General features: G+C 33.3%; 52 protein-coding genes, 1 pseudogene, 1 riboswitch and 3 other annotated features (2 of these 57 running past the window's edge). Of the genes and pseudogenes, 36 read left to right on the forward strand and 17 right to left on the reverse strand.

Translation table 11 applies throughout. The features are described from left to right. On the forward strand, window positions 1-339 hold the 3' portion of the coding sequence (locus EP747_RS16820) for a quercetin 2,3-dioxygenase (protein WP_129691257.1). 153 nt of this gene lie to the left of the window's left edge; the window shows 339 of its 492 coding nt (coding positions 154-492); its start codon lies off the left edge, out of view; it ends in the stop codon at window positions 337-339. A 103-nt stretch (window positions 340-442) separates the two neighbouring features. On the opposite strand, the gene EP747_RS16825 is transcribed toward EP747_RS16820, so the two are convergent. Continuing rightward, entirely contained in the window at window positions 443-1,315 is an 873-nt protein-coding gene (locus tag EP747_RS16825; RefSeq protein WP_235832919.1) for an endonuclease/exonuclease/phosphatase family protein, read from the reverse strand. 176 nt (window positions 1,316-1,491) lie between these two features. On the opposite strand from EP747_RS16825, the gene EP747_RS16830 reads away from it, so the two are divergent. Continuing rightward, entirely contained in the window at window positions 1,492-2,220 is a 729-nt protein-coding gene (locus EP747_RS16830) for a nucleotidyltransferase domain-containing protein (RefSeq protein ID WP_129691259.1), read from the forward strand. Between the two features lie 539 nt (window positions 2,221-2,759). After that, window positions 2,760-6,299, forward strand: a complete 3,540-nt coding sequence (locus tag EP747_RS25235; RefSeq protein ID WP_129691260.1) for a S8 family serine peptidase — start codon at window positions 2,760-2,762, stop codon at window positions 6,297-6,299. 101 nt (window positions 6,300-6,400) lie between these two features. On the opposite strand, the gene EP747_RS16840 is transcribed toward EP747_RS25235, so the two are convergent. Continuing rightward, window positions 6,401-7,519, reverse strand: coding sequence for a GerAB/ArcD/ProY family transporter (locus tag EP747_RS16840; protein ID WP_129691261.1), 1,119 nt, complete (start codon window positions 7,517-7,519; stop codon window positions 6,401-6,403). 177 nt (window positions 7,520-7,696) lie between these two features. On the opposite strand from EP747_RS16840, the gene EP747_RS16845 reads away from it, so the two are divergent. The 4 genes from EP747_RS16845 (at window position 7,697) to EP747_RS16860 (ending at window position 11,733) form a co-directional block, all read left to right on the forward strand. Next, the gene (locus EP747_RS16845) at window positions 7,697-8,152 is read left to right on the forward strand and encodes a GNAT family N-acetyltransferase (RefSeq protein WP_129691262.1); all 456 of its coding nucleotides are present in this window, start codon (window positions 7,697-7,699) and stop codon (window positions 8,150-8,152) included. A gap of 179 nt (window positions 8,153-8,331) precedes the next feature. After that, the gene (locus EP747_RS16850) at window positions 8,332-9,315 is read left to right on the forward strand and encodes a ketoacyl-ACP synthase III (protein WP_129691263.1); all 984 of its coding nucleotides are present in this window, start codon (window positions 8,332-8,334) and stop codon (window positions 9,313-9,315) included. Window positions 9,316-9,453: 138 nt separating this feature from the next. Next, window positions 9,454-10,419 (forward strand): NAD(P)H-dependent glycerol-3-phosphate dehydrogenase, encoded by a 966-nt coding sequence (locus EP747_RS16855; RefSeq protein WP_129691264.1) that lies wholly within the window; start codon window positions 9,454-9,456, stop codon window positions 10,417-10,419. Between the two features lie 175 nt (window positions 10,420-10,594). Further along, window positions 10,595-10,698, forward strand: a riboswitch (purine riboswitch). 165 nt (window positions 10,699-10,863) lie between these two features. After that, window positions 10,864-11,733 (forward strand): 5'-methylthioadenosine/S-adenosylhomocysteine nucleosidase, encoded by an 870-nt coding sequence (locus tag EP747_RS16860; protein WP_129691265.1) that lies wholly within the window; start codon window positions 10,864-10,866, stop codon window positions 11,731-11,733. Window positions 11,734-11,902: 169 nt separating this feature from the next. Here the strand turns inward: EP747_RS16860 and EP747_RS16865 are convergent, their stop codons facing one another. After that, complete coding sequence (locus tag EP747_RS16865; protein ID WP_129691266.1) at window positions 11,903-15,718, reverse strand: S8 family serine peptidase; 3,816 nt, start codon at window positions 15,716-15,718, stop codon at window positions 11,903-11,905. Between the two features lie 482 nt (window positions 15,719-16,200). Continuing rightward, window positions 16,201-16,779, reverse strand: a complete 579-nt coding sequence (locus EP747_RS16870) for a metalloregulator ArsR/SmtB family transcription factor (RefSeq protein ID WP_129691267.1) — start codon at window positions 16,777-16,779, stop codon at window positions 16,201-16,203. Window positions 16,780-16,984: 205 nt separating this feature from the next. Between EP747_RS16870 and EP747_RS16875 the strand changes: the two genes are divergently transcribed. The 4 genes from EP747_RS16875 to EP747_RS16890 all read left to right on the forward strand — a co-directional run bounded on the left by EP747_RS16875 (window position 16,985) and on the right by EP747_RS16890 (window position 20,552). Beyond that, window positions 16,985-17,413, forward strand: coding sequence for an ester cyclase (locus EP747_RS16875; protein ID WP_129691268.1), 429 nt, complete (start codon window positions 16,985-16,987; stop codon window positions 17,411-17,413). A 212-nt stretch (window positions 17,414-17,625) separates the two neighbouring features. Further along, entirely contained in the window at window positions 17,626-18,903 is a 1,278-nt protein-coding gene (locus EP747_RS16880; protein ID WP_129691269.1) for an MDR family MFS transporter, read from the forward strand. A 129-nt stretch (window positions 18,904-19,032) separates the two neighbouring features. Then, window positions 19,033-19,734 (forward strand): hypothetical protein, encoded by a 702-nt coding sequence (locus EP747_RS16885; protein ID WP_129691270.1) that lies wholly within the window; start codon window positions 19,033-19,035, stop codon window positions 19,732-19,734. 296 nt (window positions 19,735-20,030) lie between these two features. After that, a complete protein-coding gene (locus tag EP747_RS16890; RefSeq protein ID WP_129691271.1) occupies window positions 20,031-20,552 on the forward strand; it encodes a GNAT family N-acetyltransferase in 522 nt (173 codons plus the stop codon). A 64-nt stretch (window positions 20,553-20,616) separates the two neighbouring features. Here the strand turns inward: EP747_RS16890 and EP747_RS25415 are convergent. Continuing rightward, window positions 20,617-20,754: pseudogene (locus EP747_RS25415) on the reverse strand (ester cyclase); the annotation flags it as partial. A gap of 19 nt (window positions 20,755-20,773) precedes the next feature. Here EP747_RS25415 and EP747_RS24340 point away from each other — a divergent pair. After that, on the forward strand, window positions 20,774-20,932 hold the full coding sequence (locus tag EP747_RS24340; RefSeq protein WP_165347113.1) for a hypothetical protein: 159 nt from the start codon (window positions 20,774-20,776) through the stop codon (window positions 20,930-20,932). Between the two features lie 50 nt (window positions 20,933-20,982). Here the strand turns inward: EP747_RS24340 and EP747_RS16900 are convergent, their stop codons facing one another. After that, window positions 20,983-21,468 (reverse strand): GNAT family N-acetyltransferase, encoded by a 486-nt coding sequence (locus EP747_RS16900; protein ID WP_129691272.1) that lies wholly within the window; start codon window positions 21,466-21,468, stop codon window positions 20,983-20,985. Between the two features lie 189 nt (window positions 21,469-21,657). Beyond that, window positions 21,658-21,888: a binding site (T-box leader), on the forward strand. A gap of 45 nt (window positions 21,889-21,933) precedes the next feature. Beyond that, window positions 21,934-22,160 (forward strand) — a binding site (T-box leader). A gap of 59 nt (window positions 22,161-22,219) precedes the next feature. Here EP747_RS16900 and EP747_RS16905 point away from each other — a divergent pair. Continuing rightward, window positions 22,220-23,548, forward strand: a complete 1,329-nt coding sequence (locus tag EP747_RS16905) for an amino acid permease (protein ID WP_129691273.1) — start codon at window positions 22,220-22,222, stop codon at window positions 23,546-23,548. Window positions 23,549-23,597: 49 nt separating this feature from the next. Here EP747_RS16905 and EP747_RS16910 read toward each other — a convergent pair whose 3' ends face one another. Both EP747_RS16910 and EP747_RS16915 read right to left on the reverse strand, forming a co-directional pair. After that, a complete protein-coding gene (locus EP747_RS16910; protein ID WP_129691274.1) occupies window positions 23,598-24,338 on the reverse strand; it encodes an MBL fold metallo-hydrolase in 741 nt (246 codons plus the stop codon). A 124-nt stretch (window positions 24,339-24,462) separates the two neighbouring features. After that, the gene (locus tag EP747_RS16915; protein WP_129691275.1) at window positions 24,463-25,032 is read right to left on the reverse strand and encodes a TetR/AcrR family transcriptional regulator; all 570 of its coding nucleotides are present in this window, start codon (window positions 25,030-25,032) and stop codon (window positions 24,463-24,465) included. Between the two features lie 324 nt (window positions 25,033-25,356). Between EP747_RS16915 and EP747_RS16920 the strand changes: the two genes are divergently transcribed. From EP747_RS16920 to EP747_RS16960, 8 genes are all read left to right on the forward strand, one after another. Further along, window positions 25,357-26,568 carry a multidrug efflux MFS transporter gene (locus EP747_RS16920; protein WP_129691276.1) on the forward strand — a complete coding sequence of 404 codons (1,212 nt, stop codon included), beginning with the start codon at window positions 25,357-25,359 and terminating at the stop codon, window positions 26,566-26,568. Window positions 26,569-26,704: 136 nt separating this feature from the next. Then, on the forward strand, window positions 26,705-27,577 hold the full coding sequence (locus EP747_RS16925; protein ID WP_129691277.1) for an AraC family transcriptional regulator: 873 nt from the start codon (window positions 26,705-26,707) through the stop codon (window positions 27,575-27,577). Window positions 27,578-27,989: 412 nt separating this feature from the next. Next, a complete protein-coding gene (locus EP747_RS16935; protein ID WP_129691279.1) occupies window positions 27,990-28,406 on the forward strand; it encodes a GNAT family N-acetyltransferase in 417 nt (138 codons plus the stop codon). A gap of 108 nt (window positions 28,407-28,514) precedes the next feature. After that, the gene (locus tag EP747_RS16940; protein ID WP_129691280.1) at window positions 28,515-29,291 is read left to right on the forward strand and encodes an arylamine N-acetyltransferase family protein; all 777 of its coding nucleotides are present in this window, start codon (window positions 28,515-28,517) and stop codon (window positions 29,289-29,291) included. Between the two features lie 173 nt (window positions 29,292-29,464). Continuing rightward, the gene (locus EP747_RS16945) at window positions 29,465-29,902 is read left to right on the forward strand and encodes an RrF2 family transcriptional regulator (protein ID WP_129691281.1); all 438 of its coding nucleotides are present in this window, start codon (window positions 29,465-29,467) and stop codon (window positions 29,900-29,902) included. Window positions 29,903-30,204: 302 nt separating this feature from the next. Then, the gene (locus EP747_RS16950) at window positions 30,205-30,579 is read left to right on the forward strand and encodes a DoxX family protein (protein ID WP_129691282.1); all 375 of its coding nucleotides are present in this window, start codon (window positions 30,205-30,207) and stop codon (window positions 30,577-30,579) included. Window positions 30,580-30,676: 97 nt separating this feature from the next. Further along, the gene (locus tag EP747_RS16955) at window positions 30,677-31,240 is read left to right on the forward strand and encodes an FAD-dependent oxidoreductase (RefSeq protein ID WP_129691283.1); all 564 of its coding nucleotides are present in this window, start codon (window positions 30,677-30,679) and stop codon (window positions 31,238-31,240) included. Between the two features lie 178 nt (window positions 31,241-31,418). Then, window positions 31,419-32,237, forward strand: coding sequence for a DUF2935 domain-containing protein (locus EP747_RS16960; RefSeq protein ID WP_268895669.1), 819 nt, complete (start codon window positions 31,419-31,421; stop codon window positions 32,235-32,237). A 199-nt stretch (window positions 32,238-32,436) separates the two neighbouring features. On the opposite strand, the gene EP747_RS16965 is transcribed toward EP747_RS16960, so the two are convergent. Further along, window positions 32,437-32,910, reverse strand: a complete 474-nt coding sequence (locus tag EP747_RS16965; protein ID WP_129691285.1) for a pentapeptide repeat-containing protein — start codon at window positions 32,908-32,910, stop codon at window positions 32,437-32,439. 210 nt (window positions 32,911-33,120) lie between these two features. Further along, window positions 33,121-33,393 (forward strand) — a binding site (T-box leader). Window positions 33,394-33,446: 53 nt separating this feature from the next. Here EP747_RS16965 and metG point away from each other — a divergent pair. Then, window positions 33,447-35,084, forward strand: a complete 1,638-nt coding sequence (gene metG / locus EP747_RS16970; RefSeq protein WP_129691286.1) for a methionine--tRNA ligase — start codon at window positions 33,447-33,449, stop codon at window positions 35,082-35,084. Between the two features lie 76 nt (window positions 35,085-35,160). Here metG and EP747_RS16975 read toward each other — a convergent pair whose 3' ends face one another. Next, window positions 35,161-35,634 (reverse strand): hypothetical protein, encoded by a 474-nt coding sequence (locus EP747_RS16975; protein ID WP_129691287.1) that lies wholly within the window; start codon window positions 35,632-35,634, stop codon window positions 35,161-35,163. A gap of 228 nt (window positions 35,635-35,862) precedes the next feature. On the opposite strand from EP747_RS16975, the gene EP747_RS16980 reads away from it, so the two are divergent. The 4 genes from EP747_RS16980 (at window position 35,863) to EP747_RS16995 (ending at window position 39,960) form a co-directional block, all read left to right on the forward strand. After that, the gene (locus tag EP747_RS16980; RefSeq protein WP_129691288.1) at window positions 35,863-36,753 is read left to right on the forward strand and encodes a PhzF family phenazine biosynthesis protein; all 891 of its coding nucleotides are present in this window, start codon (window positions 35,863-35,865) and stop codon (window positions 36,751-36,753) included. An 18-nt stretch (window positions 36,754-36,771) separates the two neighbouring features. After that, entirely contained in the window at window positions 36,772-37,746 is a 975-nt protein-coding gene (locus EP747_RS16985; RefSeq protein WP_129691289.1) for an HD domain-containing protein, read from the forward strand. Window positions 37,747-37,803: 57 nt separating this feature from the next. Next, entirely contained in the window at window positions 37,804-38,478 is a 675-nt protein-coding gene (locus tag EP747_RS16990) for a GNAT family N-acetyltransferase (RefSeq protein WP_129691290.1), read from the forward strand. Window positions 38,479-38,634: 156 nt separating this feature from the next. Further along, the gene (locus EP747_RS16995; protein WP_129691291.1) at window positions 38,635-39,960 is read left to right on the forward strand and encodes a Na+/H+ antiporter NhaC family protein; all 1,326 of its coding nucleotides are present in this window, start codon (window positions 38,635-38,637) and stop codon (window positions 39,958-39,960) included. A gap of 73 nt (window positions 39,961-40,033) precedes the next feature. Here EP747_RS16995 and EP747_RS17000 read toward each other — a convergent pair whose 3' ends face one another. Continuing rightward, window positions 40,034-40,327 (reverse strand): hypothetical protein, encoded by a 294-nt coding sequence (locus EP747_RS17000; protein ID WP_129691292.1) that lies wholly within the window; start codon window positions 40,325-40,327, stop codon window positions 40,034-40,036. A 320-nt stretch (window positions 40,328-40,647) separates the two neighbouring features. Here EP747_RS17000 and EP747_RS17005 point away from each other — a divergent pair, with 320 nt between their 5' ends. Both EP747_RS17005 and EP747_RS17010 read left to right on the forward strand, forming a co-directional pair. Continuing rightward, on the forward strand, window positions 40,648-40,908 hold the full coding sequence (locus tag EP747_RS17005) for a DUF1292 domain-containing protein (protein WP_129691293.1): 261 nt from the start codon (window positions 40,648-40,650) through the stop codon (window positions 40,906-40,908). A gap of 215 nt (window positions 40,909-41,123) precedes the next feature. Continuing rightward, on the forward strand, window positions 41,124-42,332 hold the full coding sequence (locus EP747_RS17010) for a dicarboxylate/amino acid:cation symporter (protein ID WP_129691294.1): 1,209 nt from the start codon (window positions 41,124-41,126) through the stop codon (window positions 42,330-42,332). 67 nt (window positions 42,333-42,399) lie between these two features. Here EP747_RS17010 and EP747_RS17015 read toward each other — a convergent pair whose 3' ends face one another. Further along, window positions 42,400-43,299: an SDR family oxidoreductase gene (locus EP747_RS17015; RefSeq protein WP_129691295.1), complete on the reverse strand. Its 900-nt coding sequence runs from the start codon at window positions 43,297-43,299 to the stop codon at window positions 42,400-42,402. 131 nt (window positions 43,300-43,430) lie between these two features. After that, the gene (locus EP747_RS17020; RefSeq protein ID WP_025671369.1) at window positions 43,431-44,546 is read right to left on the reverse strand and encodes an aminopeptidase; all 1,116 of its coding nucleotides are present in this window, start codon (window positions 44,544-44,546) and stop codon (window positions 43,431-43,433) included. A gap of 199 nt (window positions 44,547-44,745) precedes the next feature. On the opposite strand from EP747_RS17020, the gene EP747_RS17025 reads away from it, so the two are divergent. Beyond that, a complete protein-coding gene (locus EP747_RS17025; protein ID WP_129691296.1) occupies window positions 44,746-45,243 on the forward strand; it encodes a DUF948 domain-containing protein in 498 nt (165 codons plus the stop codon). Then, the gene (gene ytxJ, locus EP747_RS17030; RefSeq protein ID WP_129691297.1) at window positions 45,209-45,538 is read left to right on the forward strand and encodes a bacillithiol system redox-active protein YtxJ; all 330 of its coding nucleotides are present in this window, start codon (window positions 45,209-45,211) and stop codon (window positions 45,536-45,538) included. The genes EP747_RS17025 and ytxJ overlap by 35 nt, the downstream gene beginning before the upstream one ends. Before the next feature lie 39 nt (window positions 45,539-45,577). Here the strand turns inward: ytxJ and EP747_RS17035 are convergent, their stop codons facing one another. Beyond that, complete coding sequence (locus tag EP747_RS17035; protein WP_129691298.1) at window positions 45,578-45,967, reverse strand: rhodanese-like domain-containing protein; 390 nt, start codon at window positions 45,965-45,967, stop codon at window positions 45,578-45,580. 232 nt (window positions 45,968-46,199) lie between these two features. Here EP747_RS17035 and EP747_RS17040 point away from each other — a divergent pair, with 232 nt between their 5' ends. The 5 genes from EP747_RS17040 to EP747_RS17060 all read left to right on the forward strand — a co-directional run bounded on the left by EP747_RS17040 (window position 46,200) and on the right by EP747_RS17060 (window position 54,797). Further along, window positions 46,200-47,150, forward strand: coding sequence for an acetamidase/formamidase family protein (locus tag EP747_RS17040; protein WP_129691299.1), 951 nt, complete (start codon window positions 46,200-46,202; stop codon window positions 47,148-47,150). Window positions 47,151-47,184: 34 nt separating this feature from the next. Continuing rightward, the gene (locus EP747_RS17045; RefSeq protein WP_129691300.1) at window positions 47,185-48,018 is read left to right on the forward strand and encodes an alpha/beta fold hydrolase; all 834 of its coding nucleotides are present in this window, start codon (window positions 47,185-47,187) and stop codon (window positions 48,016-48,018) included. Between the two features lie 362 nt (window positions 48,019-48,380). Next, complete coding sequence (locus tag EP747_RS17050) at window positions 48,381-49,451, forward strand: bifunctional 3-deoxy-7-phosphoheptulonate synthase/chorismate mutase (protein WP_129691301.1); 1,071 nt, start codon at window positions 48,381-48,383, stop codon at window positions 49,449-49,451. 259 nt (window positions 49,452-49,710) lie between these two features. Beyond that, window positions 49,711-50,709, forward strand: coding sequence for a catabolite control protein A (gene ccpA / locus EP747_RS17055; RefSeq protein WP_129691302.1), 999 nt, complete (start codon window positions 49,711-49,713; stop codon window positions 50,707-50,709). A 530-nt stretch (window positions 50,710-51,239) separates the two neighbouring features. Continuing rightward, a complete protein-coding gene (locus EP747_RS17060; RefSeq protein WP_129691303.1) occupies window positions 51,240-54,797 on the forward strand; it encodes a S8 family serine peptidase in 3,558 nt (1,185 codons plus the stop codon). A gap of 94 nt (window positions 54,798-54,891) precedes the next feature. Here the strand turns inward: EP747_RS17060 and EP747_RS17065 are convergent, their stop codons facing one another. The 3 genes from EP747_RS17065 to EP747_RS17075 are packed head-to-tail and all read right to left on the reverse strand — an operon-like array spanning window position 54,892 to window position 57,373. Continuing rightward, window positions 54,892-56,064 (reverse strand): acetoin utilization protein AcuC, encoded by a 1,173-nt coding sequence (locus EP747_RS17065; protein WP_129691327.1) that lies wholly within the window; start codon window positions 56,062-56,064, stop codon window positions 54,892-54,894. Further along, window positions 56,064-56,705 (reverse strand): acetoin utilization AcuB family protein, encoded by a 642-nt coding sequence (locus tag EP747_RS17070; RefSeq protein WP_129691304.1) that lies wholly within the window; start codon window positions 56,703-56,705, stop codon window positions 56,064-56,066. Before EP747_RS17070 ends, EP747_RS17065 begins: the two co-directional genes overlap by 1 nt. 35 nt (window positions 56,706-56,740) lie before the next feature. Then, window positions 56,741-57,373 carry a GNAT family N-acetyltransferase gene (locus EP747_RS17075; protein ID WP_091023612.1) on the reverse strand — a complete coding sequence of 211 codons (633 nt, stop codon included), beginning with the start codon at window positions 57,371-57,373 and terminating at the stop codon, window positions 56,741-56,743. A gap of 180 nt (window positions 57,374-57,553) precedes the next feature. Between EP747_RS17075 and acsA the strand changes: the two genes are divergently transcribed. Continuing rightward, window positions 57,554-57,671: the 5' portion of an acetate--CoA ligase gene (gene acsA, locus EP747_RS17080; RefSeq protein ID WP_129691305.1), read on the forward strand. It continues 1,601 nt past the right edge of the window; the window shows 118 of its 1,719 coding nt (coding positions 1-118); its start codon is at window positions 57,554-57,556; its stop codon lies off the right edge, out of view.

Raw genomic sequence — 57,671 nt, forward strand, 5'->3', positions numbered from 1 at the left:
GATGGAGGGCCACCTCTTCATATTCATGAATTAGAAGATGAATCGTTTTATGTATTAGAAGGAGAGATTACTTTTTTTGTTGGGGATCAAACAATTTTTGCAAAAGCTGGTGATTATGTTTTTGCCCCAAGAGGTATACCTCATACATTTAAAGTGCGATCGGAAGAAACTAAATTTATAGTTACTGCTTATCCATCAGGTTTTGACCTATTTGTAAAAGAACTATCTGTACCATTTCATAAAGGATTTAAAAAGCCTGAAGATCCTCCTTCAGTTGAGAAAATTCAGAAGTTGATTGAGGTGTCAAAAAAATATAAAATTACGTATCCTAGTTTATAAAATGAGTGAAGGGCTTTGTACTAGCAATAGCCATTAAAAGACACTCATTATTGAGTGTCTTTTAATGGCTATTTTGATATATTGCTAGTTTCTAGTTAGATTATTAAAAATCTCTCTTCATTGGAAGTGAAAACTCGGCAGCAATTGGTAAATGATCAGATGCTATTGTTTTTATTACTTCCCCAGAGGAAATTTTGATGTCATCAGAAGTAAAAATATAGTCAATGCGGCGATCTGGATTTTCTACTGGAATGGTATAATCCTCATTTTGACCAAGGACGTTAAATACATCATTATATTGCGAGGTCATATTCAACATTTCTGCACTTTCAGCTGTTGCATTGAAGTCTCCTACTAAAATTTTTGAACCTTCGTTTTGATTTGCTATTTCAAGTATTTCTCTAACTTGAAGATCTCTTTGTTCTGCTCTTTTATTATCAAGGTGAGTATTGTAAAAATGAATATGATTTCCTTTTACGTTAATTACAGTTTCTAAAAGACCACGCTGTTCTGTTGGGCTTACTGGATATGGGATATTTGTGAGCAGATGATTTTTAGAAAAAAGGATTGGATATTTGCTTAATACAGCCGTTCCATATTGACGTCGATGTTGACCTACTTGTAAAGGCTCATAGTCGAGGTTTGCTGCATATGTATAATGCATTCCTAAATATTTTGCCAACCACTTTGCTTGATCTTCGAAATTACTTCGCTCTGAAAAATGATTATCTACTTCTTGCAAACCAATAATGTCAGATTTAGATTGTTTAATGACATTTCCGATTCTCTTCAAATCTAAAATTGTATCTGTTCCTTCTCCATGGTGAATATTGTAAGACATGACTTTAATTTGAGACTGTTTACCTTTTTCAAAACTAGTAGTTTCTTCTGCAGAAATTGATTTACTGTTGTACGAGAACATAGGAATTACTGATAGCAATAAAATAAAAGTAAAAATAAATAATTTTTTAAACAAGACTCTCATCCTCTCTTAGTTTTCTTTTTAACTACTTTTTAAGGATAAGAAATCTTTATTATCAAAATATTAGAATATTGTAATAAAAGTGTAAAAAACTATTTGCTTTCTTTTTTACAATCTGGCAAACTTGATAAAATTGATTAATAAAAAGTTCTTAATTATAGGAGATGACAATGAATCAATTAAATAAGTTAAACCCTATTGAAGCAGCACACCACTTTGTAAATAAATATTTTCCAAACTGTCAGGGAGCATTATTAGCAGGTAGCGTAGTCCGCAACGAGGCAACAGAAACATCTGATCTTGATATCGTTATTTTTGAGAAAAGCCTTAGTTCTTCATATAGAGAGTCATTAAAAGAACTTGATTGGGATATAGAAGTTTTTGTACACAACTTAACATCTTATAAACATTTTTTTGAAAGTGATTATGAGAGAGCTAGACCTTCACTACCAAGGATGGTTTCAGAAGGAATCATCTTAAAGGATGAAGGAGTAATTGAAGAGATTAAAAAAGAAGCAAATGATTTATTAGATAAAGGTCCAGAAAAATGGTCAGAGGAAACAATTAAAGTAAAGCGATATTTTATTACAGATACACTAAATGATTTTATAGGTTCCTCTAATAGAGCGGAAGAAATATTTATCGCAAATACACTAGCCGAACTAGTAAGCGAATTCGTTTTAAGAACAAATGGTAAATGGATTGGTTCTTCAAAGTGGGTTGTACGCTCATTAATACAATATAATGAAGATTTTGCAAATCGCTTTGTAGAAGCTTTTGATTTATATTATACGGCTGGTGAAAAGAATCAAATAATCAAATTAGTTGATGAAGTTTTGCATCCATTTGGAGGACAACTGTTTGAAGGTTTTTCTTTAGGAAAAAATGTGGATTTTTAATTTAAACATAAGATTGTTAAGGTAAAGGAGTCATCTTTGTGGCTCTTTTTTTATTTTGGAAAGGATTACGCTCTGGGATATTAAAATTTTCTAGTAAAATAACAAAGTTTTCATTAAAATTCATAATTTTTAGATAACTATCTTATAATAAGATAGGACATTTCTCCTGTTTTTTCGTCAAAGTTATAGTATTTTAGATGAAAAATAACTTTTTTTATTTGAACTTACCCAATTTTCAGTTTAATTATTTTGGCCAAAAAATAAAATCCGACAAAAAAATATATTTTTTTCCATGATATAACATATTTCTATATTTATTTGACATTGTTTCGTGCGAATTTGATAAAAAATGTTTAATAAACAAAGTAGAATTTCCCCAATACACGTTTATTGGCGTAGGAAGTAAAATTTGAATGTATTTAATTAATAGCCATAAGTAGAAGAATAGTAAATCTTTATTTGATATGTAACTATTAATCTCTTTAGTTCCAAAGTGGTTTAAATAAATACGAAATAAGGATATATATAGGAGAGTTGTTATGAAGAACGGAAAAATGAAAGCGTTTAAAGTTATGTCTACAGCTGCGTTAACATCATTACTTTTTACATCCTTAACGGCTTTTGCAGATAATGATAACATTACATCTCAAACTGACTCAACTGATGATGTTGTTGAACAAGGAGCGTCACTTTTAGTCAAGCACAATTTTGATAATTCACAAGAAGATTCAATGTACAAAGACAACAACCAAGAATCTATGAAAACATTTAAACCTGATGAGGAGGTTCATTTAATCGTTCAGGTGGCACAGCCAACGGATAGCGAACAAGCACAAGCAACGCCTGAGGGTAAAAAAGCAATGTTTAAAGAAAAGCAAGACAATGTAATTGATCAAATCTCAAAAGAAAAAAATTCAAAATCAAATGTAGATTTTAAGGTGAAACATCGCTATTTTGAAGGTTTTAACGGATTTAGTGTTGAAACACAATATAAAAATTTAAAAGATATCCAGTCGATCCCTGGGGTTACGCATGTTTCTGTTGCTAGAACATTCCAAGAAAATATGTCAGCAAGTAAAGAATTAGTACAAGCTCAAAAGGTATGGGAGCAATATGGTTATAAAGGAGAAGGCTTATTAGTAGGTGTTGTAGATTCTGGTATTGATTGGACTCATAAAGATATGACACTATCAGATGCAGCTAAAGCGAAAGAAAAATGGACAAAGGATAAATTTGGCCAGTTTGCAACAACAACAGATGTAAATGATACTTGGTATTCAGATAAAGTACCATCTGGTTATGACTGGGCAGACAACGATACGGATGTCATTCCTGGACAAAAAGGTAGCTCACACGGAACACACGTATCTGGAACGATTGGAGCAAATGGTGACGATGCTAATGGTGGAGTCGCTGGTATTGCGCCAGGCGTACAGCTGTTAGCAGAAAAAGTATTCTCAGATAATGGTGGCGGTGCTTACGAGGATGATATTATTGCTGGGATTGAGCATTCAGTTACAATGGGCGCAGATGTAATCAACATGAGCTTAGGTAGTGATGCAGGCTATGTAGACGAAAACTATGATCCAATTCAAAAAGCAATCAGAAATGCGACAGAAAAAGGTACGCTAGTTGTAGTAGCAGCAGGAAATTCAGCATTCAGTTCGGAAGCCTTGCTAACACCTGCAACAATAAGCCCATTTGCGGAAAATCCTGATATTGGAACGGTTGGTTCGCCAGGTGTAAGCCCATTTGCTTTATCAGTTGCTTCCTATGAAAATACTAAAATTCATATGAACGCAATTTCAGATGGAAGCTTGGCAGTACCTTTCAAAGACCATTCTCAATATGGACAAGCTTTTAATGTATCTAATAATCTATTAACGAATACAAACTACGATTTGGTATATGTTAATGAAGGTAAAAAGGCTACTGATTATCCAAAAGGTAAAACGAATTATATTGCGGTAGTTAAACTTTTAGATTCATATAGCACAGTTTCGTCGATTCAATTTACTGCAAAGTCAGCGGGAGCAAAGGCTATTATTATGATCCCACCTTCAAAATGGCCAGACTATGTAACTCTACCAGTAACTCCGTCGGCTACACCGACTGCTTCAACAAGTAAATCGATCGGTCAAGCATTATTAGATAAAATGAGTAATATGCCTAGTGGCCAATATTTAAGAATGAAAAATATCGGCGATTATTGGGTAGATAATCCTGATAAAGATACGATGTCTTATTTCTCATCAATGGGTACAACTCCAACATTAGATTTTAAACCTGAAATGTCGGCTCCGGGCGGAAATATTTATTCAACAATTCCTGGTAACAAATATCAAGTGATGAGTGGTACATCAATGGCTACGCCACATGTTGCAGGTGGTTCAACATTAGTATTACAATCACTTTATGAAAAAGGATTAAAACACTCAGAAGATACAGTTTTAAAAGCGAAAATTGAATTAATGAATACATCTAAAGTCATTATGGATCCAAGAACAAATAGTGAAGTTCCATATTCACCACGTATTCAAGGGTCTGGTTTAATGCAAATTCAAAATGCGATTAATACGCCGGTTATTGTGACAAATCAAAATGCTCCATTAGAGCAGGCTGGTTCAGTAGCATTAAAGGAAATCGGACAAAATACAAGCTTTAAATTAAACGTAGATGCTTTTGATGCACCTAAAGGTAAAAATAATAGCGCTGATATTGAATACAATGTTTATGTTGACTTATTGAAAGATAAGACAGAAACAAAGCAATTTGATTTTGATCATGATGGACAATTAGATTCAAAAGATTATTTAACTTTATCAAGTGAACAAATTAAAGGTGCAAAAGTAACTGTAAATGATAATATCGTAACAGATAAAATAGGATCTACATTGAAAATCAAACCAGGTCAATCAAAAATGTTAACTGTTAATGTATCATTACCAGATTCATTAAAGAAAAATGGTTTTGTAGAAGGATATGTTCGTCTTGTACCAGTAGCAAAAGACCAAGATAAAGCTGTACCGATCACTGTTCCTTATATGGGATTCTATGGAAAGTGGGATGAGCTACGAAATATCGATGCTCCAGCTTGGGAAAAAGATTCTTTTGCAGGTCATACAGCACTTTGGAATGATAATACAGAGGGAGGAGCACCATTAGGATACAATGGAGTAGGCTTTGATTTAAACCATATTGCTTTCTCTCCAAACAATATTGATAAGGGAATTTTTGGTGGAATGGCCGTTTTACGTAATTTAGAAAAAGCAGAGGTTTCTATTGAAGATTCTACTGGAAAACAACTTAGATATCTAGGCGACTATAGTGAGTATACTGGAACTGGAGAGCCTTGGAAATTTAGAAAAAACATAATGTTTAACGGAGATTATGGATATCAATTATACCAATGGGATATGAAAGACGTATCAGGAAATTTTGTTCCAGACGGTACTTACTATTATGTAATTAAAACAACATTAGCATATCCAAACGCAAGACCACAAACGGTTAAAATGCCAATGATCGTGGATTCAGTTGCACCAAAGATTTCTAATATTAAGGTAACACCAAAAGACGGAAAATACGTCATTACATTTGATGCGACAGATAATGCAACTGACTTTTACGCTACTGATCTTTATGTAAATGGAACATTTTATCAACTAAACCCTGGTGTAACAACTCTAACAGTTAATTCTGAACCAAAAGGTATGGTAATTAGATCTAGTGATTATGCAGGGAACATGGCTTGGACAACATGGGGAGATCAAAGTTATAATAAACAAAGTATGGCAATGGTAACTTGGGGTATTACTCCATCTACTGGTGTAAACGAATCTAAGCCTGCAAGAATTTCACTTTATGGTTATAACAAAGTAGACTGGACGATTAATATTAAAGATGCTAGCGGAAAGCTTGTAGATTCATCTACATTCGAAAATGAGTTTCAATTTAGTACAAAATGGGCACCAGAAAAAGATCTTCCAAATGGCACATATACAGTTACAGTAGATGTTGTTACGAAAGACGGTTTTAAAGTAACAACAACGCCTAAAACAATTACGGTTACTCAATAATATTATAGGTTCTAACTACACTTATAAAAGTGTGACAAAAAGGTTCTAGTGAAAACTAGAGCCTTTTTGAATTGCCTTTTGATAGAACTGCTGAAAGAATTTTATTTACTATAATTCAAGTCTTTATTACTTTTTAATTTCCCTTGGATTAAGAGCATTAGTAATAAACTTACCGGAATAATTATTTGAAGTGGAACGTGAAGTAAATACGGTACTATATGGATCCCTTCTAATTGGTGCTCAAGAAAACTAGAAGCAATCCATAATGAAGTAACAACAGTAATAATGCCCATAGGATAGACTAGTTGGTCACTTTTCTTTACATTAAATAAATCAGCAGCTCCAGATACCGCACAATAAAAGTAAATTGTAATTTTTACAAAGGCATTGCATACTGCAATTACAACAATGAAAGTATCCAATCTTTGGATGAAATCGGCAATATTAATATAACTAACTGATGTTAGAAGTGGGTAGGTTGTTCTTTCAATAACGGAAGGGCCTAAAATTGCAGTATTTAAAATTGCAAATAAGGTTAATATAAGTCCCGAAAATAATAAGGCTGGTATTCCTACTTTTATTGCTAAATCTTGTTTTTTTAAATGTGGCATAATCATTGTAAATGTCAGAATCTCACCAAATGGTATTGTTAAAGAAATAGGAAAAGCTTTAAATATTGGTTTCCATCCGTTTTCTAAAACGGGTCTTAAATTATCAATTTTTATTAATTTTGAAATGATTTCAAATCCTATAAATATTACAGTAAGAAATATGATCATGATAAATATAAATTCACATGAACGAGCGAACGTTTCTAGTCCTTTAGAAATTGCATACATGATTAATAACATCATAATTAATCCAATTGAAATTAGAGAAGAAGCATTATATAAAGTGATTGTTAATAAATCTTCAAAATCACGTAAAGCACGTGCAGCAATATAAAGAAAATATAAGATATATATTAATGCAAGTATTTTTCCTACATATTTTCCTAAAATAATTTGAATATATTTTGTTAGTGGGAGTTCAGGAAATAATGAATATAACTTAATATACACCGCAAAGATTAAACAAGCTGTAATGAGACCTATTAATAAACTAATCCAACCATCTTGTTTAGCTCTAACAAATATTTCGACCGGTGGAGAAGCACCGACCCCAAACATAAAAATCATACAAAAGAATTGAAAACCACTTATATTTAATTTGCGATTCATTTGAATTCCTTCTTTTTACTTCTGAATTTTCTTCTAGATCATTATTTTTTCCATAAAATTCTATTTTATTTAAGAGCTAACTAAGTAATTTATTGTGACTAAAAAACCAGTTAGAAGTTTGTTAAAATTTAGTATAATATTAGCAAACATAGAAAAGAGGAATGAGGTGGTCTTTACGTGGAAATAAAGGTTGATGATTTAACTGGAACTGAAGTAGCTAAGCTAATTGGTGAGCATCTACAAGGTATGACACAGCATTCTCCACCTGAAAGTATTCATGCTCTAAATCTTGAAGGATTAAAGAAACCGGAAATTACGTTTTGGAGTGTATGGGAACAAAGTGATTTAGTTGGATGTGGGGCTCTAAAAGAACTTGACCCTTTGCATGGAGAAGTAAAATCGATGAGAACTTCTTCAGCTCATTTAAGGAAAGGTGTGGCAAAGCACATGCTCCAATACATAATCGAAGAGGCGAAAAGTAGAGGTTACAAGAGAATAAGTTTGGAAACAGGTTCGATGGAAGCATTCGATCCAGCAAAAAAACTGTATGAACTCTTTGGTTTTAAGTATTGTAAGCCTTTTGCTGAATATAAAGATGACCCTAATAGTGTTTTTATGACATTAGAATTGTAAAATTTTTGAAAGTAGAGTTGCTGTTGTAGCAACTTTTTTTAGTTTAATACCTTTTATTTCAATGCCCAACTGATAAATTAAAAGAATGAAAAAATTTTAAAATAAAATTAGTACCTAGTATTAATATCTGGTGATATAATATTGGAAAGAAATTAATTAATACGATTGAGGTGACTATAATGCAAAAATCGAAAGCTCGTATCACTGCAATAGGTTCGTATGTACCAGAAAAAGTATTAACGAATAAGGACTTAGAAAAAATAGTTGAAACGAATGATGAATGGATTGTAAAACGAACAGGAATAAAAGAGAGAAGAATTGCAACTGAAAATGAATACACAAGTGACTTAAGCTTTAAGGCAATAAAAGACTTGATGGAAAAATACAATAAGTCTGTGGAAGATGTCGATATGATCATTGTTTGTACTTTAACGCCAGATTTCAAAACGCCAAGTGTTGCTTCAATTATTCAGGCAAAGCTTGGGATAAAAAATGCTGGGGCAATTGATTTAAATGCTGCTTGCGCAGGTTTTACTTACGGTTTGTATATGGCAAATGGATTAGTTACATCCGGATTAAATCGTAAAATTTTAGTAGTTGGTGCAGAAACCTTGTCTAAAATTACCGATTATGAAGATCGCACTACTTGCATTTTATTTGGTGATGGCGCTGGTGCAGCTTTAGTTGAGTATGATGAAGAACATCCTAGCTTCATTTCCTCTTACTTAGGATCAGAAGGCGAAAAAGGGAAACATTTATATTGTTCAAATTTATCAAACCAAATGTTTGGAGAAGAAATAATTTATAACAGTAATATTATTCAAAATGGTCGTGAGGTATATAAATGGGCAGTTACTACAGTTCCAAAAGGGATGCAAGCTGTACTAGATAACGGGGCGATCTCGTTAAATGAAGTTGATTGGTTTGTCCCTCATAGTGCAAATTTAAGAATGATTGAATCAATTTGTGAAAGAAGTGAATTTCCAATTGATAAGACTTTATATAGTTTAGTCGATTGTGGAAATACATCATCTGCCACGATTCCTTTATCTTTAGCAAAGGGAGTGAAGGAAGGAAAACTTAAATATGGGGATAAGGTATTACTTTATGGGTTCGGCGGTGGATTAACGCATGCCGGGTTACTTATTAATTGGACTTTATAAAATTTGAGTCTATAAGCAAGAAACGCATTTAATCAAAAATAATAAGAAGTCTAATAAGTGATTTAATTAGACTTCTTATTTTAGGTTGTAGAGGATTGTACACTACTTGTTAATAATTTTCGGAAGGAAGAGGATTTAATGAATGTATCTGTCTTAGGCTGCGGTAGATGGGGAACTTTTTTAGCTTGGTACGCTAATCGATCTGGTCACAAAGTAGTTTTATGGGGGAGAGAAAATTCTAAAAATTTTATTGGCTTAATTCAAACAAGAAAAAATGACTATTTAAGCCTGCCAGATGGAATTGAGTTAACGAGCTCTTTAGAAGGTGCGTTATCATTTGCAGAAGTCATTATTATATCAATTAGTGCCCAAGAGCTACGAACATTTGCTAACCGCTTAAGTCAATATAATGAAATACAAGGTAAAACCTTTATTCTCTGTATGAAAGGGTTAGAATCTACCACCGGTAAAAGACTCACACAAGTTTTTAGTGAAGAAGTAGGGAAAAACTGCAATGTAGCCGTTTGGGTAGGGCCAGGTCACGTACAAGATTTTGTAATGAATATACCTAATTGCATGGTAATTGGTTCGGAAAATATTGAAGTAACAAAACAAATTGCTAAAGTATTTAATAGCGAGTTAATACGATTTTATTACGGCCAAGACTTAATTGGTAATGAAATTGGAGCTGCAACAAAAAATGTCATGGGAATAGCTGCAGGAATGCTAGATGGATTGAAATATAGTAGTTTAAAAGGATCATTGATGGCTAGAGGCACTAGAGAAATTTCTCGTTTAATAAGAGCAATGGGTGGAAATGATTTAACAATTTACGGTTTAAGTCATTTAGGAGACTACGAGGCAACACTCTTTTCAATGCATAGTCATAATCGAAAGTTTGGACAGGCATTTGTTGAAGGAAAACCATTTGATAAATTAGCGGAAGGGGTTTCTACAATTAAGGCTTTAAAGGAACTTTCTGATCAGTATGATATTGAACTACCGATTTGTAACGCATTGTTTGAAATCATTTATGAACATAAAAATGCGAAAGAAACTTTGGAGGAATTATTTTTAAGACCACTAAAATTTGAGTTTCAATAAAAATGAAATTTTATTTCGGGAACTCTATAAAAAACAATAAATTTGTTGTTTTTGTAACTTTTATTCGTGTTTTATCGTTTGTTTTTAGTTAAAATACGAACGATTTTGTTGTTTTTTATAAAAAAGTTCATATTTTGTATTGAAAATATATTTCTAGTTTGATATATTAGCAGTGTAATCATTCATAAACATTACTCGTATATGCTCAGTAATATGGTCTGAGCGTTTCTACCTGGTTCCCAATGAAAGAACTAGACTACGAGTTAAAGTAGTTATTGGTCGTCATTTTATGTAACCAATACTTAAGGTCTAGCATTAAACCTGATTTAATGCTTATCTATACTTTAACTTTCGTAGGTCTAGAAGGTAGGAATTATTCTACTTTTTCTAGACTTTTTTTTTGGACCAAAACTTCGAGTGTGATAAACAACAGGGGGAAAAGACATGTTAAAGAAGTACGGTATAGTAGGAGTAGCATCTGCACTATTAGTTTCAGCATTTGTAGGTTATAACGCTAAAACAAATACTGTAGAAGCAAAATCAAAACAATTAAGACCAATCGTTATTGAGGGACCAATGCCAATAGAGGCTGAAAAATTTGCAAGTAAGCTAAAAAATGTAAAAGTAGAAAAATCAGGTAGTTTCGTATTTTACAAAGGTACTTTAGATCATTATCCAGTTATTGTAGCAAAAACAGGTAAAGGTATGGAAAATACTGCTGCTGCTACAGCGATTGCAATTGAAAAATATAAACCAGTCGCAATTATTAACCAAGGAACATCTGGTGGTCATGACGCAAATTTAAATGTTTTTGATATCGTATTAGGTAAAAATACAACTAATATTGGTTCTTTAAAAACAGAAACGAAAGACGAAAACCAAGGAATTGATGCAACTCAATGGAAACCAATGGACTTAATGGCTTCAGAAGGTAGTGCAGGTGAAGATCCAAACGCTGAAAAACCACGTTTTTACGAAGGTAATAAAGATTTATTAACAGCTGCAAATGCAGTAAAAAATAAATACACTAAAGGTAAGGTTGTAGAAGGTACAATCGGATCTGCAGACGTTTGGAACAATGAAGTTGATCGCATTAAATGGTTCCATACTAAATATGGTACTTCAGTAGAAGAAATGGAAGGCGCTGCTGCAGCTCAAATCTCTCAAGCATATAATGTACCTTTCTTAGGAATTCGTGTATTATCAAACAATAAAACTAATGGCGGTAAATACGATCCAACTACAGCTGATGCATGTCAGGAGTATGTAATGGAAGTAGTTAAGAAATATATTTCTACAAATCCAAGTAAATAATAAATATTGAAAAAGCACCTCGAGCTATCACCGATTTATGATGTGAACGAGGTGCTTTTTTGTGTATTATTCAACGCATAAAAAGATAAAAAAGAAGATGAACATCTACACAAGTTAGAGTTCATCTTCTTTCATGAGCAAATAACACGAATTTCAAAATAGCTGATTTTTAATCTTGAATTGGTGGATATCTGCCCGGTGTTTTTAGTGAGTAAGCTCGAAGAATTGTCTGCTCTACTTGGTTGCCTGCAGAGTCAGTTGCTTTCAAGCGAATTGATACATACCCTGAGTCAGGATGATTCACAGTAATATTGAATTTATTCTCGTTCCGTTTGTTTACTTTAGCAGGAATCCATGTAGTACCATCATCAGTTGAAGTCCACATTTCCGTTTGAACAATGTCATGAACATCTGCACCAGGTTGAGTCTCTATGGAAACGTTAAATTTATAAGGTCTTCCTCCATAAATTGAATTTCCAAGGTCGACCCCTAAGTCATATTTAGGCCACAGTAATGGTAATACTGTAAGTCCACTAGTTGGTTTAGCTGATTGGAATGTCCAGTTTGTACTAATCGATGTAGCCCACGGGAACCAACCTGTACCGTTATGGGTACCGTTTACCTTTAGTTGATAGGTTGACGCTTTTTCGTCAACAGTGATTGGACCATATTGCGTAATGTTTTTGCTATTATAGATTTCTTTACCATCCGCCGAAAGCGTCGCAGAACTAGTCTCTCCGGTCCTGTTGAACCAACCATAATGTGAACCGTCTGAATCACCTATATTAGGAATGTGTAGTGTCATTAGATTATCCTTTCGGTAGGCTTTAGATGACTCCATTCCAGGTCCTTGAGCTGACTCAAACCAGTTCTCTGTATACCGCGTGTTAGGACTAAAATATTTATCCCACGGACCGCTCAACGTATAAGAGATATTTTTGTTGTTTGGAAATACATTGTGCAAAAAACGGACCTGATCCATCGCTGGATATTCTGACCCAGTACTGTACCACTCTTCCCGTTGGAATTGAGAAGGGAAGTAGTCAACTGTGTCGACTGTAATATCTTGCCAAGGGCGTAACACAGGGTTCGTGTCACCAATAATACCTTCTTTACCAAAGTAGTTGTTTGTCACGATTTTCGAATTCTTCTTCGTGAAATTGATAACTGGCTTAGAAGGCAGCTCCCCTTTAACATATAACGAACCATTGTAAACATAAGGACTGTTTGCAATGCCATCAAGTTTTATCATAACTTTTTCCTCGGTAGCTCGCTTAATCAATACTTCACCTTCGTCTTGGTTAAGAGACCAAGCAGGAATAGCAGATCCCGCAAAATTTGGAAGGATGCTTGTGAATAAACCAGGTCGATCATTCACAATAATGACTCCTTCAGCACCAGCCGTTGCAAGTGCCGCAATTTGGTCGGCATATTTCATACTGATATCACGCTTAATAATCGCGAGCTTTCCGGAGATATCTACCTTAGCGATTTCGTCAGCATGTGCAGTTCCTACATTAATTGCTTGTAGTGTTTTTTGTCCGTCCAATTTTTGCGCATAAATGACTGGATGAAGCGGAATCGCAGTTTGGGCAGAATCCACATAAGATGCGCGAATAACTGGAGCATAGCGCCTCGTGTCGTACATGAACTCAAGTTTGCCCACATCCACTTTTTTGCTAGGGATTACATATGCATGGAAGATAAAAGAATTGGTACCACTCCAAAAATATGCTGTAGGCATTTTAGTAATATCTTGACCTTGACGGAAAAATCCGATCTTGTATCCATGAGCTTCTGACTCATTAGGGGTACGAACATCAATCTCTTTACCTAATCGAGCGTCTACTGTCATATTGGTGTCTTTCGTAACTTCAATATTAGGATTTCCACCTAATGTAACAGACTCTCCAAAAGTATTATACTTATCTGTTGTTACGACTCTAGCCATGACAGAATAATTACCAGGGTTTACCTCAATATTTGCGGTTCCTTTTTGATCAGCCTTCGGAATAACTTCGTAAACTCGTCCTGTATCCAGATTATAAGCTACAACAGTTGTTGCGGTGCCACCTGGGTTTCCATTTCGGTCAATTGTCGAAACGGTTAAATTGACTAATGGTTCTGTCTTCGTTGCACCGATTGTAGTGTTAAATTTTTTCCCGTCGTCTCCAGTAGCTGTGACAACTGCTTTGTAATCTCCAGCAGTACCAAAAGATGGATTAAAAGTAACCTTTACTTCGCTACTACCATGAGCTGGTATAGTAACCCCTGACTTATTGAGTGTAAATATACCAGAAGGTGCTACAACCCCAGTCTCTCCTCTAGGGATCATACTAAGCGATAATGTGACATCACTATTGGATGGGTTGAAATATTTAAAGGATTTTTCGATCGGTTTGTCTTCTGCCATTGCACTTCCTAGACTAACTACTGCAGGGCTACTATAAACATTAGCGTTAAGAGCATTAGCGATATCTACGCGTCCTCCACCTTGTTGGTAAGCAGTATAAGTTGTTTGCGGTTTCGCTGTTTCAACTAATACTTGCTTGACTTGGTCAGCTGACCAGTCAGGGTGTTTTTGACGTAGGATTGCTGCTGCACCAGCAACATGTGGTGTAGCCATTGAAGTACCATTGAGAGACGTGTAATAGTCATCTACAACTGTACCTATAGCAGTTCCAGCAGCACGAGCAGCCACGATTCCGACTCCCGGCGCTGTAATTTCAGGTTTAACTCTGTAATTCTCAATGATTGGTCCACGGCTGGAGAAGCTGGCCAAAAGGTCATTCTTATCAACTGCACCAACTGTCAATGCTTTTTCAGCAGCACCTGGTGCCCCTATAGTTTTCTTACCTGGCCCCGCATTACCTGCAGCGATGATAAATAGAGTGTTACTAGATTCACTTAATTGATTGACTGCTTGGCTCATTGGATCCGTACCATCGCTCGCCTCAGTACTTCCCAAGCTCATGCTGACGATATCAGCCCCTTCCTTAACAGCCCATTCCATCCCAGCAATAATCCAAGATTCTTCACCGGAACCACTAGTGTTGAGCACCTTTCCAATCAAAAGGTCTGCACCTGGTGCAACACCTTTTAACCTTCCACCAGAGGCGGAGCCAGATCCCGCTATAGTCGAGGCTACATGAGTACCATGACCGTGGTGATCAATAAAGTCGGCATCATCGGTAAAATTCTTCGCTTCTTTTATAGAGGCTTTAACGTCAGGGTGGTTCGAGTCTATACCCGTATCTAAAACAGCGACCTTTATGCCTTTTCCATCAAATCCAGAGGCCCATGCTACAGGCGCACCGATCTGAGGAACACTCTTATCAAGTGCAACTTTTACTGGCTTGTCTAACCAAATCTTTTCAATACCATCAGTTAACTCAACTTGAGACGATTTTACTTTTGTCTCTCCATCAACTGCATCCCAGAATTTAGCAGTCTGCTTTTTGTCAGTATTTACTGCAACAGCATTTACACTAGGGAGATTTAACTGTCGTGTAGCCCCAGTCGAGACAGCTTTGTTAGTTGACTGAGAAACATTTTTGGATTCCTTCGTTACAATTAAAGGTACGCTTGATCGATGAGCATCATCATACTTATACTCAATCAATTTTGTAATATTAAATAGCTCCTCATCTAATTGGCCAGAAGCTAGGAAAGCTACGGCTTTATCAGGAATTAAATAGTAGTCTCCATTAACTAGTTTGGTAGTATACGAAATTGGCATACCATCCTCTTTAGGCTGCAGGGTACCTGCTAATTTTCCATCAGAGTAGCGATTAAGGATTACTACGTCACCAGTGATTAAAGTTATTGTGTTAGTAGAAACGATATGTGATGGAGACGAGGTTTGTTGGTTTAACTTAGATTCTGAAGTTGCAGTATCTGGACTTGCCGTCGCTGTTGACTGGGAAATACCAAAGATAAGTGAAGTAGCAGCTAACACATTTAAAACTTTGAAACTATTTTTCATTGTATTCCTCCCTTTAGAATCATTAGAAATAGCCTTTCTGTTACTTAAAACGTGTTAATCCCCCTTTATTTTTCTTTTTGTATCCTGGTGTGTGTAAACAATCTTTACTTAATAGAATGAACTAATTTCGCTAGACTAGAATAAACTCGATCTACTAAAGATCTTGCCTTATATAAACTTTTCTAAGAGTCTATGAATCAAGTGGAATTTTGCGCGACTCTATATCAAGTAGCAAAAGTATATTAAATTTTCATTCTTGTTTATAGCAAATATTGTAACTTGCAAGCTGGATACATAACTTACAAGTTAATTTTAAAGGGAGTTTATGGGATATTTTGTTTATGAAAAATTCATCAAGTTTCCATTTTAAATAAAAAAGTGTTCTTAGAAGGAGGAACTTACAAATGATACTCCTTCAGGGAACACTTTTTAATATTATTTAATCGTCAGTAACTGAGCTTATAAAGATGAGAAATTCCGTCTTATTTTAACCACCATAATTCAACTGGATTTAATTCATACTGATTATTTTCGCGATACATATACTGGCACATAATGAGCTCACGTCTCAACGTAGCGTAATCCTCATGAAAACCCTTCAAATATTCATTGATTTCTTTCTCTTGATAAACTCTACCAAATTCTAGGCCTTTAATCATGTGCGCTAAAACGACAAGCTTTTTCTTTCGCTGAGCAGGATAAATTTTAAGTTTGCCTTCCTTAGTAAAGAAATTATTGATAATGCTTGAGCGTTCACTTTCAGTAACTGACATTTCCATATTAGAATCTCCTCCTGTTCCTACTGTAAAAATTGCATTAGCACTCATTTCTAAAATTTTAGTATTTAGAGTGAAATAGATTGTGTTTTTATCACGGCGCTCCTTAATCAGACCAACCTCTCTAAGCTTTGACATATGATGGGTAATCGTTGGGGGTTTAAGACTTAATTTACTAGCAATTTCTTGCCCGCTTAATTGACCTTGCTGAAGTAATGCGATAATGCGCACACGGGTAAGATCACCTAATGCTTTGTGGAAATCCACAACTTTACTTAATTGCACTTAGTAAACACCTACTTTTATATTTATCTAATTAGATAATAATCTAATTAGAATTGAGTTTCAATAAGTAGCTTTATACGAATTTAAATTTAGTTATTTTATACTAAATATTTTTAGTTAATGTTTTAGATAGGATAACGATAAACTTGTAACGAATGTTCATTATTAAACTAGTAAAAAAGCAGTTTAGAGGGAGGGATACTAGGTGATAAGTATTGATAAAATGAATGTTGCTAATAGATGGTTTAAGGAATACTTTACAACTGGAAATCTTGAGGTATTAGACGAACTTACAACTGAAGATTTCATTTATCACTCTAGAAATGGTAAAAATTCAAAAGATAAAATGAAAGAATTTATGATTTGGTATCGTTCTGTTTTTCATGATGATGAATGGAGTATAGATGACTTAATAGAACAAGGACATAAATTAGTTGTACGTTATACGGGGTGGATGACATATAAAGGTGGGTGGTTCAATATACCGTCAGAAAATCAACGTGTGAAAGAATCAGGAATCTTAATATTTTACTTCGAAGGCTCTAAAGTAAAAGAAATGTGGTGTGAAAATAGTGACGCAGCTATTTTATATAGACTAGGAGCCTTACATAATAATACTCATACAGTTTTTTAAAACGAGTTAAATTGGTTTGCTTTAAGCATTCCAATTTTTCTCATTTATATAGGAAAAAAGTATTGGAATTGCATATTGGCATAATCGAAAATAACTGCTATGCTAATTAAGTGAAAAATTGAAAAAGGGGGAATTTTCATGCAAATAATCAGTCTTTCTAGTACTAATTTAAAACTATGGGGATTCAATAGTTAAAGAGAGGTTGAAAGAGTTTGGGGATACTTAATTTTCATAAAAATATAAAAATTCGATTACTCGAATCGTTTTTAAGTTCGTCAATTGGAAGTATGGTTTTTCCATTTATGGCGATATATTTATCAAAGCATTTTGGGGTAAAACAAGCAGGATTACTTTTGCTTGTAAATGTATTTGTAGGAATTATTATGAACTTTTTTGGTGGATATTTCTCGGATCAGTTTGGCCGTAAAAAGACAATGGTGTTTGCCGAAACAATTCGGTTACTCGCGTTTATTACGATGATGTTTTGTAATTCACCTTGGTTTTCATCACCACTTATTACATTCTTTATGATGACTTTAAATAGCATTTGTTGGGGGCTAGCAGGGCCAGCTAATCAGGCAATGTTAATAGATGTGAGTAAGCCAGAGGAACGAAAGCTTATGTACTCAATCATGTACTGGTCGAACAATTTATCAATTGCGATTGGTGGCATGCTTGGAGGATTTTTATTTAAATCATATTTATTTGAATTATTATTAGCACTATCAGTTGCTTCACTTGTTACATGGGTCTTAATTACATTCTTTGTTGAAGAAAGCTTAGTTTCTGAAAAGACGGAAACAAAGACGATTGCTCATCACGCTAAAAAAATGATTTCAAATTACCGTGATGTTTTTCAAGATAAGCTCTTTATTCTTTATGTACTGGCAGGTTTGCTAGTGCTTTCAATGGAATTTCAATTAACAAATTATATAAGTATTCGATTAGCGAATGATTTCCACACACAACATTTATTGAACTGGACATTTGGTGGAATCGAGATGAATGGTTTCTTGCGTACAGAAAATACGATACTAGTAGTCGTAATGGCACTTTTTGCTTCTAAAATAGTAGGAAAATTGGATGATCGAAAAACGTTAATTTGGAGTTGTATTGCATTTGTTGGTGGATATGCAGTGATTTCATATAGTAACTCAATTTGGCTTTTATTCATAGCGATGTTTGTAGCAACAGTTGCGGAAGTATTAAGAGTACCTGTTCAACAAAACTATATGGCTAACTTACCAGCTGACGAAACAAGGAGTTCCTATATGGCGGTTGCAGGTTTAACATTTAATTTAGCGATGTTTATTTGCTCAATAACCGTTTCACTTAGTGCATACTTATCGAATTTCGCGACATCTTTCTTTTTAACAAGCTTAGGTGTAATCGGTATTCTAATATTTGTTCGTATTACCCCTGCATTGGAAAGAAGAATTAAGGGAGAAATATTGCAGGAGCAGGGCCATACTGCTGGAATAAATTCTTAATTTACAAGAGCTGCTTTTTGCAGCTCTATTTTTTTTGCAGAGAATAAGATATATGGGCAAATCATTCAAGGTCTGCTTGAGGTTATATTTTCCATATTAGGAAACCTTAATGGTAAAGGTGGTGTTTCGATGAACCGACGTTTAATCGTTGTTTTAATAAGTACTTTTACATTTTTTACTTGTTCATCCGTAAGTGCGCGACAAGCGGAACGAGTGGTTATGAATGGGATCCCGAGTGATGTGTGGCAGGAAAATATTTATTTAATCGCTGACCGAATAGATTGGAAAGAATACCGAAATTTTGATGTTCAAATTGGAAATGAAGGATCTTTATATCACTTCCCAACATGGAAAAGTGGGAAGTATGGTACCAAAATGTTTAGTGAAGATTTAAATAAAGATAAACAAAATGAAGTCATTATCGTATTGGATAATTTCAATGATCCGATTCATTTATTGCAGATTAGCACTAGCGATGATCAAAGCGAAGAATATAAGGAAGTTCCAATTGAATCGGTGCCTGAAGCAGTTAAACGTCTTGTCGAAATGGAAAAAAAAGGGGATATTGTAACGATAACAACTAAACAAAAAGCTTATAAAGTTAATTTGAAATCATTAGGGTTTAAAGATACGTCTTCAGACGATAGTGTATATACCCACGTGCCAGTGGACTATATTGTTGATAAGAAAAAACTAGTTGCAGATGCTGTCGTAATGATTTCAACCGACGGCGGAGGAGCGATTGGAAATTTGAAACTTTTATATAATTGGAATGGAAAGAAATATGAGGTTCAGACGATTTCTTTTGAGAAGTATAATCGGAAAAGGTAGTAAAGAGCACCTGTGGGGGTGCTTTTTTTGTTGTAAGTATTTTATTTAAGAATTAAAAATCTTAATAAAGGTGAATCGCAAATAAAAATAGAGAATCGCAATTATAGAAGGGTAATCGCAATTAAAATTGGCAAAATACCAATAAAATCCTTGAAACGCTCTTATAAGTAACTAGTTTAACTAGGAAATAACTACTTTTTATGATCACTACAAGGGAAATTCAAGAAAAGTTGAAGGACTTTTCGTCACTTTAAAGGTATATATATTTTTAAAAAGAGTGGTGCGAGGTGGAAGATTTGATTATAAGGAAAGCTACAATGTCAGATGCAAAAGGCATCGCTAAAGTTCACGTTGATAGTTGGAAAACTACTTATCGAAATATAATTCCTAACGAGTTTTTAGAGAAGTTGTCATATGAACAAAGAGAAAAATTGTGGAATCATAATCTTTCAAAAGAGGGGGATTATGTAGTTGTTGCTGAGAATGATGACGGGGAAATTATAGGTTTTGCAGATTGTGGAAAAAGAGAGAGGAATCAAGTCGATCACTCTGGTGACTTAACATCTATTTATCTTCTTGAGGAATATCAAGGTAAAGGAGTCGGAAAGCAATTAATGAAACAATTATTCCTTCAGTTTCAAAAATTGGGGTATAATCGGGTATTCGTCGAGGTTTTAGAAGACAATAAAACACGCTTTTTCTATGAATATTATGGTGCCGAGTTATTGAAAACAGATAAGATTAGATTTTCAGGAACTGAATTAAATTTACTAATTTATGAGTGGGAAAATGTAACCGAGGTTTTATCTAAATTGTAGGATTGTATTGTAATTAATAACGTTAAATAGCTACCAACATTTAAAGGTTGTTGGTAGCTTTCATTTATTTTTCCACTAATTGATTCATGAGTGTCGGTGTATCAAATAATCCACGATGAGATAAAATTTTACCATTTTCTACTTTGAATTCTCTAAATAAAGATACGTTTACTGATTTTTCGGTTGGGGCATTCCCTCTAAAAAATCCAGAGTTTGTTCATGTGAATTCCAATCTTGTGATAACAGTTTCTATAAGTGATAAAAAATTGGAGGTCATTGCAATTGGAAAAAATGTGACTGTGAAGGAACCGGCCGTGCTAATCCAAAGTATAAGGGAGAAGCTTTTTGAAGTAATGGAGTGGTATAAAATAGAATCATAAAGTCTTATATAAATATCCAAAGAAAAAACTGTAATAAAGCTATAGCCTTATTACAGTTTTTTACTCATGTTATACCATTTTACTCCACCATGTGTTGAGCTAGAAATACCGTTATTGATGAAGCCATGGTTTTCGTAAAAATGAATTAAGTTTTCTTTACATGTAAGAGTGATTGAATCACGCTTATTTTCTTTTGAAACTCTTTCGATATGAGAAAGCAATTTTGATGCGATCCCTTTATTTTGGTTTTGTGGAGCAACTGCTATGCCTAAGATACTTTGATGACCACCAGTAGATGGATTTTTTTTAATTTCGCTAAATAAATCATCTGTAATGAAAGTCTCATTTATAACAGGACCATTTACTAAACCAACTAATTTACCATTCTCCTCAGCTACAAAAAAACTATCGGGAATTAATTTAATGCGTTTTTCGAATGCCTGTTTTGTTGCTGCCTCTTCTTTTGAAAAACAAAGATGTTCAATTTCTACAAGTTCAGTTAAATCTTCCAATCTTACATTTCGTATGTTTAGCATGATTTTATTCCCTCCATTTTTCTTAATTATATTATATTAATTTCATAGCTCACAAACTATTTAAACTCACCTTTTGTATAGAGGTTGAACTAAATGAAATAAAAAGATGTTGACAGAATTATGAAATAACCACTATAATACAAAACATATTAAAAAAAGAAACAAGCTATTAATGTTAGATTAATATAGTTTTAAGCAATGAAGGGAATTTAAGTAGTACTTATCTCAATGTAATAGAGAGCTGATGGTTGGTGGAAATCAGTACAAAGATAAGGATGAATTTCGGTCCTGGAGCTATTTTTTTCGAAGTAAATTTAAATCTTTACTGAGGGAAAAACGGTCAAATTTGATCGTTATCAAATTTTAAGAGGCAGAATATTTCTGCAACTAGGGTGGTACCGCGAATAATTCGTCCCTACTGATACAATCAGTAGGGACTTTTTTATTAGTTTAAAACTGAATATAGGAAATGCAATGAAGGGAATACAGTAATGTTTGTTTCACTGTTTAAGAGAGCTGGTGGATGGTGTGAATCAGTACAAAAACAAGCATGAATTACAATCCTGGAGTATCTTTTTCGAAGTAAAGGTCGACATTTACTTTGGAAAAGACGGTCATCGATCGTTAAATAAAACAAGTGGCAGAAATAATTCTGCAATTAGGGTGGTACCACGGTGAAAATCGTCCCTGTCGTTAGTGGCAGGGGCGATTTTTTTTTATATAATTACAAGCTAGAAAGAGGAGATAGAAAATGGAATTACAAAAAAATTTACTACCAAGACATATCCGTTTTATGGCACTCGGTGGAGCAATTGGCACGGGTATTTTTAAAGGAACATCAGAAACTGTATCGATTGCAGGACCTGCAGTTATTTTTTCATATTTGTTTGCTGGATTATTACTTCTTGTTGTGATGAGTGCGATTGCGGAAATGGCAATTGCGTTTCCTGGTTTGAATATGAAAGGATTTATTCGTAAAGCGTTTGGTACAAGAGTTTCTTTCGTAATTGGTTGGTTGTACTGTTTTATGTGGTTAGTTGTTTGTGTTATTGAAGTAATCGCTGCAGGTAGCTTTCTACAATATTGGTTTCCTTCAATGTCTTTATGGTCTTTAAGTTTTATTAGTGCAATTTTTATTGTGGCTGTTAATTTTATGAATGTGAAACGATATGGTGAAATAGAATTCTGGTTTGCAGGAATTAAAATTACAATGATTGTTTTATTTATTGCGTTAGGCGCTGGAATTTTATTTGGAATTATTCCAAGTGATCATAGTGGTTATGTACAAAATTATGTTCAGCATAAGGGATTTTTCCCACACGGTTGGTCAGGAGTATTTTCTGCTTTATTAATAGTCATTTTTTCTTACGGTGGTTCAGAACTAATTGGATTGACTTTAACAGAAACAAAAGATGCAGAAAAAGTAATACCAAAAGTTATAAAAGGGGTTATTTGGAGAATTGTTTTATTCTACACGCTTCCAATTCTAATTATTTGCGGATTAATTCCATGGAATGAAATTGGTAATCAAGAAAGTCCATTTGTTCAAGTTTTATCAACAGTAGGTTTTCAAGGTTCAGCTCATATTATGAACTTTGTATTAATTACGGCGGTATTATCTGCTGCAAATTCAGGTATTTACGGCTGTACGCGTATGATGTATTCGTTAGCAACTGAGGGGGAAGCGCCAAAGGTTTTTGCAAAAATTTCTAAGAATGGTGTACCAGTTTATACTGTTATTGTAAGTGCAATAATCTTAATTGGGGGCACATTTGTAGCTTATTTTTCACCCGATCGCGTATTTGGTTATTTGATGGCAATCCCAGGATTTACAGTATCATTAGTATGGATTAGCATCTGTTTAGCACAATTGAAGCTTCGCAAAACATATACTAAGCAACCACACTACAAAGTTTGGGGATTTCCATACGTAACTTCATTTACAGTAATTGCATTATGTGTTAGCTGTGTAGCATTTGCATTCAGTGAACAGAATAGATTAAGTATTTTTGTTTGCTTAGGAATGTTAGTTGTATTAATTTTATGTTCATTTATAAAAAGAAAAAGTCAAATTCATTAAACAAAAAATAAAGGGCACCTTAATTGGTGCCCAAATTTATATCAATAAATTAATGATTGTTAGCTAATGCTAAAAGCTGTTCATTTACATTTTCATTTACAACTCCGCCATGATAACAAATGATTGTTTCAATATCATATTTTGTCAATTTTTTAATGGATAAAAGAGCAGTTTCCATATCAGGTGTGACATTTGGATTTGGCCCCATAATTACGCCATCAGCTGCGACAACAGCATCACCTGCGATTAATGTCTTGCTTTTTTGATGATATAAACAAATGTGACCAGGCGTATGTCCGGGTGTAAAGATCACAGTGATTCCACCGGCATATGGTAAAACTTCTTCGTCAGATAAAGTTGTATTAACTTTAGCATTTAGTGGAGTATCATAGATTGCTTTTATTTTTTTTCCTATTTCTTCAGGAACAGATTCAATCATTTTTGCGATTCGTTCAGGATTCACTTTTATTAAAGCTTTATCGCCTTCAATATATGGCTTGTCTTCTTTATGTGCAAGCACTTCAATTTCTTGATCAGCAGTTTTTAAAAGCTCAGCGAGGCTCCCGATATGATCGATGTCTTGATGTGAAAGAATGATTTTAGACAGCTTGTTAAATTCCAATCCCGCTTTTCCAATCGCTTCACGAATTTCCCCGGTTTGTCCTGGCATTCCTGTATCTACTATGATCACTTCTTGTTCATCCAAAAGTAATGTTGGATGAATAATATTTACTTGTCCTGTAAAGTTCATTTCTAATTCAATTGTTTCAATACCTTTAGCTATTTTCATTTAAATGGTAAAAGCATTTATTACCTTTACCACACCTCCCTTTGTTTTATGTGAGCACTAAACTAGACATCTAAAGAAAGTTGCCTAGTTTAGTGTTCACATTTTTTTTGACTAAAAACTTTTTCTACTTTTGCGTTTTTGAAACAGAAGAAATAAAGTCATCAATCATAACGTCAAAGCTATCATCTACATTTACTGGATGTTGGAAATATCCAAGGAAATTCATCGAGACAAATCCGTGTAAAATGCTTCTTAATGCTCGGCCTTGATGAATTAATAAAGTAGGGTCCGTAATATAAAACTGTAGAATTTGATGGATAATTCCAGTTGTTTCCCTAGCAAGTCGTTTAACATCATCATTTTCTGTACTTGGGATATTCATAAAAAGTCCATAACCAGTTCTATTATCAAATGCAAAATCACGGTATACATAAGCAATTTCTCTAATCGCTTGTTCACCACTTTTACCGACTAATCTTTGCATTAAAGTCGAATTTAATTTATTTAAAAGAGAAATCGTCATTTTCAATTTTAAATCGTCCATATTCGCAAAATGGTTATATAAAGATGGATATTTAATATCTAGCTTCTCTGCAATTTTTGGAAAAGTAACTTGATTAAGCCCTATTTCATTAGCCAATGAAAAAGCAACTTCAATAATTTTTTCTTTTGTTAAATTTCTTTTTTGAACCATTTTTTTGCTCCCGTCTCATGTTTAGGTTGTTTTACGTATAAATTGTATTTTTTCTAAGAAAATTTAGGTTGATTTCAACTGCCAATCAACTTATGTCCTTAAAGATACAATACCTAAATACTAAGTATTTTTAAAGAGAGACTATATTACAGAAAATAGTTTAACACTTCGGATGATAATTCGTAAACTATATAATATAATTTACAAACTATAAATTATAGTTTAGTGTTATGTGTATATAAAAACTCATTGTTATTTTTATTTGTCTCATTCTCGGGACTTTTTAAAATTGATTTTATTTTTATCAAAAAGGAGGGGGATATTATGTTATTGTGGAAAAGAAATTTAATTGTTTGTTGGTTTGGAATGTTTGTAACTAGCATTGGGATGAGCCAACTTGGTCCGGTATTACCCCTATATATTGATAAACTTGGTGTTCATAATTCTGCATTAATTAGTCAATTTTCAGGGATTGCTTTTGGAGTAACTTTTATTATTTCAGCAATTTTTTCTCCTATTTGGGGTTTGGCAGCGGATAAGTTTGGACGAAAACCAATGCTGCTAAGAGCAAGTCTTGGTATGTCAATTATTATTTTTTGTATGGGTTTTGCACATAATGTCTATGTTTTAATTAGTTTAAGACTTTTACAAGGTGTCATTACCGGTTACGGTACAGCTTGTACAACTCTAATCGCAACGCAAACAGATAAAGAGCATGCGGGATCGGCATTAGGTACACTTTCAACTGCAAGTATAGCAGGTTCATTACTTGGTCCTATGATTGGAGGTTATATTGGAGAGACTGTCGGCTTACAAAATGTGTTTTTTGTAACAGGTGGACTTATGATGGTTGCGTTTATTACAACAGCATTATTTGTAAAAGAATCATTTACTCGCCAAGATAAAAAAGTGCTTAAGTTTAAGGAAATATGGAGTATTATTCCCGATAAAAGCTTAATGATCACAATGTTCATTACTTTCTTTGTTTTAACAATAGCTCTTTATTCGATTGAACCAGTTATTACTGTCTACATTTCTCAGCTATCTGCTCATTCTACACATGTTGCATTGTTAGCGGGTATGGCATTTTCAGCATCAGGTTTGGCAAGCATTATTGCTGCTCCGAGATTAGGTAAGATTTCAGATCGAATTGGTCCACATAAAGTTATATTCGTTGCACTGATTGTTTCAGGTCTGATGGTTATTCCCCAAGCATTTGTAAATAACGCTTGGGAATTGATGGGACTACGATTTATTCTAGGTTTGGCAACTGCAGGCTTAACTCCGTCTGTTAATACATTAGTTAAACGAATTACACCAGATGCCATTACTGGTCGAGTATTTGGATTTAATATGTCAGCTGGATATTTAGGTGTATTTGTCGGTTCCATTTTAGGTGGGCAAATTGGAGCATATTTAGGTGTGAAATACGTATTTTTTGTTACAAGTGCATTATTGCTCCTTAATGCAATTTTGGTTTATGTTAAAGTTAATAAGAAATTGAATGTAAAAGAAGATTTTAAATTATCGATGTAAAAAGTTATAAATTTTGGGAGCTACTTAATGTGGCTCCCTTTAAAATAGTACATGGGAACACCCTACATAATTTAGCATGAAATGTCGGATTAGTTAATTGCGTTCCTGTTATTCTATTGATGAAGGAGGTTATAAAATGGATTTGTTAAAGAATATGAATGATGCTCTAGTATATATTGAAGAAAATCTGACAAGTGAGATTGACTATAAAGAGCTTTCTAGACGGGCAATTTGTTCTGAGTATCACTTTAAAAGAATGTTTTCCTTTCTTGCTGGAATTTCTCTTTCAGAGTATATACGTCGTCGCCGCCTTACCGTTGCAGCGTTTGAACTTAAAGATCAAAACAAGAAAATAATTGATATTGCTTTAAAATACGGATACAATTCTCCGGATTCCTTTACGAGAGCCTTTCAAAACTTACATGGAATTACTCCGTCAGAAGCTAGAAATAACGGCAATTCGCTTAAAGCATTTCCACGAATGACCTTCCAATTATCAATTAAAGGGGGAAATGAAATGAACTATCGTATTGAAGAAAAAGAAGCATTTCGAATTGTAGGTATAAAAAAGAGAGTTCCGATTATTTTTAAAGGAGTTAATCCGGAAATTGCAGCCATGTGGAAAACTTTAACGATGGAAAAAATAACGAAACTAAAAGAACTCTCTAATGTTGAACCGATTGGCATAATAAGTGCATCTACAAATTTTTCTGAAGGTAGAATGGAAGAAAAAGGAGAGCTTGATCATTATATTGGTGTTGCCACTACAAATGACTGTCCAAAAGAGTTAATTCAACTTGAAGTTCCTGCATCTACATGGGCAGTATTCAAAGCAATTGGAAAATTTCCAGATGCATTGCAAGAAGTGTGGGGACGAATTTATTCTGAATGGTTTCCATCTTCTAATTACCATCAAGTGGAAGGTCCCGAAATTTTATGGAATGAACAGAAAGACATCACATCACCAACTTTTAAGAGCGAAATATGGATACCAATCTCTAAAAAATAAAAAAAGAAAGAGACATACGCTCTTTCAAGTTTCTGAATTATTGTTATTAAAGTGATCTAGTTTATCTGAAATACTTTTGAGAATTTGATTTTTTTCTTGTTGAATTTTTAGGGATTTTAAAAGAAACCAAACCATAAAAACAAAAGGTGCTAAGTAAAACAAAATCGGTATGATTGAAAATAGAGGAAAAAACACATTATGCATATTAATTTCACTCCTTTTGGAAGATTATACCATAAGATTAATATTTAAACCTTCTTATTTTTGAAGGTTTTTTTGTTTATAACTTATTCAGCTGGGTTCTTGGTTAAGAATGTTTTTAAAAGGAAAATAGAGTTATATAGAGAATGTACTATTAATTAAGAAAATTTAGTTGCTATAAGTCGAATATAATAATAGGAGAAAAATAAAAATGAAAATAGTAAAACAATGGGTACAAGAAGATAGTGAGTTTATTAGAAAAAAAGTAATCGAGTTTAATGCTAAAAAACTTCCAGATGAGATGAAAGCACCGTCTGAAAATATAAGTTTTGTCGTTAGAAATGATCAAGAGGAAATAGTTGGTGGAATTACAGGAAGGATGTATTGGCACCACTTATCTATAGACTTCTTATGGGTATCAGAAGAGTATAGACATAAAGGTTTTGGTAGTCAGCTAATCAATCACATGGAAGAATTTGCAATCGAAAATGGATGTCGCCTTATTAAAGTAGATACTTTTAGTTTTCAAGCTCCAAAATTTTATAAGAAGCATGGTTTTAAAGTATTTGGAATAATTGAGAGTCATCCAAAAGGGTATAATCAATATTATTTTGAAAAAAGATTATAAGAGACAATCTAAATTGGCATGAAGTTGCTTTTGCAGCTTATTTTTTTTAGCTTATAAACATAACTGGTATGATTAATTAACAGTTTAATGAGACAGGGGGAATAGTTAATGAGCGAGCTTAATTTATTGTTTCGAAAAAGAATCGGATTACGAGATAATGAAGTGATTAACTTTAATAATTTAAATGACGTTCTTGAAAAAACTGCAAAAAATATACCTTTTGAAAATCTTTGTATTATAGAAAATAAAACGAATGAGATCACCCGAGAAAATTTAATTAGTAAATTATTAGTAAAAAATGAAGGTGGTCTCTGTTATGAACTGAATTCATTACTGTATTTATTTCTTCTTGAAAATGGGTTTAACGTGAGGTTAGCAAGAGGGGTTGTTTATGACAATATAGCTCAAAAATATCCTACTTTTGGAAGAACACATGTCACAATCTTATTAACACAAGATGAAGAAACATACTTAATTGATACGGGATTTGGAGCGAATCTTCCTTTAAAAGAAGTTCCCTTTTCCGGTGAGATGATTACTTCTAGTAATGGTGAGTTTCGAATTAAAAAAGAAGACACAGAATTCGGGGACTATGTATTGCTGTTAAAACTAAAACATAAAGATCCTAATTGGCGAATTGGATATGCATTTGATTCACGCGACGTGATTTCGGATGTGTCTGAATTTAATGAGATTCAATCAATTATTGCTAAGCACGAAGAATCTCCATTTAATAAAAACCCTTTAATGACTCAACTGACAAATGAGGGGAATAAAACTTTAACGAATACTTCATTTACACAATGGATTAACGGTGTAGTAACGAAAGAGGATATTGATGAAAAGAGATATAGGGAATTAGCAAAGCAACATTTTGGGCTTTAAAAATAAAAGATTTACGGTTTTTTAGTAAACATCTTCTTTGAACAAATTGTTGAGTAATTAATGGTAAAAATTGTTAATAACTTTCTTCTAACCATTCTATTGCCTATGAAAATTTATTGTTCTATCATTTGCTTAATAAGCATTCAACCAAGTAATTATAGGAGTGAAAAGCAATGAGTAGTGCAAACAGAGGTGTCAATATTGGTCCACCTCGTTTTAAAATAGCAGTTCATGCAATAGTTTGGTTGGCAAATAGTGGTGGTATGTTATCAAGTGCAATGATCGCAGAGCAAGTGGATTCCCATGCGACATTCATGCGAAGGGTAATGCAATCTTTAACCTCAGCAGGCATTGTAGAATCCAAAGGTGGCCGTGAAGGCGGTTATATTTTAAAAAAGGCGATTGATTCGATTACCTTAGGTGAAATCTATAATGCTGTTAATAAAGGTCCCATAGAACAAGAAATGTCAGTTGACTGTGGTGAAGCTGCAGAACAGTTAGATTTAGAAATAGAAAGAATATTATTTGAAGCGGAACGCCAGGCTTTAGATTATTTAAAGCAATTTACAATTGAAGATGTTATGAATAGAATTGACTTTTTCAAGGATTAAAATGTAGTTTAATAGTTTGATAAGGAATTATAAGTACTAAATAATATAGCAGGTAACACTGCTTTTTTATTTTGTCTAAATTTTGCTTTTAAAAATTGCATTTTACTTATTTAATTGACAACTGCTTTTTTCAACAGCTTGAACTGAATGTTTTTAGTTGTTTGGCTTTAATTAAGTCATATTTAACCATTATTACTGATTTTAGTAAACATTCTAATCAAAATTTTAGATAGAATAGTTACTTTTGTAGTAATATGTGCTTTTTTCAATTGCATATATATTAGTAAAGGGGTGATAAAAAAATGGATATTTTATCAATTATCTTGCAAATTTTATTAGCTCTTATGTTTTTAATTGCTGGTTTAGGTAAAGTTTTTGGTTCAAAAACGAGTGTTGAAAGTTTTAATCACTTGAAATTAGCACAATGGTTCAGAGTAATTACAGGATTAGTAGAATTGGTTGGAGCAGTTTCACTGATTATTGGATTTTGGGAAGAAAGTTGGGTTCCAGCGGGTGGTTTATTATTAGGAGTTGTGGCAATCGGTGGAATAATATCACATATCCGTGTTAAGGATTCGTTTAAACAAACTTTTACAATATTATTATTAGGTATTATTGCGTTTGTACTTTTATGGATTAATTATTCTGATCTCTCAAATTTCCCGGGATTTAATTAATTTGCGATTAATTCATGCAGGGATTAATAAGGCGACGACAGAATAATAATTACTGTACTTAAATCAATCTTATATGTAAAAAGGAGCGATTTTAATAATGTATGATATCGTAATTATCGGCGCCGGACCGGCGGGAGCAAGTGCTGCTTTATTTGCAGCAAAAGCTGGTAAAAAAACTTTAGTTCTAGACAACGATAAGAGTATAACGAAAAAAGCATGGATTGAAAATCATTATGGAGTTTCAGAAATTACTGGCCCAGATTTAATAGAAACAGGAAAAAACCAAGTTAGAAAATTTGGAGCTGAAATTATTCAAGGTACTGTCAAAACAATAGTGAGTATAGAAAATGGCTTCAATATTGAAACTGAAACAGCTACTTATGAAGCAAATCAAGTCATTTTAGCTACAGGCTTAAGTGTGGAATTAGCTGAAAATGTTGGACTAAACACAAAGGCTGGAACAGAACCTCGCATAAAGACCGTACTTGATGTAGATTCGACTGGTAAAACAAATATAGAAGGAGTATGGGCAGCGGGAACTGTTGCAGGAACAAGTGTTCATACGATTATTACAGCAGGTGATGGAGCAAAAGTTGCGATTAATGTTATTAGTCAAATGGATGGTAAACGATATGTTGATCATGATGTTTTGAAATCATAATCTATGATTAAATAAATACTTTAGCATTACTTCTATTTGAAGTAATGCTTTTTTTATAAATCTAATGTTAAATTTAGTAGTCTAATAGCTTTTCTACTTAATAAAGATGTATCTGTAATAATTCATTTTTTCATCAATATATTAGAAAGTGAAATGAATTATGTTAGGAGGGGTCCGATTGTCGGATGCATTTATAGCACGTTCTTTAGATGAGATTCTGTTTTGGTCTAGGATAATGAAAGAGCATTCCTTATTTCTTAAATTAGGATTTAATTGTGATGATACTGAATTAATTCAAGAAGCAGATCAATTTTATCAAGTCTTTGAAGCAATTGGAAATAAAGCCCAATCATTTTCGCTTCAAACGGATCCACAGCAAATTAAACAGTTTAATAGTGAGGTTCATCAAGCAGCTTCCATGATTTGGGCTTATAAGCGGAAAATTCTTAATTTACTCCTTACTTGTAAAATAACAGGCAATAACTTCCCCCTATTAGTTGACCATACAAGTAGAGAAGCAGCCTATTTTGCAAATCGCTTGACTGAATTAAATAATGGTCAACTCCAACCGCTACCTGCTGCAATTATCCAGGAAAATGTTTTCTTTTTAAGAATTATGGCAGACCATGCAAAATTTATCGGACATTTATTAGATCCGTCAGAAAGAAAATTAGTAGATCAAGCCAGGGAATTTAGCCATGATTTTGATCAACTTTTATACCAAGCCGTAGATTTAGAATCAATGAGACCACAATCGGAAACTGTTCCTATACTTGACCAATTCCTCGATGAAAACCGTGTATCGGTAAAATCACTCAGGGATTTTAAGAAAACAGCTCGTGACCTAATAGAAGCTTGTAGAATCAAAAGTATCATTCACCCACTACTAGCAGACCATGTATTTAGAGAAGCAGATCGATTTTTGCATATAATTGACGCGTTCGAAGCACAGTTAACAGGGAATGGGAATAGAAATATTATACTGGACGACCATTAAGAACAAGGCAAGTTACTAAAATAGACACGAAAAAAGAATCTGAATAAAGATTCTTTTTTTACTGCGCGTTGAATTGTATAGGTTACTCATGAGGGGTTAATGAGTAAGTAAAACAGCAAAAAGAAGAAATTACCTTACTCATAACACGTTTAGGAAATCAACATGATATTACTCATTTAATGCACTACTTCCTTAGAAATTATTTTCTCTGAATATAACGCTTTAACAAATCCTCAATTAAAATGCCATTAATTTTCAATCCTGATATATTGCAATTATCGATTTCGACATGACTTAAATCACAGTCCGTGAACTGACTATTTGTTAAATTGCATTTCTCAAATTTAATAGAATTAGAGTGATCGTCAAGATTTAGATCTTCCGGAATGACAATATTGCGGAAGCTTGTACCAGCTAAGTGAACATGATCAATTATTAAGTCTCTTAAATTACCATTTGTTATTTTAGTATTAGATAAGTTAACATCTGAAATTCGAGTTCCGAATAAATTCACGTCATTTAATTCCAGATTTCTCATGTTTGCATTTGTAAATTTCGAATTCGCTAGGCTTACATTATTAAAGTCTAAGTTTTCAGCTCTTACTTCATTAAATGTTGAAAAAGACATATCTGTTTTTTGTAACTCAAATAATGCAGTCTTCCAATTTGACATTTCTTCTCCTCCTAAAGCTTTGATAATTGAATATATTTAACTTTATTCTTTAGAATCCCTTCACTCTTAATCATTTTTATTTTCGACAAAAAAGCTCTATAAGTGAATCAACTTTTATTTTGTAACTTATACTATATAGAAAAACCTATAATCGTTTTGGAATAGTTTGACTTTTCGATATTTTTTATATAAAATCTTTTTAACATTTGAATAAAAGCAATGAAGAGGAAAAGTAGAATGATGTTATTTTTTACAGAGAGCTTTGGTAGCTGAAAAGAAGCATGAATACTCATTTGAACAATGGCCTCGGAGCTTCGTACTGAACGTATATTTCATATTAGTAGGCTACGACAAGAGTTGGCACTTGTTATCAAAGTCACAGTATATAAGCATTTTTTGCTTTTCGTACTTGCAAAGACAAATGTATGCAAATACTTTGTGAACTAAGGTGGTACCACGTGGATCTTATACCTCGTCCTTATCTTTTATAGATAGGGGCGAGGTTTTTTGCATTTAATAAATAAGGAGGAATTGGAATGGAAATTTTTATTGGAGGAGCTTGGCCTTATGCAAATGGTTCATTACATTTGGGGCATATTGCAGCTTTATTGCCAGGTGATATTCTAGCTCGATATTTTCGTTTAAAAAAGGCGAATGTATTATACGTTTCAGGAAGTGACTGTAATGGCACACCCATTGCTATTAAAGCAAAACAAGAAAATGTAACTTATAAAGAAATTGCAGATCGTTACCACCTTGAATTCGAGGATAATTTTAAGAAATTAGGATTTACCTATGATTTTTATACAAGGACAGACGAAGATCATCATCATAATACTGTACAAGAAATTTTCTTAACTTTATTACAAAATGGCTTAATTTATAAAAAAGAAATTGAACAATGTTATTGTGAAGAATTTGAACAATTCCTACCAGATCGTTATGTAGAAGGAAATTGTCCAAATTGTGGTCAACATGCGCGTGGAGATCAGTGTGATTATTGCTCTGCTATTTTAGATCCTTTAGATTTATTAAATAAAACATGTAAGCTATGTGGAAATCCTCCATCCGTAAAAAATACAGAGCATTTTTATTTTTCATTAAGCAAGTTACAAGCTGAGCTAAAGGAATATCTTGATTTTGCTAAATTGAGTGGATGCTGGCGTTCGAATGCTATCCAATTAACAGAACGATATTTAAATGAAGGGCTTCATGACCGAGCAGTATCAAGGGATTTGCCAAACGGAGTAAGCGTACCAGTAAAAGGGTACGAAAAGAAGAAAGTATATGTGTGGATCGAAGCAGTGTCTGGTTATTATTCGGCAAGTAAACAATGGGCACTTAGAACGAATCAAGATGACTCTAGGTTTTGGAAAAAAGAAACAAAATCATATTATATTCACGGGAAAGACAATATTCCGTTCCATTCAATCATTTGGCCATCTATTTTAATTGGTTTAAAAAAAGAAGCTCTGCCAACTCATATCGTTTCAAACGAATATTTGACGCTTGAGAAGAAAAAACTGTCCACTAGTAAAAACTGGGCTGTATGGGTACCTTATTTAATCGAAAAATATCATCCAGATTCAATACGATATTTTTTAACAATAAATGCTCCAGAAAATAGAGACACTGATTTTTCTTGGAGGGAATTTATTTATAGTCATAATAGTGAATTATTAGGCGCATATGGAAATTTTGTAAACCGCACATTAAAGTTTCTTGAAAAGTACTATAATGGTGTAGTCCCAGAAGGGGAAATTGAACAATCAATTAGATCTGAGATTAAAGGGCTTTATAAGGCTGTTGGTTCACAGATTGAATCGGCTAATTTCAAAAAGGCCGTGGAGGAAGTATTTGAATTTATTCGATCTGCAAATAAATATTTTGATGAAGCAGCGCCTTGGAAACAAGTTAAGGAGAATTTGAGCGAGTGTCATACCACGATGGTGAGTTGTATATATGCTATTGCCAACCTGGCGCAAATCTTACATCCAATCCTACCGTTTTCGAGTAATGAAATAAAAGAAATGCTAAATTTACCAAACTTTGAATGGAAGGAAATATCTCCGGTTTTAGTAGAAATTAACGAAGTAAAGCCTCTTTTTGAAAGAATTGATGTAGGTAGAATAGAGCAAGAATTAGAACAGTTAAATAACCAATCGAAAAAGTAATAAAATAAAGCATTAATAATCAGCTTGATCATTAATGCTTTTCTTATGGATAAATATAAAATAATTGCTAAAGATTTTAATATAAAACGCTTATAAATTCAAAGGCTGTAAATATAAAAGATCCAAAAATAATAGTTGCTCCTGTTGAAGTGAAATATTCATCAGGATCGATGATTACAGATGTTGTATACCATCCATCAATTTCAGGTGTTGCTTCACCAGTTGTACGTGGGGCAAATTTAATATAAAGCATGATTAATAGAGCAAATAGACCGACAAACGGTGCAGTAGATGAAAATGGCATATCAAAATAAAGTGCAATTAAAAATGATATAAAATATAAAACTATAATTGATAAACTTAATTTTAAGAATTGTTTAAGCCAGTAATTGCGTCGATTGATTGGTTGGTCACGCAATATTTCTTTCATTTTCTGTGCATCCTTGTATCGAAAATATAATCCGACTGGCCATGCAATTAAGAAGCAGATTAAGGTAAAGGCTAAGCATAGTATAAGTTTTCCTCCGAAAGCTGTTATGAATAATGACATATTTTCCTCCAAAATATTAATGATTATTATTATTTTATCAAACTTTCAAATTATTAATATTGGGAAAATATAAAATCATAAAGAAAATGTAAACGATTTATTTAATCAATTTATTAATGTATATTATTAAATAATTGAAAATAATTACTACTCTAACAATCTCAAAAATTATTTTATGTTTGATTTGATAGTAGAGAATAGAATATAAAAACTAATTGAGGTGAGAAAATGAAAAATATTACTGTATACCATTACGATGCTTTTAGTAAAGAGCCCAATAAAGGAAATCCTGCTGGAGTCGTTTTAGATTGCGATTCTTTGACTGATTATGAAATGCAGGATATTGCGAAACAAGTGGGATTTAATGAAACTTCATTTCTATTAAATTCGAAAGTTGCTGATCATAAAATTCGTTACTTTACACCAGGTCATGAAATGGATTTATGTGGTCACGGGACAATGGCAGTAATATACGCTTTAGTCACTAGAGGGGTAATTGAGTTTAAAAGGGAGTTAACAATTGAAACAAAGGCTGGGATTTTGCCAATCAAGATTCAAAATTCGAATAATGAGATATACATAACGATGAAGCAAAAAACTCCAGAATTTGTAGAGTTTAAAGGCTCCATTGATGATGTAGCGTCCTCAATTGGTCTTAGAGTAGAAGAAATCGATAAAAGTCTACCAACTCTTTATGGAAGTACAGGTGCCTGGAATTTACTTTTACCGATAAAAAAGTTATCTTCATTTGAAAAGATGAAACCTAATAATCTACTTTTTTCTAGTATTTTGAAAGAAATTCCGAGAGCGTCTGTACATCCTTTTTGCTTAGAAACATACGATTCAAATGCGGATTTCCATGCACGCCATTTTTCTTCGGCATTTTCAGGAACGATTGAAGATCCGGTTACAGGTACTGCCTCAGGGATTATGGGAGCTTATTATGCTAAATATATTAATAATGATGTTAATGATGCAATTGAATTAGTTGTTGAGCAAGGAACGGAAATTCAGAAAGACGGACGTGTAAAAGTAAATGTAAAAAAAGTAAATAAGACTTATGACATAGATATTACTGGAAATGCTGTTTATGTTAAGGAGATGGAATTTCAAATATAAAATGAAAAGGAGTACAGTATGTTTTTGAGCGATAGACTATATGGACAATACAATATTGATCAAGTACTTGTTGAATTAATCGATACAAAACCAATTCAACGATTAAAAAAAATTCATCAAGCTGGTGCAACCTTTTTAGTGGATCATCATTTTAATGGAACTCGATATGACCATTCTATTGGCGTTATGTTGTTAATAAAAAGGTTAGGGGGTTCGGTCAAGGAACAAATAGCGGGTTTATTACATGATGTTTCTCACACGGCATTTTCTCATGTTATTGATTTTGTTTTTGATATTGGTGAAGAAAATTATCATGAAACAATCTTTGAAAAAGTAATTTTAGATTCGGAGATCCCTTCAATACTTGAAAAATATCATATCGATATTAAAGAAATTTTTGATATAGATAAATGGAAAATACTTGAAAAAGAGCTTCCGAAGCTATGTGCAGATCGAATAGATTATACATTAAGAGATATGCATACATATTTTGGAACACCTAAAAAAGAAATTGAAGTATTCTTAAATTCATTAGTTATTGTAAATGGAGAAATCTGTGTAAACTCTATTGAAATGGCGGAGTGGTTTACAATGATTTATTATAAGCTTGCTATTGATTATTTTTTAGGTCCGATCAGCATCTATTCTTATGATTCTCTTGCAAAGATTATTAAACTGGCATTACAAAAAGAAATTATTAAGTTAAACGATTTATTATTGGACGATATGCAGTTAATGAAATTAATTCAAAAAAGCAATGATAAAGAAATTAAAGAATTATTAAACAGTTTAAATGCAAAAGTTGTACTTGAAGAAAATGAACAGGATTATGATATTCATCGAAAAGGTAAAAGAAGGATTATCGATGTGTCTGTATCATTAGACGGAAAAACTGTCCAACAATCATCTCTTTTATCAGACAACATTGCTAAAATGAATAAGATCGCAATTGAAAAGTCTGAAAAAGGAACATTTGTAAAAATTAAAAGATAGAGTATAAAGAAAATTGATGTATGTAATTTAACTAGTTTGAAGCTAGGGGGAGTCCTTTTGAAATCAGAGCTAGAACTTATGGAAATGCATATTAACGTATTATTTAAACACAATGAAGCTGGAAAAATAACACAAATAAATGAACCACCATATACAAAAGCACCACGATTTTATATAGGAAGCACTAAAATGGGAAATGTGAAAAGGTTTTTAGATTGTCTTAAAAAAGAGGAACTAATTGAATTAGAGAAAGCCTTAGACACGAACTCTAGTATACCTATAGTATATATCATGCAGATTTTAAGTAAAACTCATCAGATAGATAGTTTATGGATGGGTCCGGCATATGTATTTCAAACAGTTGGCAAAGTATCATCGAAAGCAATAAAAATTACCCAGGCAAATAAACAATATTTATTACCAAACTTTCCTTATACATATGAGGAGCTAGAATGTAAAGAACCATGTTATGCAATTATTGAAAATGACATAGCCGTTTCGATTTGCTGTAGTGCCAGACAATCAGCGGAAGCTGCTGAAGCAAGCGTATATACACTCGAGGATTTTCGGGGAAAAGAGTATGGTTTAATCGTTTCAAATGCATGGGCTGCGGACATCCAAAGCCAAGGCCGAACTGCTTTGTATAGTACCTCATGGGATAATTATGCATCTCAAGCTGTCGCACGAAAATTACAATTAGTTCAATATGGAACGGATTTACATTTTAGTTAAAAGCATCTATATTTTAGTGCTAATGCATTACTTCTTAAACTGAAGTAGTGCTTTTTAATTGAAATATAAGTGTATTATTACTTGAAAGCTTATATAATTATGAATGACATTTAATCAATTTTAGTGTAATAAATCTGCTCGAAAGAAGGAAAAAAGATGGAGCAATATTCAGTTAAACAGGCGAGTTTTCTAATATTAGTAACTTTGACTGGAATTATTAGTTCCGTCATATTACATATCTCTCTCGTATTTGGAATTTTACCAGGATTAATTTTTTTAATCGTATTAAGCTTAAAAAGAGGATATGAAGTTCGAAATATTATGAAGTTAAGCTATCAAGGAATGGGAAAAGTTAAAATTGTTCTCTTTATTTTATTTTTAATTAGCTTTTTACTTCCATCTTGGTATTTATCAGGAACGATAACATCGATGGTTTCGATTACTTTACAGGCAATAAATCCACATCATTTTTTTGTATTTTGTTTTCTAACGACGATGATTTTTTCAATGATTTTAGGTTCGTCGATTGGAACATTAAGTGCCTTAGGAGTTCCTCTTATTAGTAGTGCTATACTACTGCATATACCTGTGGAAATATCGGCGGGAGCGGTTATTTCGGGTGCATTTGTCGGTGATCGAACGTCACCTTTTTCAAGCGCACATCAACTTCTAGCTAATATTCTTGAAACAACTGTCAAAAAACAAGGTAAAGCGATGCTTTTTACATCAATTACTGCTGTAATCGTAACAATCTTATTTTTTAGCGTAATGGATTTACAGTTTGCGAAAGGAATTAACCAGACACATCATGAAATCGTGAGCAATAAGGACATTTCGTTCATTCAATTTATTCCACCAATCTTATTAGTTGTACTTGTTTTATTTAGAATCAATATTATTTATTCGTATGTCATTAGTATTTTGTCTGGTAGTTTAATAGCTTTGTTTAATGGAATTTCTTTTAGTAAAATTGTGAATTCTTTTTGGCACGGAATTAATGGACTTGGTGGAGGGCTAAGTCATATGTATAGCTTGTTATTGTTTATTGCTGTTGCAGGAATTTATAATGCATTATTAGAGGAGCTTAATATCATTCAGCCAATGTTAGATAAATGGCTTCAAACCTCAACTTCAATGTTATCCGATTCATTAAAAACAATTGGTGCAACAGCTGTTATATGTGTAATAGCTGGTAACCAAACGATGCCTATTATTTTAACAGGGCGATCTTTTTTAGCGCATTGGTCAAATAAATATAACAAAGAGGAATTAGCACGGTTAATGGCGGATACAACTTTATTATTTCCAGCGATGATACCTTGGAATGTTCTTGCAATCATGAGTAGTACAGTCATTAATATGAAGTTACATGAGTATTTACCTTATGCAATATTCTTATGGCTTCTTCCGTGCTTAACGATTTTCATCAATGTGTTTAAAAAAGTTAAAACCTATGAAACGAAGTATGAGGTCAGTTCTTAATCAGGAAAATTACAATTCAAGGGTAATAGATAGAAAAAGAGATAAATAGCTAATATGCTATTTATCTCTTTTTTCATACAACTCTAGTAGATTGTATTTCCTTTAATTGTCTAACAGTAATACTGTATTTTGTACGGATAGCTTCTAATTCCATAATAGCCACATCAATGTATTCGGGATCGGCATAAATAAAATTAATTTCTTTTAGCTCCAAAAGTTTTTGTAAGCTTCTTAACTCATTATGTAAAAGTTGAGATGGTGTTTCATCAATTAATTGGTTTTTAGTAAAACGTTGAAAGAATGATTTTAAATTGACAGCTTTTTTTCTAGTTATTATTTGTTCTTGACCAGTTATTAATTTTGACATTCAGTAATCCTCCCTAAATATAGAAAATATCTACTATTTGAAGACATAGAGCTTGTCCAACTTAATAAACTTGATAGAAACATAAGAATAGGTTGTTCTAAATCTTATTACAGCGCTGGTAAAAATATTCATGTAAATTTTTAAAATTATTTTTTTTACTAAAATTGATTCTCCATAAAAAGATGGTTTAAAAGTAGAACGATTTAGAAAAGCTTTAAGTGTATTTACAATTTAACGTTTTGCATCATTCTGTTACACTAAAGGAACATAAAGGTTTGTCTTTATGCAAAATGAATTCCAAATAAGTGAGGTAAAGATTTATGGAAAAGATTGAAGTAGGCGAAATTCTTACACTTAGCTATGATGAAGGAGACGAGCAGGATTACGAAGTGCTAGGCTCAATTACAATTGAAGGTCATGAATACTTAGCAGTAGGTTTACTAGAAGAAGTAGAAAAAGAAAGTGAAGAGGATATTGACGTTTTCTTCTTAAGAGTCGAAGAAGATGGCGAGTTTTACGATATAGAAACAGAAGAAGAGTTTGAAAAAGTTTCAGCTGCTTTTGATGAAGTCTTAAGATAATAAGATCAGAAAAAAGTAGGATTAAAGGATAGGAATACGGGTAAAAGGATAGGAAGTATTTCTTAGTTTTAATAAAAGGAGAACACTTGTAGATAATACAAAGTGTTCTTTTTTGTATGTTTATGTAGAAAAATGTAGGTTTTATTAAAAAATTGGAGTACAAACTATTAAATTTTCGGTATACTACAAGTAGCAATTATATTAGGAGGAAGCTTATGCAATTTTCATTTAGAAATTACGCTTTCCCTTTGATTTTACTTAGTTGTATCATCATTGGTTCAGTCATCGGTCTTGTTTCTGAAAGCGTTGGAGTTGCCCTTAAACCAATAGGGGATTTATTTTTAAATTTATTATTCGTAGTAGTTGTACCGCTTGTGTTTTTCTCTGTAGCTTCAAGTTTTGCAAATGGCGGAGGAGAAAAATTCGGTAAGATTATTCGAAATATGTCAGGGGTATTTTTATTTACAGGTATTATTGCAGCAATCATAATGCTTGTTGTTATGAAAGTTTATCCACCTGCACATGGAGTTCATATCCCAATTGTTAAGCCAGATGCAACTGATAAAGTATCAGTAGCGGAGCAAATTGTAAATACATTTACTGTTAATGATTTCTCTGGTTTGTTTACAAGAAGCAATATGTTGGCAATCATTGTATTTGCTGTATTAGTTGGATTAGCAACGAATAAAGCTGGCGATAAAGCAGACATTGTTAAAAAATTATTATCAAGTGGTAATGTAGTGATCATGAATATGGTTAACTATATAATGTATCTTGCACCGGTTGGACTTGGAGCTTATTTTGCTTATCTTGTTCCAACATACGGTAAGGAATTAATAGGTTCATATGAGCGAGTTTTTGTTTTATATTATGTAACTGCTATTCTATTTTATTTTATCGTTTATAGTATTATTGCTTATATGGCCGGTGGTAGATATGGGTTTGGAATTTATTGGAAAAATGTATTACCTTCAACGTTAACATCTTTAGGAACTTGTAGTAGTGCAGCAACTATTCCAACAAATTTTGAATCAGCTGAAAAAATGGGCGTATCTAAAAATATTAGAGAGACTGTTATTCCATTAGCTAGTGCACTACACAAAGATGGATCGGTTATGGGTGGTGTCGTAAAAATTGCCTTTGCCTTTGGTGTATTTGGAATGAATTTCTCTGGTTTGAATATTTATCTTGTAACAATCGGTATTGCATTACTAGTTGGTATGGTAATGGGAGCAATTCCGAATGGTGGAATGATCGGGGAAATGTTAATTCTTTCTCTGTTTGGTTTACCAGTAGAATCTTTACCAATTCTTGCAGCAATTAGTACGTTAATTGATCCGCCTGCAACAATGTTAAATGCAACAGGTGATTTATCTGTGAGCATGTTAGTTGAGAGATTGACTAACGGGAAAAAGTCTGCATAAAAACGAAGACTGGGAATCTCCCAGTCTTTTATTTTTGTAAGAGTATTATTACTTGTCTTCTCATTTTTTAAGTTTCAGTCATAATACCTCCATTTACATGAAGTACTTGGCCTGTTACAAAAGAAGAGTCATCAGAAGCAAGATATATATAGGTTGGGGCAAGTTCGAATGGTTGACCGGCACGTTTCATAGCGGTTTCTAAACCAAATGTTTTCACATACTCTGCTGAGTAGCTTGAAACGATTAGCGGAGTCCAGATTGGTCCAGGGGCAACTGCATTTACACGGATTCCTTTTTTAGCTAATTGAAGTGATAAAGAGCGAGTAAACGAAACAATTGCGCCTTTTGTAGACGAATAATCGATGAGTAATGGAGCACCGGCATAAGCTGTAACAGAGGCTGTAGAAATGATTGAACTACCTTCTTTTAAATAGGGTAAAGCAGCTTTCGTTAAGTAAAACATTGGAAAAATATTCGTTTGATAAGTAAGTCCTATTTGCTCACTAGAAACATTTTCGATACTTTCCTGAGGAAATTGAACTCCTTGATTCATAATAAGAATGTCTAATCTTCCGTATGATTCAATGGTTTTCTTTATGACATCATTGCAAAAATCAGGACTTCTAAGATCGCCTTCGATTAATAAACAATTTTTTCCATACTGTTCGACCATTTTTTTCGTTGCTTTTGCATCCTCTTTTTCGTATAAGTAAGCAATGACTAAGTTAGCTCCTTCTTTTGCGAACCCAATTGCTACCGCACGACCAATTCCACTGTCACCACCAGTAATAATGGCCACTTTTCCTGTTAATTTTCCGCTCCCCTTATATTCGGGATTATCTGATATTGGCATAGGATTCATTAAATATTCCAAACCAGGCTGCATATCTTGATGTTGTGCTGGAAAAGTATTTGGAACTTGTTCACATTTTTCTTCGTAACTATAATAAGGATATTTTGGAATCAAGTAAAACCCCCCTATACTTTATTTAGTCAAAGCAAGATATTCGCCTAAGACAATATTTGTGCAAGTCAGAATCATATCAATTGATACAAAAAAGAACACATAGCGTAGTATGTGTTCTCTTTATCTAAAAATTATTTTAAATTTTCAGGGTTTAATCCTTTTAATTCTTCGATTACGAAAAGACCATCTTTACGGATTAAAACATCATCGAAATAGATTTCTCCTCCACCGTATTCAGGACGTTGGATACAAACCATATCCCAGTGGATATTTGAGTTGTTACCGTTGTAAGCTTCATCATATGCTTGACCTGGTGTAAAGTGGAAGCTTCCATCGATTTTTTCATCGAATAAGATGTCTCCCATTGGGTGTAAGATGTATGGATTTACACCAATTGCGAATTCACCGATAAAGCGTGCACCTTCATCTGTATCAAAGATTTTGTTGATACGCTCAGTGTCGTTAGCAGTTGCTTCAACAATTTTACCTTCTTTGAATTTAAGTTGAACATTTTCAAAAGTAAATCCATTGTTAGGAGATGGCGTGTTATAAGAAAGTGTACCATTTACTGAATTACGAACAGGTGCCGTAAATACTTCACCATCAGGAATATTCATTTCACCAGCACATTTAATAGCTGGGATATCTTTAATTGAGAATGTAAGATCAGTTCCAGGACCTTTAATTTGGACCTTATCCGTACGGTTCATTAATTCAACAAGAGCATCCATTGCTTTGTCCATTTTACCGTAATCTAAATTACATACATTAAAATAGAAATCTTCAAATGCTTCAGTGCTCATTTTTGCTGATTGAGCCATTGAATCAGTTGGGTAACGTAGTACAACCCATTTTGTTTTTGGAACACGAATTGCTCTATGTACTTTTTGGCCTACAGTTTTACCATGGATTTTAGTTTTTTCGTCAGGCACATCAGAAAGTTCATTAATATTAACACCTGAACGTAAACCGATATATGCATCCATATCTTTCATTACATTTGCTTCGTATTCTGCTACTTTATTAAAGTGTTCTTCAGTAGCACCCATTAATAATGCGCGATCTACTTTATGATCCTTGATTGATACGAAAGGAAAACCACCAGCAGCATATGCTTCTTTAACTAAAGCTGTAACTAATTCTGTTTCTAGCTTAAAGTTTTCAATTAAGATTTTTTCTCCTGGTTGTAATTTTACTGAGTAATTGATTAAGTTTTTAGCTAATTTTGAAATGCGTGGATCTTTCATTGAAAATTCCCTCCAATAATTATAACTATATACCTATTGTAAACTATTTAGTCGGTTTTGTTTACTAAAGTATTCTTTTTTTACTAAAGAATTTGAAAACTTGTTATACGACTAGTTTAGTGTTTGGTAAAATTTGTAGTATAATACGAAATAAGTGATTAAATTTGTGGAAGGCTATGAAGGAAAGGGGTTTTTTCGAATGGATTTAATTTCTATTAGTGCATTAATCGCAGCAGTTGCATTTGTGATTTTAGTTGTATTTATTAGTCGTACTTTATTCCGACTAGAGAGGGTATTTAGAGGTGTAGAGTCTACTATTGCTGAAACACAAAAAGATTTACATAATGTTTGTGTTGAAGCCGTTCAATTAGTACATACTTCGAATCATTTAGCAAATGAGGCTAAAATTTTTGTGAATAATTCGAATGAACTTACGAAAGATATGCGTGAACGAGCAAAATCCCTTGATGTATTAGCTAGATCAGTCGAAGAAGTCGGAGTTACAATCTCAGAAATGAATGAAAAAGTACGAGATACTGCTAATAATGTATCAAATACTGTAAAAGTTAGTACTGAAAAAATGTCCCAATTGGCAAATTGGGGAAATACAGCAATGGATTTATGGGAAAAGTACAAAACGAAGCGTGAGGGAAAAAAGAGAAATGGTAAATCGAATATCAACGATTCAACAGTTTGATGAACTAATTAACAACGAAGAGAAATTTGTGTTTTTAAAGCATAGTACAACATGCCCAATTAGTCATGCAGCTTATACTGAATTTTTAGCATTTGCATCTGCATATGAGAATGTACCATTGTATTTTTTACAAGTTCAAGATGACAGAGAATTATCTAACTATATTGCTGAGAAGACGGCAATTAAACATGAATCTCCTCAATTATTTATTTTTGAAAATGGAGAAGCAATTTATAATACTTCTCATTTTTCAATTAAGAAAGATTCAATTGAAAATGCTTTACTAAAAAAATAAAAAAACTGCACCTTAAATCGTAACTTAAGGTGCAGTTTTTTATTCTACGTCAAATCCAGCAGCTTTCCACGCAGCAGTACCACCATCGATATATGCAACATCAGTGAATCCCATTTTTTTAAGTAAATATGCTCCTAAAGATGCTTGGCCACCTGCACCACATGTTACAAGAACAGGGCGATTTCGATCTGCTAATTTAGGCTCGCGTAAATGTTCTGGTAATTCTAAATCAGCACGGATTGGTAGCATTCCAAGTGAGATATTCAGACTGCTTGGTATTAATCCGCATGCACCTGCATCAGCTGAGTCTTGTACATCAATTACTAATGTTTCAGGATTAGAATTAATTTTTTCACGAGCATCTACTGAACTTATACCTTGTACATTTTCGCGTGCTTCCGCAACCATTTGTTTAAATGTAATTGCCATTTTTACTCCTCCAGTATAATGAAATTGGAAATTCCTAAATTTGGAAATCTCATCTATACAATACACCGAAAGTCTTATGCAATTCAAATTGATGGAGCCGATCATAGAATTTATAGGAAAAAAGTAATGAGAATTGAAAAATAAAACAAGGGAAATTAAGTTACGTGCAGAAATTAATTATAGTTAAATTATTTTTACATACTGAAATTGAGCGTTGAAAGAAGGAGTAAATATGCCAGAAACATATAAATTTAAAACATCAGATCAGCATTTGCATGCATCTTTTAGTAACGTATATGAACCAATTCAAGTCATTCGTTCTGGTGATTCGATTGAATTTGATACGATTGATATCGGGTGGGGGTATACGCATCAAAATGGAGAAAGAGTAAGATTCGAGTCAAGGGAGAAGGAAAAAGAATGGGGTCATCCTATGATTGGTCCAATTTTTGTAGAGGGTGCTAAACCAGGGATGACACTTGAAATTAAAATAAACGATTTAAAAGCTGGTTGGTACGGCTGGAATTGTGCAGGTGGTAAAAAGAATTGGCAAAATAACGCATTAGGTATTTCAGAAGAACTAGAAGTGACATTAGATTGGCTAATCAATGAAAAAAACAATACAGCGAAGACTAAAATCAGAGATAAGGAAGTTTCGGTACCATTAGTACCATTTTTAGGGGTCCTAGGTACTGCGCCTTCTGAATCAGGTGTTCATTCAACTATACCACCGAGATATTGTGGGGGAAATATCGACTGTAAGGAGTTGGTTGAAGGTAGTACATTGTATTTACCTATAGCTGTTGAAGGAGCACTTTTTTCTGCAGGTGATGGACACGCTGCACAAGGAGATGGGGAAGTATCTGGTCAAGCGATTGAATCTCCATTTGATAAAGTGAATCTTACTCTTACAGTAATAGAGGACATGCAGATTAATATGCCACGAGCTAACACACCAGTAGGGTGGCTTACTTTTGGTTTTGATGAAGATTTAAATCTAGCAACTAAAACAGCATTAAATGGTATGGTCGAGTTAATTCAAGAGCTATATTCTATTGAAAAAACAGAAGCGGTTGCTTTAGCTAGTGTTTGTGTTGATTTGAGAATAACTCAAATTGTTAACCATGTTAAGGGTGTCCATGCTGTATTGCCTCATAATATTAATATCACTTCAAATTTATAAAAATGAATAGATTTGAAAATTGGAGGTTAATTAAATGCCTTTTTGTACTTTAAATAGTGTTGACATAAACTATGAAATAATTGGAGAAGGAAAACCAATCATTATGATTCATGGGTTTACCCCAGACTCTAGGTTAATGCAAGGTTGCATGGAACCAATTTTTAATAAGAAAAAAGGTTATAAAAGGATTTACTTTGACCTTCCAGGTATGGGTAAAACAAAGGGTGGAACAAACATTAATACGACAGATGATATGCTGAATATTGTCTTAGAATTTATTGATACGATCATACCAGGTCAATCATTTTTATTAGCCGGAGAATCTTACGGGGGATATTTAGCAAGAGGAATAATTGCTAATAGACCTGAAAAAATCAAAGGTGCTGCATTTATTTGCCCAATGATTATTCCAAAATTCGAGAAAAGGTCGTTACCAAGCCATACCGTAATAGTAGAAGATAAAACTTTTTTAAATCAATTAAATGAAATTGAAGAAACTGATTTTCGTTCAAACAATGTAATTTTAGATAAGAAAACTTGGGTTCGCTATAAAGATGAAATTGCAAGTGGATGTTCAATCGCCGATCAAGAATTTTTATCTAAAATTAGGAATAACTACGGATTTTCATTTGAAATAGATAAAATTAAGTTTAATCAACCTAGCTTGTTTTTATTAGGATTACAAGACTCGGTCGTAGGATTTAAAGACGCATTTAATATTCTTGAAAATTTTCCAAGAGCAACTTTTGCAATTTTAGATAAAGCTGGTCATAATCTTCAAATAGAACAAGAGAATCTATTCAACTCGTTGATCAAAGAATGGTTAGACAGAGTATTAGATGTAGAAGAAGGACGTACTATTACTTAAGATGATCTTTTAATGGTTTTAAATGTTAATATGTTTGAGCAATTTTATAATTCTAACAAACACTAGTAATAATGTTTTTTTTAAGTTAAAAATATTATGAGCTAATTTTAGAAAAAAGTACAATTGATTAGTTTATAAATTAAATGTTCGATATTAATTAACAAGATTGTTTTTCAACAGCGTGAAAAGAAGAGTTACTTTGCTAACTCTTCTTTTTATTTGGTCTCGCAACTATCCCCCACGAGAATACAAAATATTCACTAAAAAAACATTTTTTTAAAATAATGCTCATGTTTTGATTAGCTTTCAATAAAGTGTCATAATAACAAATGAGATATTGGTATTTGCAAGGAGGATTTAAATTGACTAAAAATGATTTAGAACAACTTAGAATTGAAATAGACGAGATTAATCATCAAATATTTGAGTTATTAAATAAAAGAGGCGAAATCGCTAAGAAAATTGGAGTAGCAAAAATTGATCAAGGCGTTAAACGTTATGACCCAGTTAGGGAACGTAAGATGCTAGATCATATTGCCGAAATTAATGAAGGTCCTTTTAGTACGGCTACCCTCCAACATATTTTTAAAGAAATTTTTAAAAGTAGCTTAGAGCTTCAAGAAGAAGACGATAAAAAAGTTCTCCTTGTTTCAAGAAAAAGAAAATCAGAAAACACAATCGTAAATGTAAATGGTGTTAATATTGGTGATGGAAGCCCAATTATTATTGCAGGTCCATGTGCAGTAGAGAGCTATGAACAAGTTGATTCTGTAGCGAAAGTGTTAAAGGAAAAAGGAATTAAAATTATGCGTGGCGGTGCATTTAAACCACGTACTTCGCCTTATGACTTCCAAGGACTAGGTGAAGAGGGCTTAAAGATTTTAAAAGAGGTTGGCCAAAACCATGGGTTGGCAATTATTAGTGAAATAGTAAGCCCAGAACATATTGAAATGGCATTAGATTATGTTGATATCATTCAAATCGGCGCTAGAAATATGCAGAACTTTGAACTACTAAAAGCAGCAGGTTCTGTAAATAAACCAATTTTATTAAAAAGAGGTTTATCAGCGACAATCGAAGAATTCATTTATGCAGCTGAATACATTATGTCAGAAGGCAATCAAGAAATCATTTTATGTGAACGTGGCATAAGAACTTATGAAAAAGCTACGAGAAATACACTAGATATAACAGCTGTTCCAATTTTAAAACAAGAGACACATTTACCAGTTTTAGTTGATGTTACACATTCAACAGGTAGAAGAGACTTACTAATACCTGCAGCAAAAGCGGGACTAGCAATTGGAGCTGATGGTATTATGGCAGAGGTTCATCCTGATCCTGCTACTGCTTTAAGTGACTCATCTCAGCAAATGAATTTTGACCAATTTGACCAATTTATGTCTGAAGTTAATTCTTTCATAAATCGATAATCAACATAAAAGCGCTGGCTGAACAAAATCAGTCGGCGCTTTTTGAATAATTTGTGAACGTTTGTTTTAAATTAGCAATATATAGTGATAAACTACGAATAATTTACATTTTTTTCTAATAGGTGTATTGAACGAATATTCGTTTCACTATAAGATAGAATGAAGCACTATTTTTGTGGAATATTACGTTTTATGACTATTTTAACTAAATAAAAAACAAACTACATAATAGATAGAATAAGATAGAGGAGTGATGAAAATGACGGTAACGATTTATGATGTAGCACGTGAGGCAAACGTTTCCATGGCTACAGTTTCACGAGTAGTTAATGGTAATCCAAATGTTAAACCTACTACACGAAAAAAAGTAAACGAAGCAATCAGCCGTTTAGGATATAGACCAAATGCAGTAGCAAGAGGACTAGCAAGTAAAAAAACAACTACAGTTGGGGTAATTATTCCAGACATTTCAAATACTTTTTATGCAGAACTAGCACGTGGTATTGAAGATATTGCAACAATGTATAAATACAATATTATCTTAAGTAACTCGGATGAGAATATTGAGAAAGAAATTACATTAATAAATAATATGTTAGCAAAACAAGTTGACGGAATTTTATTTATTGGTGGAACCATTACAGATATTCATCAAGAAGAGTACGAAAAGGCTGGCGTTCCAATCGTATTAGCGACTACATATGATGAAGCTAATAAGATCCCTTCAGTAAATATCGACTATGCTCAGGCAGCATTTGATGCAGTAGATTATTTAATTAAAAAAGGTCACCAAAAGGTAGCATTCGTAAACGGTCCTACTGAAACGAATATTATTGGTTTAAGTAAGTTAGAAGGATATAAACGTGCTTTACAAGAAAATGGAATCGAGTTTGATGAAGAGTTAATAACTTATGGTGATAATACGTATGAATCAGGCAGTGAAGCTTTTGAAGCTTTCCATGAGCGTAATATTATTCCGAGCGCGATTTTCGTAGCATCTGATGAAATGGCGATTGGCGTAATCCACAGTGCCCAAGACCACGGAATATTAGTACCGAATAACCTTGAGGTTATTGGTTTTGATAATACAAGACTGGCATTAATGGTGCGTCCAAAATTATCATCGGTTGCTCAACCAATGTATGATATTGGTGCAGTTGCAATGAGATTATTAACGAAGTATATGAATAAAGAGACAGTGGAAGATCATACAGTCATTCTTCCGCATCATCTTCAAATTCGACAATCAACAAAATAATGTTAAAAGGAAGCAAAGAACTGAATTGTTCGAATGCTTCTTTTTTTTTGTTAAAATCCAACTGTCAAGTACAATTTTTGAAAAATACAATTCCCCCAAGTTTGAACCCCTATTCATTAACTAGATATGAAATTAAAATTTAGAAATAAATTAAATTTCAGCAAATATTACAAATTCCTCCTTTGTAGCTTAAAAAGCGACAAAATTTTTAATGAAAATTGATAAAATGGTAAGCTAGTGACTTAACTTTTGTCTGGAATTTTCCCCCAATTTACTGCGGATCGGAGCCCAAGTACAATATGAATAAGTATAAAGCTACTCGGTTCTAAAAAACTAGTATATTTAATTACATTTCAATACCATTCTATTAATTCTCATAGTATTAGCCCCAATCAGTCTATTAATCATCTTCCTAATTAAGCTCATTTGAATCGTTTACAAATAAAAAACGTATAGTTATAAACTTGATGCTTTTCTATTTGAGGTATCGAGTTTAAATTATAAATGAATAAACAAGAGGAGAGGAATTAATGAAGGAATTTAAAAGGAAATCTTTAAAAGTACTCGCAACTGCATCCATGTTATCAATGTTTTTCTCGACATTTACTGCTTTTGCCGAAAGTCCTGAAAACAACTCGGTACAATCAAAAAATATAGAAGAAATCGTAAAGCAAGGAAGAGAGATTCTCTTAGAACGACAAAAGCTCCTATCTGCCAATGTAAAAGACGCAAAAGACCAATTCGGTTATAAAGATTTAAAAGAAAAAGGGTTAGCCAATGAGTATAAGCCAAATGATCAAGTACGTGTAATTGTTGAAGTTGAAGAACCATCTACCTTAGAAAAATCACCTAAAAGTAAACGAGAACGTTATAAACAAAAACAAGACCAAGTAATAGCGGAAATTCCAAGTAATAAAAATTCAAAATCTAAATCTTCTATGAAAGTTAAGCATCGCTTTTATGAAGGATTTAACGGCTTCAGTCTAGAAACAGAGTTTCAAAATATAAAAGAAATTCAATCAATCCCTGGCGTAACGAATGTACATATTGCAAGAACATACCAACCTTCAATGGGTGCAAGCAAAGAATTGGTACAAGCACAAAAAGTATGGAATCAATATGGGTATGAAGGTGAAGGTTTACTTGTTGCAATTATTGACTCGGGTATAGATTACACTCATAAAGATATGACGTTGACTGAAAAAGGGAAGCAAAGAGAGAAGTGGACTAAAGACGGTATAAAAGCGAAATTTGCTGAAACATCGGTAAACGAAGTTTGGTATAGCGATAAAGTTCCGACAGGATATGATTGGGCAGATGATGATACAGATGTAATACCTGGAGAATATGGAAGCTCACATGGTACACACGTAGCTGGTACAGTTGGAGCAAATGGTGATGAATCAAAAGACGGTGTTGAAGGAATTGCACCTGGAGTTCAATTATTAGCTGAAAAAGTATTTTCTGATAATAGTAGTGGTGCAACTGAGGATGATATTATTGCTGGAATTGAACATGCAGTTACAATGGGCGCGGATGTCATTAACATGAGTTTAGGTACTGACTCAGGTTATGTAGGAGAGGAAAACGACCCGATACAAAAAGCAATTCGTCAAGCAACTGAGCAAGGTTCACTTGTTATCGTTGCAAGCGGTAATGCATCATACAGTAGTAAAAATAATTTATTACAATCATCTCTAAAACCATATGCAGAGAATCCTGATATTGGTGTAGTTGGTGAACCATCTGTAAGCCCTTATGCTATCTCAGTAGCATCTTATGAAAATTCGAAAGTTCATTTAAATACAATGGCAGAAACAAATGGAATTCAGTTACCTTTTCAAGATCAAACTCAATATCCATCTTATTACAACATAAAATTATCTAAAGCTTTATCATATGGTCAAGATTATGAAATGGTTTATGTTGGTGGGGGGTTAGAAGCTTCTGATTTTAATAAAGACTTAACTGGTAAGATTGCAGTCGTAAAGCTTCAGGATATATATAGCTTTTATTCTAATTTCCAATTTGATGCTGAGCGTAAAGGTGCAAAAGCACTAGTTATTATACCACCAGACAATAATATGATGGAAGATTACTCATACGAAAGGTTTAGTCCATATTCAATTCCAGTAGCAACAACTGGAAAAGTTGTTGGAGATGCTTTAATTAATAAACTGACAAGTGGTCAAGTTGTAAAAATGCATTTATCAAATGGGATATATATTGATAATCCTACTAAAAATACGATGTCAGATTTTTCATCAATTGGTGCACCGCATACGTTGGATTTCAAGCCTGAACTATCTGCACCTGGAGGTAGTATCTATTCTACTGTTCCAGGAAACGATTATGAAGTTATGAGTGGAACATCAATGGCAACTCCTCATGTAGCTGGTGGTTCAGCATTATTATTACAATCTCTATATGAAAAAGGATTACCACATTCGAAAGAAACAGCTTTAAAAGCAAAAATTGCATTAATGAATACAGCAAAAATACTTCAAGATCCACGTAAGAACAATGAAGTACCTTACTCTCCACGCGTTCAAGGATCAGGTTTAATGCAAATTCAAAATGCGATTAAAACTCCTGTACTTGTAACTAGCAAAAATATGCCTTTAGAGAAAGCAGGGGCTGTTGCTTTAAAAGAGATAAAAAATGACAGAGTGGTTTTCAACTTGAATGCAGAATCACTTCAAAAGCTTAAACCGAAGGAAGAACTGGAATATTCCGTTTATGTAGATGTTTTAACTGATGAAACAGAAATGAAAGAGTTTGACTTAGATAATGATGGAACATTGGATTCGAAAGAATATTTAACTTTATCAAGTAAGCGCTTAGAGGGTGTTAACTCATATGTTAACGGTGAAAAAGTAACTTCTGTACAAGGAACGACGTTAAAGATTAAATCAGGGCAGGAAAAAAATCTAAATGTTGAGATTCGATTGCCTAGGGGATTAAAGAATGGTGCATTTATAGAAGGGTTTGTTCGATTAGTTCCTAATGGAAATGGCAGTGATTCTGCAGTTCCATTAACAGTTCCATATATGGGATTTAATGGAGAGTGGGATCAAGCAAAAAATATCGATCCAGCAGCATTGGATAAAGATGCATTTTTAGGATATACGGCACTTTGGGATGATGTATCCTCATTACCTATGGGATACGATCCTTATACAGGTAGATTTGATATAAACCATATAGCTGTGTCACCGAATTTCTATGGTCATGGTGCTTATTCTACATTCACTGCATTACGTAATTTACAAAAAACAGAAATGTTCGTACAAAACCAAAAAGGAAAAACCATTCAGTATCTAGGTGATTTTAGTGAATATACAGGTAAACCGTGGAAGTTTAGAAAAAATATTATGGCTTATGGAGATTATATGTTCGGTGGATATCTATGGGACATGACAGATCAAAATGGCAATATTGTACCTGATGGAGATTATGAGTATGTTATTAAAACAACATTAGATTATAAAAATGCCAAACCACAAGAAGTAAAGCTACCTATTAAAGTGGATTCAGTAGCCCCGACAATATCTGATATTCAAGTAAAATCAAAAGATGGAAAATATGAAATTTCCTACAAAGCAGAAGATACAAAAAATGGAAGTGGATTTAAAATCGGACTTATTTGGTGTAATGGCCAGTTTATGGATACCGTAGAACTTGGAAAAACATCATTAATTGTCGATGAGGAACCGAAAAGTGTAGTAGTGATGGGTGTTGACTATGCTTATAATCAAGGTTATACAGTGTGGGGAGATCCGTCGTATATTAATCAAGATATGGTTATCTCATTTTTCTGGGTAGATCCAGTCTCTGATGTAAATAAAGATAATCCAGCATATATTATTAGTTATGCATCTAATCGAGTAGACTGGAAAATTAATGTTAAAAATAGTAAAGGTGAAATCGTTGATTCCTTTGAAGTGAAAAATGAACATTCACTACGAACTCAATGGGCACCTAAGGCTGACCTTCCAAACGGAACATATTATATTTCGGCCGATATAGTCACAAAAAGTGGCCTAAAAGTAACAACGAGACCAGAGGAAATTACAGTTCGACAATGAGAGTTTAATTTGATTGATAGATAAGTAGAGTAATAATAAAAATGACAGGGTCTTCAATTGAAGATCCTGTCATTTTTTCGTCTTGCACATTTTATTATATAAAAGGCTTCTTTTGCTGAATGTGCAATGGCTCAAGTGCACGGTATAAGACTTGTTCATTGTATTCCTCTATTTCCTTTTTCCTTGGAATTGGCTTAACAATTGATGGATTGTCTGTCCACGTTGTAGGTAACTTAACATTAGCAATTTTCTGCCATTTTTCTAGCCAGCTATCCGGTATTAGGTTTGAGGTTGGTTGTTGATTTGTCATAGCTAGCCATACTTGTGACCAAGCTCTTGGTACTACTCTCCAGTAATCGTATCCTCCTCCAGCAACAGCAATCCATTTTCCATCGCAATATTTATGAGCGATTTCATGTGCGATTTTTGGGATTTCCTCGAATGTCTTCATTGTCGTACAAAGATGAGTTAATGGATCGAAACAATGCGAATCGGAGCCATTTTGGGTGAGAATTACATCTGGTTTAAAGTATTCAGCTATATCGGTTATTGCTTTTTTATAGCTTAATAGAAATGATTCGTCCTCGGTGAATGCATCAATTGGAATGTTAAATGAGTATCCGAAACCTTTACCTTGTCCTCTTTCGGTTAACGCACCTGTACCAGGAAATAGATATCTACCAGTTTCATGGATTGAGAGTGTGCAAACAGTCGGGTCATCATAAAATGCCCACTGAACTCCGTCTCCATGGTGTGCGTCCGTATCTACATATAACACCTTTAAACCGTATTTTTGTTGAATATATTTTATGGCGATTGCACAGTCATTATAAACACAAAAACCAGAGGCTTTTCGTTTAAAACCGTGATGTAGCCCACCACCTAAATTAAAAGCATGATTGGATTTTCCTTCTAGAACGGCATCTACTGCTGTTAATGTGCCTCCAACAATTAAAGAACTGGCCTCGTGCATATTTTTAAAAATGGGTGTGTCTTCAGTTCCAAGCCCAAATTGTTCAGCGATATTTGCACTAACTGGTTCGCGGCTTGCTTTTTTAACTTGTTCGATAAATTGTAAATCATGAAAAAGGAGCAGCTCGTCATCAGTTGCTAATCTTGGTGGAATAATATCAGCATCATTTAATAGATTACTAGATTTTAATAGTTCATAAACTAATTGAGAGCGAATCGGATTAAATGGATGTTTTTCGTTGAACTGATAGGCATGGTATTCTTCGCTATATACTAAGTATGCATCCTTTTTCATCATGATTCACTCGCTTCATTTGGCCAAAGAATTTTATATCCTTCAGTTTTTAATGTTTGAATGATCGTAAGTGGATTCATCGTTTGAATTCTAAATACAAGAACCTTATGATCCACTTCTTTTGCAGGGTAAACAAGGACACTTACAATATTAATGTGTTCTTTTGAAAATACGTTAACAACGTCACTTAAAATACCTGGATGATCATGGACTAAGATTTCTATTTGGGAGCTAGGTTGATATGCTCCTGTTAAAGTTACTAGAGTGTGCAAAACATCAATTTCGGTCACAATTCCTATTAATTTTTTGCTAGATACGACAGGTAAACAGCCTATTTTATATTGATAGAAATAAGTTGCTACTTCTTCAACAAAGTCAATTGGACTGCAAGTTATAACATTAGTAGTCATAATTTTTTCAACAGGAACCTCAAGTACAGATGAAAATGCTTGTGGAAATAATGTTGAAGGTAGGGCATCCCGTACATCTCGATCAGAAATGATTCCAACCACTTGATTATCTTCATTAATGATTGTAATATGACGAACATCACCTGTTCGAAAAATTGTTACTGCTTCACCAATAGTATTTTCTTTTTTTAAAGTAATGTTTGAACTGCGCATAATATCTTGAATAAGCATTATTTTGAATCCTACCTTTCGAGATTAAAGTTCAATTAGTACATATATCTTTGTAAAAAGCGTAGTGCGTCAAATGCTTGAATTTCTTCAGTTGTAACTCGTTTTCCCATTCTTACCATTAAACAGTTTGCTGGATGGGAACAGATTTCAGGATCATCAGTTGCAAATTGGATGAGTCCACCGGCATTCATCATTTTTTCCATCATTTTTCGATATTCCCATACATTTAAACCAGTACCTTTTAAATCCCAATGCCAATAATACTCTGTTGTGATAATGATATAGTCTTCCATTGCATCATCTAGCATTGAGAGAATTAACATGTTCTTGGCAACTGAAAATCCTCTGAATTCAGGTATTACTTCAATTGCTCCAAGCTCGATTAAATTTTCTAGAGTTGTTTTTGACCATCTTTCAAGTGGGTCTGGATATAAATAAGTTACATAACCAACTATTGTTTGATCAAGTCTAGCAATAATAATTCTAGCTTCAGGTAGACTAGCAATTTCAACAATTGCTTTATGTTGTTGTGCTGGTTGTCTAAAAGATGTTAAATTTTCATGAAAATGATATGTTTCAAGTAAGGCAGATTCGACTGGTCCCTCTATAATTAATTCACCATGCACAGTTTGAATTGTTTTTGAAAAATATTTTTTTGGGTGATCCAATATTTCTCACTCCCTTTAGAAAACACCTTTTTAATAATCATACTAAAAAATGCAGGAAAGACATACAGGAAAAAAAACAGTAGGTGTCTAATACATATAAATGGTTAATTTATTAAAAATACTGAAAATTAAATCTTATCATTGTATAATGATAGTAGAGAATATCAAGGAGGGATTTATATGAAGGTGGAAGCGCTTCCTGTAAAAAATGGACAATTTAATTTAAAAAACTATGAGGAAACTTATAAAAATTTTAAGTGGGAAGATGTAGAAAAAGAGTTTTCTTGGTATACAACAC

The sequence above is a fragment of the Gottfriedia acidiceleris genome (assembly GCF_004138285.1).
GTDB lineage: Bacteria > Bacillota > Bacilli > Bacillales > Bacillaceae_G > Gottfriedia > Gottfriedia acidiceleris_A.

Coding starts and splice junctions, on each gene's coding strand:
- EP747_RS16830 (WP_129691259.1), top strand. CDS start 1,492: ATGAATCAATTAAATAAGTTAAACCCTATTGAAGCAGCACACCACTTT.
- EP747_RS25235 (WP_129691260.1), top strand. CDS start 2,760: ATGAAGAACGGAAAAATGAAAGCGTTTAAAGTTATGTCTACAGCTGCG.
- EP747_RS16840 (WP_129691261.1), bottom strand. CDS start 7,519: ATGAATCGCAAATTAAATATAAGTGGTTTTCAATTCTTTTGTATGATT.
- EP747_RS16850 (WP_129691263.1), top strand. CDS start 8,332: ATGCAAAAATCGAAAGCTCGTATCACTGCAATAGGTTCGTATGTACCA.
- EP747_RS16855 (WP_129691264.1), top strand. CDS start 9,454: ATGAATGTATCTGTCTTAGGCTGCGGTAGATGGGGAACTTTTTTAGCT.
- EP747_RS16860 (WP_129691265.1), top strand. CDS start 10,864: ATGTTAAAGAAGTACGGTATAGTAGGAGTAGCATCTGCACTATTAGTT.
- EP747_RS16865 (WP_129691266.1), bottom strand. CDS start 15,718: ATGAAAAATAGTTTCAAAGTTTTAAATGTGTTAGCTGCTACTTCACTT.
- EP747_RS16885 (WP_129691270.1), top strand. CDS start 19,033: ATGAACCGACGTTTAATCGTTGTTTTAATAAGTACTTTTACATTTTTT.
- EP747_RS16900 (WP_129691272.1), bottom strand. CDS start 21,468: ATGCTAAACATACGAAATGTAAGATTGGAAGATTTAACTGAACTTGTA.
- EP747_RS16905 (WP_129691273.1), top strand. CDS start 22,220: ATGGAATTACAAAAAAATTTACTACCAAGACATATCCGTTTTATGGCA.
- EP747_RS16910 (WP_129691274.1), bottom strand. CDS start 24,338: ATGAAAATAGCTAAAGGTATTGAAACAATTGAATTAGAAATGAACTTT.
- EP747_RS16915 (WP_129691275.1), bottom strand. CDS start 25,032: ATGGTTCAAAAAAGAAATTTAACAAAAGAAAAAATTATTGAAGTTGCT.
- EP747_RS16920 (WP_129691276.1), top strand. CDS start 25,357: ATGTTATTGTGGAAAAGAAATTTAATTGTTTGTTGGTTTGGAATGTTT.
- EP747_RS16925 (WP_129691277.1), top strand. CDS start 26,705: ATGGATTTGTTAAAGAATATGAATGATGCTCTAGTATATATTGAAGAA.
- EP747_RS16935 (WP_129691279.1), top strand. CDS start 27,990: ATGAAAATAGTAAAACAATGGGTACAAGAAGATAGTGAGTTTATTAGA.
- EP747_RS16940 (WP_129691280.1), top strand. CDS start 28,515: ATGAGCGAGCTTAATTTATTGTTTCGAAAAAGAATCGGATTACGAGAT.
- EP747_RS16945 (WP_129691281.1), top strand. CDS start 29,465: ATGAGTAGTGCAAACAGAGGTGTCAATATTGGTCCACCTCGTTTTAAA.
- EP747_RS16950 (WP_129691282.1), top strand. CDS start 30,205: ATGGATATTTTATCAATTATCTTGCAAATTTTATTAGCTCTTATGTTT.
- EP747_RS16955 (WP_129691283.1), top strand. CDS start 30,677: ATGTATGATATCGTAATTATCGGCGCCGGACCGGCGGGAGCAAGTGCT.
- EP747_RS16965 (WP_129691285.1), bottom strand. CDS start 32,910: ATGTCAAATTGGAAGACTGCATTATTTGAGTTACAAAAAACAGATATG.
- metG (WP_129691286.1), top strand. CDS start 33,447: ATGGAAATTTTTATTGGAGGAGCTTGGCCTTATGCAAATGGTTCATTA.
- EP747_RS16975 (WP_129691287.1), bottom strand. CDS start 35,634: ATGTCATTATTCATAACAGCTTTCGGAGGAAAACTTATACTATGCTTA.
- EP747_RS16980 (WP_129691288.1), top strand. CDS start 35,863: ATGAAAAATATTACTGTATACCATTACGATGCTTTTAGTAAAGAGCCC.
- EP747_RS16985 (WP_129691289.1), top strand. CDS start 36,772: ATGTTTTTGAGCGATAGACTATATGGACAATACAATATTGATCAAGTA.
- EP747_RS16995 (WP_129691291.1), top strand. CDS start 38,635: ATGGAGCAATATTCAGTTAAACAGGCGAGTTTTCTAATATTAGTAACT.
- EP747_RS17000 (WP_129691292.1), bottom strand. CDS start 40,327: ATGTCAAAATTAATAACTGGTCAAGAACAAATAATAACTAGAAAAAAA.
- EP747_RS17005 (WP_129691293.1), top strand. CDS start 40,648: ATGGAAAAGATTGAAGTAGGCGAAATTCTTACACTTAGCTATGATGAA.
- EP747_RS17010 (WP_129691294.1), top strand. CDS start 41,124: ATGCAATTTTCATTTAGAAATTACGCTTTCCCTTTGATTTTACTTAGT.
- EP747_RS17020 (WP_025671369.1), bottom strand. CDS start 44,546: ATGAAAGATCCACGCATTTCAAAATTAGCTAAAAACTTAATCAATTAC.
- EP747_RS17025 (WP_129691296.1), top strand. CDS start 44,746: ATGGATTTAATTTCTATTAGTGCATTAATCGCAGCAGTTGCATTTGTG.
- ytxJ (WP_129691297.1), top strand. CDS start 45,209: ATGGTAAATCGAATATCAACGATTCAACAGTTTGATGAACTAATTAAC.
- EP747_RS17035 (WP_129691298.1), bottom strand. CDS start 45,967: ATGGCAATTACATTTAAACAAATGGTTGCGGAAGCACGCGAAAATGTA.
- EP747_RS17040 (WP_129691299.1), top strand. CDS start 46,200: ATGCCAGAAACATATAAATTTAAAACATCAGATCAGCATTTGCATGCA.
- EP747_RS17045 (WP_129691300.1), top strand. CDS start 47,185: ATGCCTTTTTGTACTTTAAATAGTGTTGACATAAACTATGAAATAATT.
- ccpA (WP_129691302.1), top strand. CDS start 49,711: ATGACGGTAACGATTTATGATGTAGCACGTGAGGCAAACGTTTCCATG.
- EP747_RS17060 (WP_129691303.1), top strand. CDS start 51,240: ATGAAGGAATTTAAAAGGAAATCTTTAAAAGTACTCGCAACTGCATCC.
- EP747_RS17065 (WP_129691327.1), bottom strand. CDS start 56,064: ATGAAAAAGGATGCATACTTAGTATATAGCGAAGAATACCATGCCTAT.
- EP747_RS17070 (WP_129691304.1), bottom strand. CDS start 56,705: ATGCTTATTCAAGATATTATGCGCAGTTCAAACATTACTTTAAAAAAA.